We start from the raw sequence: 56,066 nt of genomic DNA, 5'->3' as shown, positions 1-56,066 counted from the left end.
GAATCTCTACATTTTTCTCTACACTTTTTAGATAATAAAATTTAAGTAGAACATGCAGATAATGAAAGGAACACTTCTTATGAGGTGTTCCTTTTATATAACAAAAACTCTACAATTTGGAATAGTTCATTTATTATAATTATGTCAAACCTTATGTTTTTTATTTTTGTATAGATAAAATCTTTGGGATTATCAGGTGTCCTCAATATCTAATGATTCTAATTTTTCAATTGATATTGAATCTAGTCAGAATCTTTCCAAATTATAGCTTGACAAATATTTCAACTGTCATGAGTAATTCTCTTAGACCAATAACTCTAATTCTTCTATATCTTCTTCTCTATCATTTTTGATTGCAGAAAATGCAGATAAAGTAGCTTCAAATGCATCAGCTCTAAACGTTCTATTCCCTTCTCGAATACCATTTTCAAAAAGAGTTTTTAAATTTTTTTCTTTTTCCAAAAACACATTCTCCATTCAACGCAGAAGAAAATTGTTCTTTGAGGAAACGTTCTTCCTCTTCATGTGTCATGTAGGCATGACGACGTCCACCGCGATTCTCATTGAGAAGGGCCTGTAGGCCTCCGTCTAAATAACGATTCAATACATTTCGTACAGTTTGATGAACAAAGCCTACTGATTTAGCTGCAGACTGTTAAATTATAACATTCAGCAAAGAATAAGAGTCTGAATTTTTCTATGATACTGGCATTGTGGTTACCTCTGAGTGCCTGCTTTTATTCATTGACTTGGAACGGAGAAAGTGCGGTTGTCATAAGATTATTATACAGCTATAGCTGATTTTGTTAAGTATAAACTAGCGTTACACGATGGAGTGGCACAACGACGTTACAGCAATAGAATCAACAATGACCGAGTCTCACTCCAGCCCAATTGACATCTTATATATGACAAAAGAAAATCTATGAACATCATTGATTTCATAGGAATTTATTGACTAACAAAAAAAGAGCACACACCCGACATCGCTTAGGGCTGCTGGATTCCTCCCCTGACCCGCTTCACGCACAGATGTTGCTCCATCTAGTATTCTATCATAAATCAAAACTCGGTGCAAGTATTCTCAGTCCCTCATGTGGGCTGCGCCTGCTGACCCTGCTTGAGTGCCTTCTTTTTCTCACGTCCCTGACGGAAAAAGGTCTGCATGATACAGGCGCATTCCTCTTCTAAAATCCCTGTCTCAACCGCAACACGATGGTTGAGACGCTCGTCCTGTAAGATATTATAGAGACTACCTGCGGCTCCAAATTTCTGATTGGGCGCGCCGTAGATGACCTGCGGAATCCGCGCGAGACCGATTGCGCCACTACACATGACACAAGGCTCGATGGTCACAAACAGGGTCGTATCTAGCAACCGCCAGTTTTCTTCCTGCTGATTGGCTTCTTGAATGGCCATAATTTCTGCATGTAGAATCGCCTGATTACACTCCTCACGCGCGTTGTGCCCCCGTCCGATAATGACGCCGTCTTTGACAATGACACATCCGATGGGAATCTCATCTTTTGCTAAGGAACGCTCTGCTTCTTTTAAGGCCTCCCGCATGAACTGCTCTTTTTCTTCCTGACTGTAACTACATTTTGTTTCCATGTCAGTATTATAGCAAAAAAAGACTCAAGCTCCAACTAGGGATAGGCTAGTGGTGAATCCGAGATAAAAATTGCCTGGTTCGCTCTTCTCTGGGAGAATCAAATATTTCTTCAGGACTTCCTTTCTCAATAATCTGACCGTTTTCCATAAAGACCACTCTATCTGCGACTTCACGGGCAAAACTCATCTCATGGGTCACCACAACCATGGTCATCCCTTCCTTAGCTAACTCGACCATGACCTGCAAGACTCCACCGATAAGTTCTGGATCAAGGGCCGAGGTCGGCTCATCAAAGTAGATAACCGCTGGGTTGCTGGCAACCGCCCGCGCAATTCCCACCCGTTGCTGTTGACCGCCTGACAGTTCACTCGGGTAGGCACAATACTTGTCAGCAAGCCCTACCTTATCAAGAGCTTTTCTACCGATTTGCTCTGCTTCCTCCTTGCTATATCCATGAGCCACGATGAGGCCCTCGGTCACATTTTCCAAGGCTGTTTTATTGGCAAAGAGGTTATAATTTTGAAAGACAAAGCCCGTATGCTTGCGAATCTCGGCAATCTCTTTCTGGCGAATATGAGCTAGGTCATAGGTCTCTTCGCCAAAGACCAACCGACCACTATCTACCCGCTCTAAAAAATTCATACAGCGGAGCAAGGTCGTCTTTCCTGACCCTGACGGACCTAGAAGAACCGTCACCGTTCCTTGTTCCACCTGTAAATCCACCTCCTGCAAGACCTTGGTCGTACCAAAGGACTTGCTTATCTTCTGTACTTCGATCATCTTGCCCCCTTAATAAACTTTCAATTTCTTTTCACCATAGGTTTGCAACTTGGTTAATACTGTTGAAAACAGTAAATAGATCAGCCCTACCTCGCAATACAAGGCAAAGGGCTCGTAGGTTCTGGCCGCAATTTGCTGGGTCGCCATAAACATCTCTAAAACTGTGATGTTCGCAGCTAAGGATGTATCTTTGACCAAGCTGATTAAAGAATTGGACAAGGGAGGAAAGGCCACTCGAAAGGCTTGAGGCAAGACAATGCGCCGCATGGTTTGGGAGAAAGTCATCCCCACACAGTATCCCGCTTCCAGCTGCCCTTTCGGAACCGACTCAATCGATGCCCGAATCGTTTCTGCCGCATAGGCTCCTGTATTAACTGAAAAGACGAAAACAGCTGATGGAAAGGCATCTAATACCAGCCCCAAATTTGGCAAACCGTAGAAAATGACATAGAGCTGCACTAAAAGAGGTGTGCCTCGGATCAACCAAATATAAAACCGAGCGAGCTGTTTCAGCACCGGAATCTGGGCAATTTGCACCAAGGCTGTCAACACTGCAATCAGTAGGCCAAACACGAAAGAGAGGATTGTTAGTGGAATCGTCACCAACAACCCTGGTATCAGTATCTGGCTAAAAGAATCAAGAATAATTTGCCATAATCTATCTGTCATAATGACCTCTATTTTTTCACTTGTGATACATCGTCGCCGAAATATTTCTTGGATAATTCTGTCAATACACCTTCGTCTGCCAATTCTTTCAAGGCCTGATTGATTGCCACAACCAAATCATCATTACCTTTAACAACTGGTAGAGCTGTCTCCTGCGCATCTTCTGATAGAGCCGCAACTTTGACAGGAGCATCTGGATGTTGCTTGATATAGTCCAGATAGGCGACATTATCATTGATGGTCACATCCACGCGTTTTGAAGCCAGCAATTCAATCGCTTGTTGGAAACCATCGACACCGACAATTTCTGCACCGTTACTTTTGGCAATTTCCGCCCAATTACTGGTCAAGCTATTGGCTGATTTTTTCCCCTTGATATCACTAAAGGCTTTCGTTGTCGTATCGTCCTTAGAGGTAATCAAGGCTCCGTAGATGTAGGTATATGGCGTTGAAAAATCGTATTTTTCCTTGCGCTCATCGGTCACCCCAACCTGATTGGCAATGATATCAAAACGTCCCGCATCAAGACCCGCAATAATGGAATCCCACTCTGTTTCGACAAATTCTGCCTTGACACCGAGCTTTTCAGCCACTTTTTCAGCGACTTCAACATCGTAGCCAACCAACTTTCCGCTCTCATCATGGTAAGTATAAGGGGCATAGGTTCCTTCAGTCCCCACTTTCAACACCCCTTTTTCCTTGATTTGTTCAAGCAATGAGCCTGCTGGAGCAGACTGTTTTTGGGAAGTTGAGCCACACGCGACAAGTGAGACCGTTGCTAGAATCCCTGCGATCCATACTACTAGTTTTTTCATACCTTTTTCTCCTTTATTGTCTAGCCTTGTCAAAGGCGTGTGCTAAATCCTCAATCAAATCTTGACCTGCTTCAATTCCGACTGCCAAGCGTAGCAAATTTTTGCGAATACCGATGCGCTCTTGCAAGTCTGTACTGTAAGATTCATGCGTCATGGTTGCGGGGCGACAGATGAGAGATTCGACACCACCCAAACTAACCGCAAACCCAAAAAGTGTCAAGGATTGAACAAATACTTCCAAATCATACGTTTCCTCATCCAATACAAACGACACAACCCCACCATGTCCACTTGCTTGTTGCTCTTGAATGGCATGTCCGGGATGGTGTGACAGGCCTGTGTAAAAGACTTCTACCCCCTCTTGTTGATCCAGGTATTCTGCTACCAACTGGGCATTTTCTTGGTGCTTTTCTAACCGCAAAGGCAAAGTCTTAATCCCTCTTGATAAGAGAAAGGCATCAAAGGGACTGAGAATAGCTCCTAATAATTTATGCGCTAGCTTGAGCTGGGGATAGAGATCCTCTCGATTGGTGACGACTAGTCCTGCTAGAATATCCGAGTGACCTGCATAATACTTGGTCGCTGAGTAGACGACAATATCTGCCCCAAAATCCAGCGGGCGTTGTAAATAAGAGGTCATAAAGGTATTGTCTACAATCACCAGCAAACCTTGTGCTTTGGCACGACCGATCACCTTTTCTAAGTCTGTCACCTGCAGAAGTGGATTGGTCGGTGTTTCCAGAAAGACCGCTTTTATATGGCTTGCCACCTGTGAAAAGTCATACTGGTTGAAATCCGCGACCAGTTCATAGGATAGATTGCGGCTTTCAAATAATTCATTGACAAACTGCCATGTCCCTCCATAGACCGTGTCTGAAATGAGAATGCCATCTCCACTCTGTAACAGCTCAAAGGCAATGGCTGTTGCTGCCATTCCTGTCGCGGTTGCTAGGGCATAACGAGTACCTTCCAAATCAGCCACTTGTTGTTCCAAGGCAGATCGTGTGGGATTGGCGCTCCTGCTGTAGACAAACTCTCCAAATTGCTGGACGCCTTCCTGTAAAAAGGTGGATGAAAGATAGACTGGATAGGTGACAGCACCTTTTCCTGTATCATCAACTTGACCGTGAATCGCCTTTGTACTGTATTCCATAACACCCTCCCTGTTGTTGATGGATTTTATGATACCATGCACCCTGCTTCTTGACCAATACATTTTTTCTATCACTGTGATTAGGGAATTTTATGATCGCGCCTAAAAATGCCGTCCTCACTTCCTTTTTCTCAAGACAGAAAAAAACTAGCCTCGCCATCAGACGAAAAACTAGTTTGATGCTTATTTTAGGGTTGAGAAAGGAATAGGCCAAGGCAAGGAGCTGCATTCATCAAAACGACTGAACGATGTCCTAACCCTTATTCCATTCACTTTATTTCACAACGATATTGACCAGTTTGTTTGGTACAGCAATGACTTTGACGATGTCTTTTCCAGCGATTTCTGCTTGAACTTTTTCATCGGCAAGCGCTACTCTTTCCAAGTCCTCACGAGAAAGGTCTTTGGCAACGACCAGCTTAGCACGAACCTTGCCCTTGATTTGGACAACGATTTCAATCTCGTCTTCAACTAAGAAGGACTCATCATAGCTTGGCCATGGAACATAGGAAATGCCGTCTGTTGAGCCTGTCACGTTTTGCCAAAGTTCTTCTGCCAAGTGTGGTGCAAATGGAGCCATTAGCTGAATAAAGCCTTTGGCATACTCGACATAGAGCACCTCTTCTTTATTGGCACTATTGACAAAAATCATGAGTTGGGCAATAGCCGTGTTGAACTTGAGCGTTTCAATCTGCTCTGTTACAGCTTTGACCGTTTCATGATACACCTTGTCCAAATTGCCATTGTTTTCTGCAACGATTTCTTTTGAGCTGATCAAGCGGTAGACGCGGTCAAGGAACTTACGGCTACCTTCCAACCCTTCCTCGCTCCAAGCGATAGAGGCATCAAGTGGCCCCATAAACATTTCATAGACCCGAAGGGTATCGGCACCGTATTGGGCTACCACATCATCTGGATTGACCACATTTTTCAGAGATTTAGACATCTTGGCAGGCGCTTGCTCTAGCTCTTCTCCTGTTTCAATATTGAAAAATGAACCGTCACGCTTTTCAACCTTGTCCGTCGCAACAAGAGCACCACGGCTATCACGGTAGCTTGTTCCCAAAATCATACCTTGATTAAAGAGCTTTTGGAACGGCTCCTTGCTCGGCACTACACCAATATCGTAGAGGAATTTATGCCAGAAACGCGCATAGAGCAGGTGGAGCACTGCATGTTCTGCCCCACCGATATAGATATCGACTGGCAACCATGCCTTTAGTAGGTCTTGGTCTGCTAATTTTTCTGTATTGTGCGGATCAATATAGCGGAGGTAGTACCAGCTTGAACCTGCCCATTGTGGCATGGTATTGGTCTCGCGACGCCCCTTGACACCATCTTCACGGGTCACTTCCAACCAGTCCGTCACATTAGCAAGCGGGCTTTCTCCGGTACCGGACGGCTTAATATCAGTTGTCTTTGGCAAGACAAGTGGCAATTCTTCTTCTGGAACAGCCGTTGACGTCCCGTCTTCCCAATGAATGATCGGGATTGGCTCTCCCCAATACCGCTGACGGCTAAAGAGCCAGTCACGTAAGCGATAGGTTACTTTTTCTTCACCGACACCATTTGCTGCCAGCCAGGCAATCATCTTCTCGATTGCCTCTGCCTTGTAAAAACCGTTGAGGAAATCAGAATGAATGTGCAGACCGTCCTCTGTGTAGACCTCCTGCTCAACATCGCCTCCTTCAATAACTGCGACAATCGGTAGGTCAAAGGCTTTGGCAAATTCCCAGTCGCGACTATCGTGCGCAGGTACTGCCATAACAGCACCCGTACCATAGCTTGCAAGCACGTAGTCAGCAATCCAAATCGGAATTTCTTGACCATTTGCAGGATTTATGGCATAGGCACCTGTCCAGACACCTGTTTTTTCCTTAGCAAGGTCGGTTCGAGCAAGGTCGGATTTGAGACTAGCTTGATGTTTGTAGTCTGCCACCACTTCAGCTTGTTCAGCTGTCGTGATTTGGTCTACCAACTCATGCTCAGGTGCTAGCACGGCAAAGCTTGCTCCAAAAAGGGTATCTGGACGCGTTGTAAAGACGGTGAACGTTTTATCGCTTCCCTTGATGGCAAAGGTGACATTAGCGCCGCGTGATTTGCCAATCCAGTTCCGTTGCATATCCTTGATCGACTCTGGCCAGTCCAAGTCCTCCAAGTCATTGAGTAGGCGCTCTGCATAGGCTGTGATTTTCAGCATCCACTGACGCATTGGCTTTCTCACAACTGGATATCCTCCACGCTCAGAAGTGCCGTCAGGCAGGACTTCCTCATTGGCAATAGCTGTCCCAAGCTCTTCCACCCAGTTGACTGGTACTTCCGCTTCATAGGCCAGACCTTTTTCATATAATTTCGTGAAAATCCACTGGGTCCACTTGTAATAGTTGGGATCTGTCGTATTCACCTCGCGGTCCCAATCGTAGGAAAATCCAAGCGCATTGATTTGGCGTTTGAAGTTGGCAATGTTTTGCGCTGTAAATTCTGCTGGATCATTTCCCGTATCCATTGCATACTGCTCCGCAGGCAGACCAAAGGCATCCCAGCCCATTGGGTGAAGAACATTGTAGCCTTGGGCGCGCTTGTAACGGCTCAAGATATCTGTCGCTGTATAGCCTTCAGGGTGGCCAACGTGAAGTCCTGCACCACTTGGATAAGGGAACATATCAAGAGCATAGAAGTTTGGTTTTTCTTTATCCGTACCTGTTTGAAAGGTGTGATGTTCTGCCCAGTATCGTTGCCACTTAGGCTCAATCACCCCATGGTTATAAAAGGTCATAGCTATTACTCTCCAATTTTGTATGATAGTCCCATTATACCATGTTTAAGCCCATTTGTAGCAGGAGATGGGAGAGAAAATACAGGAATTTCTTGATTTCTCTTTTTGAAAACGCTATACTAAAATAAAAAAGAGACAGCAAATGAAAAAAGAACTTTTTTACTATTGGGAACAGTTTTGCTTGCTAAATGCCCTCCTCTGCACACTAACCGCTCTCACCACGCTCTTGTTTCCACAACTAGATCCAACCCTGCGCTTGTCCACTTTTGTCAAACTCTTTTCTTTTCCGCTCATCACAAGTCAAAAAATGAAAACCAAACTCCGCTATCGCTTGTTGATGGCTATCGGTCTAAGTCTCGTTCTTGGTTTCGTTCTTAAACCGATTTGGAACAGCATGTCAATCAAACCCATTCAGCTAACGCCACTCCCCCTCTTCCTAGCCAGTCTAGGATTAGGCTCCTTGGCTCTATGGAATGTTTATCAAGCAAACAAAAAGGGCAGTAGCCCTTTTTTTGCACCTATCATACTCAAAGCACAGGAATTGAGTTCAACCTAAAACCTCGGAAAAAAGATAGACAGCTGTTTCAGCTTTAGCTGATTACAGCTGCGAATACCTTTAGGGATTAAGCTGAAAACCTCCACTGGAGCTTTTCACTCGTCAGATTTCCTAGATTGCCGTGCTGTTGCGAGCTTTGCTCGTTTTACAGATACGGATACTCTTGAGTGCGCTTTGAGTTTTTTTACGGGCTTTGTAGCTTCGGTAACTGAACTCGGGCTAAAAGCTCGGAAAAAAGATAAATACTCCTAGAAGCCTGAGCTTCTAGGAGTATTTCCTATTTTTGCCACAGCCGTTGCGAACTCTGGTCGCTTTACGGATGTGGATACCCTCGTGGTACATTCGCTTTTTTCACGCCCTTGTATCTTGTGCAACTGAGTTCGAGCTAAGCACTGTGCGGAAAAGATAGGCAGATGTTTCGGCTTTAGCCGATTACAGATGAGAATCCCTTTAGTGGATAGGTAGCTGTTCTAGCTTTAGCTAGTTACAGCTACGAATACCTTTAGGTACAAATCTTCCTAGCTCTAAAGGTATGGTATACCTTTAAAGGCGAGAGGTAGGAGTTTGCAGAGCAAACTCTCCTCTCACACTTCGTCAGATTTCCTAGATTGCCGTGCTGTTGCAGGCTATGTCTGCTTCATAGATACGGATACTCTTGGAGTGCACTTTGTGCTTTTAACGCTCTCACATCTTCTACCAAATCACCACGCGGTCTTCTGGTTTGCGCCACATGCCGTCTTTTTCTGTCACATCAAAGGCCTCAAAAAATTCAGCAAAGTTTGGCACTTGTAGGTTCACACGAAGTTTTGCTGGTCCATGGACATCTACGCTCGCTAGTAACTGCATGTATTCCGTCCGACCTTTCATGCGCCAAATGCGCCCCCAGTTGGTGAAGAATTCTTCTGCTGAGTAATCTTCCTCCCGTTTGGCAGCCTCAAGTGCTGCTGCAAGTCCACCTAAGTCAGCCACATTTTCAGAAACAGTCAGCTTTCCATTCACCCTCGCACCATGAGATTCTTGTCCTTCAAAGAGGTCCACCACTTTTTGTGTTTTTTCTTTAAAGGCTGCGTAATCTTCATCTGTCCACCAGTTTTTCAAACTACCATTTTCATCAAAGGAAGCACCATTGGTATCAAAGGCGTGAGAAATTTCATGGGCGATAACGGCACCAATTCCACCATAGTTTTCAGAAGATGTCTGCTCAAGAGCATAAAACGGTGCCTGCAAAATAGCTGCAGGAAAAACAATTTGGTTTTGTTGCGGATTGTAGTAGGCATTGACCATGTGCGCAGGCATGCCCCACTCACTATCGTCTACGGGCTGATTCCACTTACTCCATGAATACTTAATCGAAAGTTCTTTCAAGAATTGGGCGTTCTCAAGCAGAGATTTAGTCTCATCAATCACCTTGTCATAGTAGCGTTCTGGCAATTTCTCAGGATAGCCGATATAGGGCTTGATGACCCCTAATTTCACAATAGCCTGTTTCTTGGTTTCTTCTGTCAGCCATTCATTGGCTGCTAGGCGCTCCTGATACACCTCAATCATGGTTGCAATTTTTTGTTCGACATCTGCCTTTGCTTCTGGCGAGAATTTCTCCCCTGCATACCATAAGCCCAAGGCCTGATTAAACGGCCCTTCAGCCAGATAAAAGGCAGCCTTTTCCTTGCTTTGTGCCTCTGGAGTGCCTGACAAGGCCCGCCCATAAGCACCTGCTAACACACGAATTTCATCGGTCAGGTAAGAGGTGACAGACCCAATCGCACTCACAAGCAAACTAGCTTTCAAATATTCCCAGTTCTCTTCGCAATAAAATTCTTTCGCAGCTTCCCAGAAACGAGGGTTTTCAACGATAATCTTATCTGGAACCTGCCCGATAACCTGTGTGAAGAAGGTTTCCAAGGGAAGAGTTGGAACGAGCGCTGCAAACTCCTTGAATTCATAGGGGTGATAAAGCTTAAAGTATTCTGACTTGTCTTCATTAGAAAGCACGATTTGCGCGACACGCGCATCCAAGTCTTCTACCTTATCTAACAAATCGGTGATTTCTTCATCTGAAAAATCAAATTTCCGGAGCAAATCAGTTTCAGACTGACGCCAAAGCGCCATTAACTCCCCTTTTTGTGGATGATCTTCAGCATAGTAGGTCGTATCTGGCAAAATAGTGCTCGGCTCTCCTGCCCAGAGAACATTGGTTTTGGCATCCATGAAGTCTGGAGCCACTCCAAATGGCATGGCATTGGGTTTTCCTGCCAATTCAAACGCTCCAATTTTTTCAGTAAAATCTGCAAAAGACCGAAGATTTTTGTACTCCTCAATCAAGGAAAGCGCTGGAGCAATGCCTGCAGACTCTCTTTTTTCATCATCTGCTGCTAGGCGGTGGTATTTGACAAAGTTTTGTAATACACTATCCTCTGGGACACCTTTCCCTTTCAACCACTCATCTGTCGTTGCTAGCATCAGGTCTTCAATCTCATCACGCAAGTTGGTAAAGCCACCTGTCACCGGCTTGTCACTCGGGATAACAGCTGTTTCTGCCCATTTCCCGTTGATTGCCTCATAAAAATCATCTTGTAAACGTACCATAAGAACCTCTTTTCTACATTTCTATCTACATGATAGCAAAAAGAAGCAAAATTTGCAGGGATTTTACTACCTATACTCTGTGAAAATGAAAAATGGGCGTTTCTGATACTCTTTGAAAATGACTGTCTACCTCACTCCTATTCCAGAAGGTCACCTACAAATCCTCCATACGAATCACCACATCTGCCTTTTCCCATTTTAAAAAAAGATGAGAAAATGCTGAATTTTTTCAAAAATTAACTTGACTTAATTTTTAAATTAAGTTATATTAAGAAACAAGGAGTGTACAGATGATTGAACTAAAAGATGTAAGTGTCAGCTATCACACTGTCTTAGCCTTAGACACTGTTAACCTAACGATTCAAGGTCCTACAATCACAGGTATTCTAGGACCAAACGGAGCAGGGAAGTCTACCCTGCTAAAGGCCATGCTTCATATTATCGACCACCAAGGTCAAACCAACCTTGACGGTAACGATATTCGCAAACAGCGGAACAAGATTGCCTATGTAGAGCAAAAAGCTGCGATTGACTTTAACTTTCCGATTAAAGTCAAAGAATGTGTCTCCCTAGGACTGTATCCGAAAATTCAGCTTTTTCAGCGACTTAGGGAAGAAGACTGGATCAAGGTCGCACGGGCGCTTGAAATTGTCGGCATGGCAGAATATGCGGATAAGCAAATCAGTCAACTTTCTGGTGGGCAGTTCCAGCGTGTCCTCATCGCCCGCTGCCTCGTCCAAGAAGCAGACTATATCTTCTTAGACGAGCCGTTTGTTGGGATTGATTCGGTCAGTGAAAACATTATCATGACCACGCTTCGCAATCTCAAAAAATTGGGGAAAACCATTCTCATCGTCCACCACGATTTGAGCAAGGTCAAAAACTATTTCGACCAAGTTCTACTACTCAACCGTGAAGTCGTAGCCTTTGGAGAAACCGCCCAAACCTTTACAAAAGAGCACCTCCAAGCCACTTACGGCGAGAATTTGATACTCATGGAGGATAACAAGAAATGATTCAAGAATTTATTGACGGATTGCACAGCTTCCACTTTTTGCAAAATGCTGTCGTAACAGCGATTGTCATCGGGATTGTAGCTGGAGCCGTTGGTTGCTTTATTATCTTAAGAGGCTTGTCCCTCATGGGAGATGCGATTTCTCATGCGGTTTTACCGGGGGTTGCCCTCTCCTATATTTTAGGGATTAACTTTTTTATCGGTGCGATTGCCTTTGGTCTCCTCTCATCCGTGATGATTACCTACATTAAGGGAAATAGTATCATCAAGAGTGATACTGCAATCGGGATTACCTTCTCATCCTTTCTAGCTCTCGGAGTCATCCTCATCGGGGTGGCCAATAGCTCTACCGATTTATTTCACATTCTATTCGGGAATATCCTTGCGGTACAGGATATGGATAAGTGGATTACCATAGGCGTTGCTGCCCTTGTTCTCTTCCTCATTTTCCTCTTCTTCAAACCGCTCTTGATTACCTCTTTTGACCCACTCCTAGCAAAATCCATGGGCATGCCTGTTAATGCCTACCATTATCTGCTCATGATTTTGCTAACCTTGGTGTCTGTCACAGCCATGCAAAGTGTCGGAACCATTCTCATTGTTGCCATGCTGATTACACCAGCCGCTACTGCCTATCTCTATGCAAGCAGCCTTAAAAACATGATTTTCCTCTCTTCCGCCTTAGGAGCCCTTGCTTCTATCGTCGGTCTCTTTCTAGGATATAGTTTTAATATTGCTGCCGGATCCAGTATCGTCTTAACATCAGCCACCTTCTTTTTGATAAGCTTCCTCTTTGCCCCAAAACAGGGCATCCTCATACGCTATTCAAAAAGTTATCCCACTCATAAGGAGAAATGAATGAAAAAATTATCTACTCTAGCGCTTGCATTCCTTGCAATCCTAGCCCTTGTTGCCTGCTCGAGCCCCTCAAAGGACTCTAGTACCGAAACACCGAAATTAAAAGTTGTTACCACCAATTCTATTCTTGCGGATATAACCAAGAATATCGCAGGAGACAAGATTGAACTACACAGTATGGTCCCCGTTGGACAGGACCCACATGAATACGAACCCCTGCCTGAGGACGTAAAAAAGACATCGAAGGCCGACCTCATTTTCTACAATGGCATTAACCTTGAGACCGGCGGAAATGCCTGGTTTACTAAGTTGGTCAAAAATGCCAATAAGGTCGAAAACAAAGATTACTTTGCTGTCAGCGATGGGGTCGAAGTCATCTATCTGGAGGGAGAAGATGAAAAAGGAAAAGAAGATCCGCATGCTTGGCTCAACCTTGAAAACGGGATGATTTATGCCAAAAATATTGCCAAACAGTTGATTGCAAAGGACCCTAACAATAAAGCAAGTTATGAGAAAAATCTCGCCATCTATCTTGAAAAACTGGACACCTTAGATAAGGAAGCGAAACAAAAATTCAACAACATCCCTGATGAAAAGAAAATGATTGTCACCAGCGAAGGTTGTTTCAAATACTTTTCAAAAGCCTATCAGGTCCCGTCTGCCTACATTTGGGAAATCAATACCGAAGAAGAAGGAACACCAGACCAAATCAAACACTTGGTTGAAAAATTACGCCAAAGCAAGGTTCCCTCTCTCTTTGTCGAAAGTAGTGTCGATGATCGTCCAATGAAAACTGTATCAAAAGACACCAACATCCCAATTTACGCTAAAATCTTCACAGATTCTGTCGCTGAAGAGGGAGAAGACGGAGACAGCTACTATGCCATGATGAAATGGAATTTAGATAAAATTGCGGAAGGCTTGGCTAAATAGTGTGTGAAATGAATGTGACAGACTACCCTTGTCAAGAATCTTGTGATTCTACTTACTAAGACATCAACCAATACCCTTTATATCTTCTCTTCTTGACAATGTGTAGTTGTCCAACATTCATATCATATAGTGAACTCCCATATCCCTACTAAGTAGGTGTATAAGGGAGTTTCTTTTTCTATCTCTCACTGCGCATACCTCATGTTCAGAGGTCATACTTAAAAAAATCAAAAGGCAAACGAGTTGAACTCAGGCTAAAAGCTCGGAAAAAAGATAGGCAGATGTTCTCGTTACAGATGAGAATCCCTTTAGGGGATAGGCAGATGTTCTAACTTTAGTTAGTTACAGCTTAGCTCCCCTTGGGGAGAAACATTCCTAGCTTCAAAGGTATAGTATACATTTGAAGCTGAAAGATAGGAGTTTGCAAAGCAAGCTCTCATCTAGCTTCTTTGTCATGTTTCCTAATTTTGCTGTAGCTGTTGCAGGCTGTTCCTGCTTTACAGATCCCCTTGAGGTACGGTCGCTTTTTTCACGCCCTCGTATCTTGCGTAATTAAACACGAGCTAAACTCTTTACGAAAAAGAGCCATATTCGGCTTTAGCCGATGACAGCTGTGCTACCTTTAGGGGATACATGCGAGCTGATTGAATACAGGTAGATATAACATTCATGAATTTCCTTTAAATTTTTGTTATACTAGAGGAGAGAAAAAGAGAGGACACCCAGATGACCCCCAATAAAGAAGATTATCTAAAATGTATCTATGAAATCAGTACCCAAAAAGCGAAAATTACCAACAAGGAAATTGCAGAACGAATGCAGGTTTCTCCACCTGCCGTTACTGAAATGGCTAAACGGATGATTGAAGAGGGGCTGATTCAAAAAGATAAGTCTGCTGGCTACCTGTTGACCACTCTCGGTCAACAAACTGTGGCAAGACTTTATCGCAAACACCGCTTGATTGAAGTATTTCTCCTTGAACATCTCGGCTATACCAGCCACCAATTACACGAAGAAGCGGAAGTCCTTGAACATACTGTCTCAGACTACTTCATCGATCAGTTGGACAGCTTTTTAGGCTCGCCAAAAACGTGTCCGCATGGGGGCACCATTCCTCTCAAAGACCAGCTCTTGGAGGAACAATACCAAGATACCCTCGACCAAATTAAACAACCTGGAAGCTATCGATTAGTACGAATCAATGATTCCTTTCCACTACTCCAGTTTCTGGAGCACATCAACCTCACGCTAAATGACAGCTTTGCCGTAAAGCAAATCGATATCTTTACCCAGAGTATCCTCATTCAATGCAAAGAAAAAACGATTGCAATTCCCTTTGCTATTGCAAAGGAACTGTATGTTGTCGCAATAAAAGACCTGTAACCTCTGTTTGGAAAGAGGAGCCAGGTCTTTTTCTTATGTTTTATTTATCTTTGTGTCTAACACAATGGTCACTGGCCCGTTATTGGTAAGGGAAACCTGCATGTCTGCGCCAAAGATGCCTGTCTCAACAGGAACAAAGGCACGCAAGGCTTGGTTCAGCTCCTCATAGAGGGTCTTAGCAAGGTATGGCGCAGCGGCTCCTGTAAAGGCTGGACGGTTGCCCTTTTTCGTATCTGCAAACAAGGTAAACTGCGAAATCGAGAGAATCTGCCCTGAAATATCTTGAACAGAGCGATTCATTTTTCCCTCTTCATCTGAAAAAATCCGCATGTTGACAATCTTTCTGACTGCATAGTCTACATCTTCTTTACAATCATCCGGACCAACACCGACCAAAAGCAGCAGTCCCTGCCCAATCTGCCCATGAATACACTGTTCAATACTGACAGCCGCTTTTGTTACCCGTTGAATAACAATTTTCATCCCTTCACCTACCCATTTGTTCGCTTAACCGAGTACACTTCTGGCACCGATTTGATTTTATCAACTACACTCGTCAGCGTTGAAAGATTTGGAATTCCAAAGGACACATGAATAGTCGCAAATTTCATATCCTTGGTCGGCTGAGCATTGACAGAAGAAATGTTCTTGCTCGAATTGGTCAAAACTTTCAACACATCGTTGAGGAGACCCGAGCGATTGAGACCATAAATGTCGATATTTGCCATGTATTCTTTACTGGAGGGCTCATCCTCCCAAGATACATCAATCAGACGAACTTCATAGTTCTCCTGACTTTTCAGATTCATACAGTCGGTCCGGTGAACCGCCACACCACGTCCTTTGGTAATGTAGCCTGTAATCGCATCTCCTGGAACTGGATTACAGCATTTAGCCAGGCGAATCAAAAGACCTGAAGCCCCTTCGATGACAACACCGCCCTCGTGGCGAATTTTCAAGCTGTCTTTATTGTCCTGTTTGACCTCGCCACCGTTGACCAATTCGTCCGCAACAGCTTTTGCCTTGGCACGTTCTGCCTCCCGCCGCTCTTTTTCCGTCAGGCGATTGAAGATAGACATGGCTGAAATCTCTCCAAAACCAACAGCCGCAAAAAGCGCCTCATCGGTCTTGTAGCTCGTTTTTTGTAATACATCGTCTAAGTGCTTGCGGTCCAGATATTGGTTGGCCACATAGCCATTTTCCTGTAGGAGGTTCTGAACCAGCTCCCGCCCCTTGGTAATGGATAATTCCTTGTCTTGATTTTTGAAAAACTGACGAATCTTATTTCTAGCCTTGTGCGTTTTGACCAGATTGACCCAATCACGACTTGGACCAAAGGAATTGGCACTTGTGATAATTTCAACTTGGTCACCTGTTTTTAACTTGGTCGTCAAGGGAACCATACGCCCGTTAACCTTTGCTCCTGTCGCCTTTTCTCCGACCTTAGTGTGGATTTCATAGGCAAAGTCAATCGGCACCGAATCCTTGGGCAATTCTCTGACCGACCCGTCGGGTGTGAACACGTAAATTCGCTCGGTGAAAATATCATCCTTGACAGAGTCCACAAAGGTCTGCGCATCTCCAGCATCTGCCTGCAACTCAATCAAATTGTTGATCCACTTGAGCTCCTGCTGACTAGCTGTCGCCTTGCCACCACGCTTGTAAGCCCAGTGCGCTGCCACCCCGTATTCCGCCACTTGGTGCATTTCTGCCGTTCGAATTTGAAATTCAATCGGTCCCTTTGGTCCATAAACTGTCGTATGAATCGACTGATAACCATTAGCCTTGGGGTTAGCAATATAATCCTTAAATCGACCAGGCATGGGACGCCACAGCTCATGGATATAGCCCAACATAGCATAGACATCGCTCGGAGTTTCCATGATGCAGCGAATGGCAATCAAGTCATAGAGCTGGTCAAAACGCTTTTTCTTGTCGTGCATTTTCCGGTAAATCGAATAAATATGCTTAGGACGACCATAGATATGTCCGTGGAGATGATGTTCGCTCGCAAATTCACGAATCTTATCAACAACCTCATTGACTAGGGCTTCCCGTTCCCGCCGCTTTTCAGTCATGAGGTGCGTAATCTTATAAAATTCCGTCTCGTTCAAATAGCGAAAGGCCATATCTTCCAATTCCCACTTGATAGAAGAAATCCCCAAACGGTGGGCTAGTGGAGCATAGATTTCCATTGTTTCACGTGAAATCCGCTCCTGCTTGTCCTTACGCAAATGCTTCAAGGTCCGCATATTGTGCAGGCGGTCCGCCAATTTGACCAAGATCACCCGCATGTCCTTGGACATGGCAATCAACATCTTACGATGATTTTCTGCCAACTGCTCTTCATGGGATTTGTATTCGACCTTCCCCAGTTTGGTCACTCCATCCACAATCATCCGCACATCAGAGCCAAACTCTGCTTCCATCTCATCGAGCGTCACATCGGTATCTTCTACCACATCGTGAAGAAAACCACAGGCAACTGTCACCGCATCCAGCTGTAACTCCGCTAAAATCCCAGCCACCTGAATGGGGTGGATAATGTAAGGCTCACCTGATTTGCGGAACTGCTGACTATGCGCTTCTACAGCATACTCCAGCGCCTTGCGCACAAAGGAAACATCTTCTTCTGGCATATACTGGGCCGTCAGAGCAATGACATCTTCTCCGGTTAGATTGATTTCTTTCATCTTCTCTTCCTTTTCCTGCCGTTTATTGTTCCTATTTTACCATTTTAGCTAAAAAAGAAAAAGGCTCAAACGCTATCTTTATGCTATAATAAATAAAAATACTTTAAAGGAGAAAATCATGAACCAACCAATCATTGTAACAAGTAAGAAAAGTCGCTATGGCGTAGTGAGTATCCTTTCCTTATTTATGACCTTGATATCAGGCCTCTGCATCTTTGCCTATTCTAGTGAGCTACACAGTCCCATTCTGTCCTTGTTGTTCATTTTGGCCGGTGTGGTGGGAGTTGCTTTTTTCGGCTGGTCCTTTGTATTTTATACAAAACGTATCTTTGCTAAAGAGCTCCCTCCCATTCTCATCGTTGATGATATGGGCATAACAGACAAGTCTTCTGCCATTTCGATTGGCTTTATTCCGTGGGAGGATATCTCCTATATCCACCTCCAACCCCACCTCAATCAGACCTACATCTCTGTTACCCTAACGGACAACGATAAGTATTTGGCTAAGATGAATGCTTTTCAAAAATATAGTTCTAAGGCAAACCTCAAAATGGGCTTTCCCTTGGTCAACATCGTTTTGACAACTAGCAACCAAACTCCTCAACAGGTTTACTATGCGATTCTTCATCAATATGGGGATAAATTTATATAATAAAAAACTTGCGTTCGCAAGTTTTTTATTATTGCATTTCTAAAGCAAAGCTCGTCGCTGATAGAGCATAGAGAGGAGCGGTCTCTGCCCGCATAATCCGTGGACCAAGTCCGACCTTGCAGGCTCCTTTTGCTTCAAATTGTGCGACTTCATTAGGCGACAATCCACCTTCAGGACCAAAGATAAAAAGAATCTTTTCACCACTTGTCAAACGTGACAGAACTTCTACCAAAGCCGTTCGCTCACCTGTCTTAGCCGACTCTTCATAGGCAATCAGAATCGTATCAAACTGATCAAGCATCGCTAGAAATTCCGCCTTACTTGCAAACAAGTTCACCTCAGGTACTTGATTACGCTTGCTTTGCTCTGCTGCTCCCAAGGCAATTTTCTGCAATTTTTCAACTTTCTTTGTAATCTTCTTGCCGTCCCATTTTACCACCGACCAGTCTGCTGGAAAGCCCCAGAGTTGACTAGCCCCTAGCTCTGTTGTCTTTTGAGCAAGAAATTCTAATTTATCTCCCTTGGGAAATCCGCAAGCAATGGCCACATTTACTGGCAATTCAACCTGATCTGGTAATGCCTTGATTAGTTCAAAGCGATGGTCATTTTCATCAGCCACACGCGCCAAGCGCTTGATGCCATCATCAAAGACAAGTATTACTTGGTCATCTTTTGCCAGCCGCATGACCTGAAACATGTGTTTGACGGTATCCTTATCCTCAATGATGACACTTGATTTGGCTTCACCTTTTACAAAATACTGTTGCATCTAGCCTCCTATAACCCCTGACATATCCTGTGTTTTTTTCAAAACAAGGACGTTCCATTCCCCTTGAATCATCTGAGTTTCAAGGAAGAACCCTACACTATAGGCTGCCTCCAAGACCATATCCAACTTATCTGCAATAATTCCACTCATGATGAGATACCCTTCATCTCTGAGTAAACGATACGCGTCACCTGTCAAATGCACTAAAATATCCGCCAAGATATTGGCCACAATGACATCTGCTTCAAGGTCAACACCACGAAGCAAATCACCTGTTTGTACTGTGATATTGTCCGTATGCACATTGAGATCAATATTTTCCTGCGCCACCCGCACCGCAACTTCATCAAGGTCATAAGCATAAATCTCACCCGCCCCTAGAAGAGAACTCGCAATCGACAGCACACCACTTCCGGTCCCCACATCAAGAACCCGCTCACCGCCCCGCAACACTTGCTCAAGGGCAAACAAGCTCATCTTGGTGGTCGGATGCGTTCCAGTCCCAAAGGCCATACCAGGGTCTAGGCGAATGACCTTTTCACCCGCTGTTGCCTTATAATCGGTCCAAGACGGCACAATGGTCACATCGTGGGTAATCCGTTCCGGTTCGTAATATTTCTTCCAATTGTCCGCCCAATCTTCTTCGGCCAATTCTTTTGAATCAAGAACATAATCGCCCAGTGTCACCCCAGATTTAGCCAGTCTTCCAAGACCAGCTTGAAGGTTCTCCGTAACTTCAGATAAGTCCATAGTATCAGGGTAATAGGCCGTGATTGCAATCATATCGGACTGCTCCACTTCAGGATAAAGTTCACCAAAGCGATTCTCCTGACCAATATAATCAGCAGAGTCCGCAATCGCAACCCCTTGACTGCCCGTTTCAATAAGGAGGTTAGAAACCGCCTCCTCAGCCTCACGCAAAATGTGAATGGTAAGTTCGTTCCACATATAAGATACAAAGGGACGCTTCGCTTGCGAAAATTTTTGTAGAAAAATAGGAAAACTAACGACGACGCTCGCGTCTAGGCAGTTTTATCTTTTTTCCTAGAAAATTAGTCCCGTATTCAGTTTAACCCTTTATATTAAACTGAACCCTCCTTCCTATTTAATTTTTGCTCTATAAAAATCTTGTCCTTAGACCTCGTCTATCATTTTGTCTCGCTTAGATTCTTGACTCATCCAATCCCTCAATCGTCCTTTCAAACTCTCGTAGACTTGATCATCTGACAGGAAATTTTCGATCGGCATCATCTTCCATCCCTGTCCTTCATCCCCAAAAACAATCTTATCGATTTGTGCTTGAGAAATCTCTCCCACCATAAAGACGGAGTCTTTGGTCAAATCAATCAGACCTGAATATGCCTTTATCCAGCCGATACTTTCTTTGGAAATCGCGATCCCCAATTCTTCAAAAACTTCACGTTGAATACATTCAAAAGGAGTTTCATCGCCTTCTCGCCCACCACCAGGTAAATCCCATGTATTTGGATAAGGAATCGTAGGAGTATCATCACGTAAGATAGTCAAAATCTGGTCATCTTTCAGTAAAGCAATCTTTGCACCCGAAAAATTAAAACGCTTATCAAGTAAATTCATCCATAACCTTCAATTCTATGCTAATAGTACCGTATTTTGCTCAGGAGAGTAATCACTGTTGAAACATACCCTTTTCTTTGTTCTTTAGAGTAAATAGCTACACTTGCTAACCAGCCTTCTTTTGTTCAGAATTAGTCTGCAATCGCAACGCCCTGCGCGCCCAGCTCAATCAAGAGATTAGACACCATCTCCTCTCCTTCTCGCTCAAGCTCTACCCGTAATTCCCGCCACATAGTTTCTCCTCTACTTGTACCCGTTGATTTCTTTTTAATACCGCGGATAGGGGTGAAAATCGCTTTCTTCGAGAGCAGCTCTGCCATTTTCAAAGGCTTCCTGATTCCAAGAAATCGCAAATTCTTCTACTTCATTATCTGCCAAAAAGTCTATAAGGTCATCCAGTCCTTTTTCGGCTGTTTCTGCTAAAAACTGGACAAAATAGGCGATAAACTCGCTGGACAAGCCTTTTTTCTGCTCATAGGGGATACTCACCAAATAGTCCTCTTCCTTGACCCTTGATTTCAAGGGATTGTAAAACAAGACCGCTTCTTCAAAGAAAATGTCATCGGTCGTCGCATTTCCCTCATCATCGACCGTTTCAATGCCAGCACTGTTTTCCACTTCCAGCAAAAAAGCGACCTCAACCGCATGGTTTTTCTTGTCCCAGTTGATTTCAAAATCATAGGGAAACTGTTGCTCCATAGTCTTATCCAACACATCTAAAAATCCGTACTTACTCATCTTGCCTCACTTTACGCTATTTATGATAGAATATATAGATAAGTGTACCATAAAACCAGCCAAAAAGATAGAAAGGATGAAGCCACATGATCGACAACCTCGCTCTTAGTATGCGCCCCAAAACGATTGATCAAATCATCGGACAGCGCCACTTGGTCGGAGAAGGGAAGATTATCCGTCGCATGGTGGAAGCCAAGCGCCTGTCCTCCATGATTTTGTACGGTCCACCGGGGATTGGAAAGACCAGTATTGCCAACGCCATTGCAGGAACCTCCAAGTATGCCTTTCGCACCTTTAATGCTACTGTTGACACCAAAAAACGCCTCCAAGAAATCGCTGAAGAAGCCAAATTTTCAGGAGGATTGATTCTACTTCTGGACGAGATTCATCGCCTAGACAAGACCAAACAAGATTTTTTACTGCCTTTATTGGAAAATGGCAACCTCATCATGATTGGAGCCACCACAGAAAATCCTTTCTTTTCCGTAACACCCGCTATCCGTAGCCGCGTTCAGATTTTTGAACTGGAGCCCCTCTCCAACGAAGACATCAAAACAGCCGTTCAAACTGCCCTATCAGATCCCGAGCGTGGATTTGACTTTCCGGTTAGCCTAGATGATGATGCGCTGGATTTCATCGCAACCAGCACCAACGGTGACCTACGTTCAGCCTTTAATTCCCTCGAATTAGCCGTTCTTTCAACACCCGAAAACGAGGAGGGCATCCGCCATATCACGCTTGACACGATGGAAAATAGCCTGCAAAAAAGCTATATCACCATGGACCGAAACGGAGACGGCCATTACGATGTCCTCTCTGCCCTACAAAAATCCATTCGCGGAAGTGATGTCAATGCTAGTCTCCACTATGCCGCGCGTTTGATTGAAGCTGGAGATTTACCAAGCCTTGCCAGACGACTCATGGTCATTGCTTACGAGGATATTGGACTTGCCAATCCTGATGCCCAGATTCACACAGTGACTGCCCTTGAAGCAGCTCAAAAAATCGGCTTTCCCGAAGCCCGTATTCCCATTGCCAATATCGTGATTGACCTCGCCCTATCGCCCAAGTCCAATTCTGCCTATCTTGCCATGGATCTGGCTCTTGCAGATCTCAGGAAAAACGGCCACCTCCCCATTCCGCGCCACCTCCGCGACGGGCATTACAAAGGCAGTCAAGAATTGGGCAACACCCAAGAATATCTCTATCCCCACAATTTCCCAGAAAAATGGGTAAACCAACAATATTTGCCAGATAAACTCGTCCAGCAGCACTATTTTGAGCCAAACGAGACTGGAAAATACGAGCGGGCCCTCAAATTGACTCAGGAAAAAATCACCGAACTAAAAAATCGAAAAGCCCGAAACCTTTGATAGAGTGGGCAAAAGCCCCTGTCTGTCATGATAACGTTTTCTTTTTTGCAAATTTTCTCTTGATTTTTTTCCAAAATATGATAAGATAGATACATAGATAAGAACTGCTGTGGTATACGAATTCATACCTATGTGTTGACCGACTATTTTTGTATTACTAGGGAAACAAGTGTTTTCTAACAGTATGCAGGCCGTCTCACACGGAAGCGACTGGAGTTAGAAATGAGTTACCCACCTGCTACTTACTGTGCGGGATCAATACAATTCATGAATCACCGGTACCAATACAGCGTTTTTCTTTTCCTTCCTTAGCTCAGCTGGCAGAGCAGCGGACTCTTAATCCGTGGGTCGTAGGTTCGATCCCTACAGGGAGGATGTTCGCATATCTCCAAAAGCCTTGTACTGCAAGGCTTTTTTGCTTACCTTTCAACATTTCGGTCAAAATTTGGTCAAAAAACTCTTTTCTTAAACCTTTCTATTTACAACCAGTAATTCTCTTATTTCTTGAAATCCTTCTTTTTCTATCTCTTGCAATAAATGTCCGTAGGTCTCTATCAACTGCTGAATATCTTTATGCCCTAGTATTTTTGCAACTACCCAAATATCAACTTTCTTTGCTAACAAATAACTACCGTAACTATGCCGACCACTATAAGCAGACAACTTATAGTCATAGCCCATTTCCTTCAGCACCTTATTAAGATATTTACTAATCGCTGTACTTGACGGCACTCCATAGCGCCAATCATAAAATACTAGACCTTCTAGATTTTCAATCCCTTTCTCAGATAAGATTTTTTCTTGTCTATGTTGTAAAATTTTTAATACATAGGCTAGCTCTGTACTCATTGGAATCACTCTCTCAGACCATTTATTTTTAGAAGGATAAAACTGATTCGTATCACCAGAAAATCGCCGATTGGTTTGTATCAGCATTTTTTCAAAATCAATATCAGACCAACAAACAGCTGCACCTTCCCCGGGTCTGAAACCAGTTGTAAAATACAAATATATCAGAAAAGGTATCACAGAGTCCGTTTCTTCAATACGCAGTTTTAATTCAACCAATAAAGATTCATAATGCTCTATGCTCTTCAGGTGCTTATCCGTAGGCAATTTCCTACTCGTGTCTCCTTCAAATATAATTGCTTCCGTAAAATCTGAAATTAACGCACCGTCCCTTTGCGCCATTAGCAGAACAGCTTTTACAACCTTATTAAATCGTCGAACTTGATCTACTAATACCCTACTACAATAACTATTTATAAATTCTTGATACTGGCTATGCGTTATTTTTGTTACAGGCACATTACCAAAATATTCTTTAATGACTTTTCCACGCTGTAAGTGTTTATCCTTAGATGATTTGGATAATTTGCTCGGTACTATTATCAACTCATGCCACCTAGCCCACAATTCATACAATGTAGCTTTAGGTGTAAAAACATTTGTCAAAAACAACTTTCTCTCAATTTCAACAGCTTCATAAATAGCTTCTTTTTTAGTTTTAAAGCCTGAACCACTCGCAATGACTAGCCCGTTTTTATCAAAAACCCTATAGTCCCATAATTGTTTTTTCCCTCTTTTTCTATAAGATACCGACATTTATTTCCCCTTTCTACAATCAAGGAGTTTATCTCCGATAGTATACCATATTTACCTAAATAATAATATTGACGCAAAATTTTCCTCAAAATATTTCCGAGTTCGGCTAGCTAGAAAGCGATAAGGACTTCCTTTACCACGCGGATATAACACGAATCCTGCATTATTTTGCTCAACATCTATTTCACTTTTAAATCTTGGATTCAGCAGTATATCATTTATCAATGTACTTCTACTAATTGATAACAGCTCTACTACATCATCTATAAGCCACCATTGCCCCTCATCTGTTTTTCGTAGCAAATCTAAATACTCGTCTTTGTCCACTACTACTAAATTTTCAGGTACAGGTATTGATACATTAAATACTTGATTCTGTTTCAATTCCTGCTTCTCTAATAATGCCCCCATATTTTTTCCTTTCTACTTATTCTTGCTAAAAATCAAAAAGCAAGCTATCTCTAACTTGCTTCAACCACAATTAACTCACTCTGTTTTCCGAACAAAATTCAACCAGGAACTCCCGACGTCGACATGTTTTTCCGAACATTGTTTCGACATCGATTCCAGGTAATTCCATTATTTTCCGAACTTTTTTGCACGTGCAACCAAATAAACAAGCAAACCACATAATGACCCGCTCACAATATTTCTTCAAATTGAAAAATCTTGCTATCATGAACCTTAAATTTATACTGCATTCGACGCTCAATCTCTCCAGAATAAGCAGGACTGGTTTCTTTAAATTTTACACTTACGAAATATTTCTCGCCATTCTTATATACCTCAAGCGCAACTAGTTCACGCTCAACTAAAATAAAACTCGCACTCGTCCGAATCGTTTTCGTCTTTCGATACTCTGCTAGTTCAGACTTTAATGCACTCAAATCTGACAAAGCTGTATCAAGTGATGAATCTCCTGCAAGCCTTCGTAAATCACTTTCTTTTTGATCCAAATTCTCTTTCTCAAAAGACTGTTCGATATACGTTTTTATAAACGTTTCAGCAACTAAATCGCTACTTGACTGATTTTCAGATAAACTAGATTGTTCTTTCTCAACAACAATCTTTTTTTCATCTGGCTTGATTTCAACTTCTTTATGCGAACATGCCACCAACAAAAAAGATAAACACAGCAACAATACATATCTTGTTTTCATTTTAAACCTCACTTAGGATAGATATATCCAGTAACACCTGTAGGGACAAACCAACCACGATAATTCCCAATTCCTCTAGGGTCTGCATTATAGCCATCTCCAGCATAGTTTGCTTCCATGACTTGAATTTGATTTCCATTAATAGCCGTAACTACTGCTACATGACCCCAATAAGTATTGTTCCAAACTGCAACCGCTCCTACTCTAGGAGTTGAACCTGTACTGAAACCAGCTGATTGGGCACTATATAACCATTGTCCGGCATTTCCCCAATAGTTACCTACCCAAGGCGCAAGTGTCTTAACACCCCACGTACATTGACCCCATGGATAAGTATTATTAGGGTCATACGTAATAGGTAGATGCGATATATTCGATAGATCAGGTGTTGGCGCTTCTGGTGTCCCCCCATGCTCGTCAATATACTTATCAAATGCTTCCATGACAGAAGCCCTTGCCTTTCCTGTTCCACTAGTGTCCGTATAATAGACACCTTTTCCAGCAGGCAATACACCTAAGGCATATTGATTTGCCCGTTCGTCCATAATTTCCAAATTATAATTTCCTAGCTTCTCAATTTGATATTCTCTGAAATTCTTAAAGGCTCTTTCTGGACCCCAGTCTCTTCCTTGGTTAGGGTCACTATCAAAACAACCATAGCCCCAGATGTTTGCTTCAGGGAATTGTTTTGCGACGCCTGCCGTACCATAGGCAGATTCCATTTGAGCAAAAGCAACCAGAACACGAACATCAATTCCACTCTTCTCCTGCGCTTCCAGAAAAGCTTGTCCGCTTGCTCGACCTACTGGATCATAGCCTTGTGAACGGATAAAACCTTCCACTTGCTCAATCGTAATACCGTAACGCTGATGTAAAAAGTGATGCGTATATGCACTATCATTTGTCCAATGAGCAACATAAGTTACACCATCTACTTTTTTCAAAGCGCTTTCTGAACTAGAATTAGTTGTTATTGATGTTCCCAAAATCATAAATACGAGAAAAATAATGAAGATAAAAGGAAAAAGCGACGTCAAACAGCCTATCGCTCTGACTTTTCTCATGATAGTTCTCTCCTTAATTCATTTTTCTTTTTCTGATTCGTGACAATGTTTGATTTTCTTTAATCCGATAATTTTTAAAACCTTGTCTTTGCAATGGTTTACTCTGTCGTAAGCGACGATTTTTTTGTAGTCGGGATTTAGTTAACTGGTTATGCAATATCTGCGATTGTATTTTTTCTTTTTGAGCATTCGCATAATCAGACTGATACGCACGTTCTTTCTTCACATATTCTCTAAAACTACCGACTGGCTTAGGCAGTGCATTTTCCCTCTGTTTACGTTGTGCCTGTAAGCGTTCTTTAGTAGCTTGATTATGCTTTCTGACTTTATAACCCAGGGCTTGATTTTTCTTATCTATAGCCATTTGAATATTCGTATCGCTGGTTTCACGTAACTTCGCATAGTTAGGATTCTTACTACCACCTTTCAAGCCTTCAGCTTGCAAACGTTGAGTACCACCCTTAAATCCATGCTTCATACTAGAAAACCTCCGCCCAACATCTCTTAAAGAATTGAGATACAAACCAGACCTATCTCCCCTTGGATTATTAAGGATATGCGAATTACGTGCTAGTCTTCTAGCACCTAACTTCAGCGCTCCTGCCCCCATCGCAAGACCCAATCCTGCTCTAGCATATCCTGCTCGACCAGCCACTTGTAAACGTTTCAGCGCATTCCTTGACGTTCTCCTTCTCCAATAAGTTGCTCGGTGAGATAGTCTACGAGTAAAATTATTACTCAAATTGCTTACACGATTAGCAGTCAATATTGAAACGATAAAATCACGTTTTTTCCATAAATACCACATCACTAATATTTTAGACAATGCAATAAGCAACGGATTACCAATAAATAACCCTGTTAGTAACAGCGACAGAATATCATAAATCCAAAGTAAAACAAGAGAACAAAGAGAAAGCAGACCCGAGACAGCAACTGTACCGCCCAAACGTTTTAAAAAGTTAAAAAGGACATTATCAAAGGTTGGAATCATAGAGATTAGAGCAACGAATCCAGAAAGCAACATCAGCAAAACAAGGATAATCTTCATAGCAAATGACATGACCGCAAAGACATCTAAAATAACACCTAAAACTAGCGAATCAACTAGTGAAGCAAGTACATGCGTAAATTTTTCACCCCATGCAGCCGATAACATCGTATGATGAACCTCTTCACCTTTTCCTACAAATTTATCCATCGTTTCATCACCTACTTTAAATCCATCATTTCCCGAATCATAATCAAGTAAGGTTAAGAATTGCTCTTCCGTTAAATCAAATTCAACTGTATTCCCTTTAATTTCCGTCACTTTGCCATTCATGTATTGATAGGGTTGCCAAACAGCTATATCAAAATATTTATCTAAGACCGCATTTGTTTCTTTAGTAGCTGAAAATCCTTGCGTAGTTTTTTTCTCATCTGAATCAGTAAATGTCAAGCCTGTAATTGACTTTTCTGCGACATCACTAGTAACCGTATTCATTGCATTATAAACACGCTGTAAGACATATTTTCCATCATGTTGATAGAACAACATACTCGAACAAGCATAAATAAGAACAACCTTTAGTAAGGTACGCACAAAACTTCCATTTTGCACAAAGTACACATATGCCACATAAAAGAACATCAACGAGCCAATAAAATAAAGTAATCCATTATCCGCAGAGGTCAAGCCTTTGAAAACGGAAGCGCCCGAATCAAGGGCTAAAGTGATATACTCATCAAACTGACTTGTATCTGTCAATTTTTCATAGATTTTGGCACAAACGAAAAAAATCGTTTTAGAAAGCCAGAAAAGCCCCTGCACAAAAGAATTGATTAAATAAGCTGTTTTATCACCGAAGCCCCAGAAGCCTTTATCAAACCAAACTTTACTAGTGAAACGGTCAAGATATTTTATCCCTTTTTCATAAGGAATCGGTGTCTCTGTAATCTCACTAGAAGCCTTGCTTTCCGCAAATGCAACCACAGGAGATAAACTAATCAGAAGCGAGGTAATAGCTAGTCTAAAACGTAATGAATTGTTCTTTTTACCGTCCATAATACCTCCTTACTATGCAACTGACTGCAATTTTGTTTCAACCGTATTAAATAGTTCCATAATTTCTGGGAACATACCATCGACTGTAATACGTTCCTTACGACCAAAGGTATCATAGTAGATACATTGACCCATCGTCATATTGTTAATCCATTCTCTCGTATGCTCTGTCTTAACAATTTTGAGATAATCAAGTACATCATCTACTTCTGTTTTTTCCAAGAAAGCAAAGACTGTACCAAACCCCGTAGAATCATCTGTAGTAGATAAATCATGAACCGATTGTGTAATATAGACCATGAAATTATTAAAGGAGCGACCAATACGCTTCAACTCCATCAAAATCGCCCGACCAACTGCCGTAGAATTAAAGAACCAGGCCTCATCAAAAAAGAGAATAGTCTCTTCTGTTTTATCCCGTTCTCCAAATCTTTTACAAAAATATCCCAAAGCATACATAACCGTTAAAGATTTCTGTTGCGTTTTTGTCATATCATGATTTGAATTAGCTTTAGGTAAGTCAAGACCAGTAATTTCCAAAATGGTGATTTTATTATCTAAACCAATCGCATCATTCGTACCGTCAGAAAAACATAAGGACAGTATCGAATTTTTGACGATTCGTTCTAGTAGATTACCTGCATTGACAACCTCCTCCTTGTTGTTTTCAGACTGCATATCTTCAAAGACATGTAACATTCCGACTTTCTCACCACTAGCTCGTCTTTTCAAAACCTTATCAATAGAATCTAAATAGCCTGCTTGCACAACGGGATTGTTGTCCTTGCCTAGCAAAGAATCAATCATACTATCAGCCAAATCAACAGCTTCTGCTCCAGTCAAAAATACAATTGGATCTAGCACACCATAGTTTACTGGATTTTTTGCATCTAATGTCACAAAATCAATCGATTCAATGTACTTTTGCAACGCTACATTCGTCCCTGCTTTTTTATGTTCTCCTAATACTTTATTATATTGCTTGCGCATTTCTGCTTTCGGGTCAATATACAAAATTTTAGATTTCAAGAAAGAATGATATGTAAACAAGAGCTTTGTTAAAAATGACTTACCCGATCCTGTTTCACCAATGATTCCCACATGAGGATTATTCGTAACCTTTCCTGAAACCTTTTGCTTATTAGCTTGCAACAAATTTGTATATACGGGATTGTTACTTGAATCAATAGCTAATTCAAAGTCACCTTGCCAAGATGAAACTTGATTATCTACTCTTCCGATATAAAAACCGACATCAGTACCGACTTTTCTAGTAATAAAAAAGAGATTCTCACAAAATCCTTCTAAAGTAGTCGGTTGAATAAAGTTCTTATCGTTAATATCCAAAACCTCACCAATCATATTCTTATAGTACAAATATAGCTGGTCTGCATTGGCTCTTACAAGACCCACACCCAATTGGTTAAGATGGCTGAACAAAATCTCATAGCGTGATTTCAACTCCTCAATACTATCCGCTGTCACAATCAGCGTATTCAGATAGGAGACCATAGGCTCTTTTTCATCAAATCGTTCTTGCAAATCTTCCAACAAGAAACGACTGCGAATAACAGTCGTCTTTTGTAATGATTCAGATTCATCTGCTTCCTCCATTGTATTTTTGAGACGCTGACGAGAACGATTCGCTTTAGCAAGTAATGAAAAAGCACCTTTAGATAAAGAAAACTGAACTAGAAAATTTGACTCAACAGGAAAGCGTAGTGTCTGAATTTCCTCTTGCAAATGCAAATAAGAGATATTCTCAGGTAAGTTATTAACTGGCAACAAACCTACATAACTTTGAGAACCCAAATTTGAAACTTTAAGAATATTGATATTCTCAAATTCTATATTGACCTCATCAAGATTCTCAATCGAACCTTGAACAAACTCAATCTCCATGTCCTTATCGTAGGACAGTCCACGTAGATACTGTAAACGATTTAAAAACACATTTTCAGTTGTTGTCAAAGCTCGAACACTTAAAAGTGATAAGGCGTTATCAACTAATTCCTTCTGAACATCATAACGCTTATACCAATCTACAGGAACATCTTCACTAAAACCAAGATAGGACATCGTTTTGTTTCTCACTGCTCGATACGATTGTCTCATAACCGATTTCAAATCAACAGAAACATGAATTGACTTTAGAGGTACAACAATGCAGTATTTATACTCAAAAACATCGCCTAAAGAATCTTCTAAGTTATACATCATTCCATGCAAGACCTCATCTGCCAACTCTGAAACGCCACTATCCCAATCAATATCAAGAGACAATTTATTGAACTTATCCAATAACTCCTGCGGAACTGGTATCATGCGGATATTAAAATCCTTATAATCCTGCAAACCTGACAATGAAGAAAAAACCACTTCTTTAAAACTCTCTTTTGCCTCATCGTCTACAGAATTGACTACACGAGACGGTACATGATAAATGGCAGACACACTCCCATCTTTTTTAAGAATCAAATTATCATGTATATCCCAAATACTCGATTGTCGCAACTGATCATCAAAACCTAAAAATGACAATATGCTCATGAATCCTCCCTCTTTACTCTTATTTTCATATCTACTTCAGGTCGCTTATAGACTTGACCTTTATTGATATACATTTTTTCGGATTGTGAACCATGATTAAAATAAAACAATAAATAGTCTTTTAAATAAACTAAAAAAGACTTTCCATCAAGCTCCATTTCCGATAAGAAAGCTGACAATTGTAAGCTCACCCAAACAATAAGCATTCCTCTTAAACCAAATGATAGAAAAGGAACAAGCATCTCTAAAATAAACCAAAGAATCCCAAACAAAAAAACGAAATAGACAATTCTCGAAAATTTGACAGGATTTTTCAGCGAAAATTCATCATTGAACTTTTGAATCCAATATGGCTGACTCAATGCTTTCTTGTACGAGTATAACTTCTTATCTTTTCGTTTTTCTGCTTCACTCAAAATCTTAACCTCCCCCAAAAACTTTAGAAAAGATGTTCCCAAGCCAACCAAGCACAGTTACTGGATTCTTAACAAAATAATAGGCTGATCCTCCAATGACAAGCGCCCAAACAGATTGACCAATTTTTGACTCACGAATACCATCGACAAACTTCCAACCAGCAAAGCCTGCAATCAACCAGATTAAAACATCATTTACAAACCACTCAAATAATACTTTCATATATTCATTTTCCTCATTTCATTATTTAGCATAACCAGATGGAATCACATATTCCAATTTTTCAACATAGAAACTACCATCATCTTTCTTCACAATAGAAAATGTATAGTTTTCCGCATGCACCGTACCAGCAATTTCCAGCGTTGCTTGAACGTAAGCTGTCACTTTATTTCCTTCTTCAATCTTAAAAAAGGTATAATCTATTGATTTAAACTGCGCACCATTCAAAGATTTCACGTCTTTAGCAATCACATTTAAGTTATCTTGACTAGTTGTATAGTTCTTAAAGAACAGCAATAAAAATGTCCGCAAGGCATCTCTATCAGATTGAGACACATCATCAATAGCGTTCAGTTGTAACTGTTGCTTTTTGTCAACCTCTTGAGCCTTTAAATTCTCAACGGCTCTAAAAAATGGCAATCCAGCTACATAATACTGACCATCTGACCCTCCGTAAGGGATTCCAAAAAGAACGGTAATTTTTTGCGTATCCTTTTCAGTTAAACCTACTTCATAATAGACACGATAGACCGCTATATTATCTTTAATTTGCACCAGCTTAGAAGATAACAACGTTGTCGGTATCTTATTAGTAGCTTGTAGCTTCGTTTCAGGAGCAAAGTTATAATACGAGTTTAACGTTTCCGTTTCTTCTGCTGTACGCTCTCCAGAAAAGTTAAAATAAGATGAAATGTAGCTTTCTAAAAATAAGCGTAAACGATTGTCTACATCGTCTGTTTTTAAGGCTACCTGTTCAGTTTTAGGAGCAGGATCACTTAAACGAGCCACTTTTGAAAAAGCTACAAAAACTGTCAAAACGCATAGCAAAACTATACCAAAAAAACCTCCAACAAAGTAAAGGTTCATTTTCTTTTGACTAATCAATTTCATCTCATTTTTTTGTTTTTTCTTTTTGAGTTTTGGCAAAAATCCCATTTTTGCTTTCAAAGGCTATACCTCCTTTTCTTACAAAATATTTTTCATTTTGAAAAATATTGTACCAAACAAAGCAATAACGCCTGAAATAGCCATCGCAAAACTCCCAATCGCATCGTCCCCTGTCTTCGGCAAACGTTTCATCTCACCCGTAGAATCCTTTAAAGCAACTGTACCATCAGAAAGAACTGTGCCTCCTAAATCAGTCGCACTCTTAGTTTGGAGTGTTCCGTCTGATTTTTGAATCAGTAGTTGACTGTTTTGAGTGCCTACAATTTTATCGCCTTTCTGACTAAAAATTGGTTCTGTTAAGGTCGGTTCTTTAATCGGTTTTAGAATTAAACCAGGGTTACCTTGAGGCTCTTTGGTTTTATCCTTAACAGGCTTTTCAGGTTCCTGTTTTGGAGCTTCCTTTGGAACTTCTTTAGATGGTTCCACAGTTGGTGGTGTTGGTGTTTTTGGCTCATCTGCAGGTTCTTCAGATGGCTTCGTAGAAGTATCAGGAAGATTAGGAGCAGGCACGTCATCTTTTGGTTCAACCGTAGAATCATCACCTTTAGGCTCTTCTAATGGATTCTCCCCTCCAATAATTGAATCGTCTGTTGATGGCGGTGTAATCGTTGCATCATCAGAGCCAATAACAGTACCTGCATCTGGATTTTCTACACTATCATCATCTGTAGGCAAATCAGTTTTATTTTCAACTGGCTGATTTTCAATAGTTGTAGCTGTTTCCTCTTCCATTGTCGATACTTCTGTAGATTTTTCCGTAGATGTTACGATCTCCTCTAAAACACTTGAACTGGTAATCTCATCTGCAAACACTCCTGCACTTCCTGAAAGCAACATCGCTCCAACTGTAACCAACGAAATAACTTGTTTTTTTGACATCATTTTTTCTCCTTATTTTTAACTTATTTTTTTAAAAAAACCTCTGGAGGTATTTAATATCTCTCCAGCATCAACAAATGCAACAATCAAACTAACCCAATTATTAGCTCGATAAAACATCTTCATCAAAATTTCAGAATCATATTCTCTTGACAACGCAATCATCGCTTCTTCTTCATCTCGTGATAAAAAAGAATACCTACGATTGATGACATCTGAGACAGATAAATGACAGTTCTTTAAAAGATGGACTACGACAAACTCATCACCAGCATATTCTTGCTGGATAAGAGTTTTTAGTGCGTAGGCTTCCGATAAGGACATATTTTTTTCTAGCTCCCAATCATCAATACCTACAACTAACAGCTCCTCATCATAGGATAGCCCAACATCTACCAATCGCTGTCTAATATCTTCTTCACTGAATCGGAATAGTTCAACTACTTTAGGCAACCAATGCCCTATACCTGATTTGTGTAAACGAATCCTTGCAAGCAATATAGACCTCACTTTCTTCTAAAAATAAAAAGCTAACAATAATCTCTACTGTTAGCTTCTTTACTATAACTATTTCTTTGGTAAGCGTTGCTCATAGTGAGACCAAGCAGACCAAATTTTTACCATTTTACGTGACTTATCAACCGTATAGACAACCCTATGCTGGATATTGATTCTCATTGAATAAATCTCTTTGTTCTTTGGAATTAACTTCTCCATTCTACGAACACGGCTATAAGGATTTTCTTTCAAAATGGAAACAATCTCATTAAAATCACTCATCAAGCCAGCTTTTTCTAACTTCGGAATATCTTCCTTTTTAACTAACTTGTGAGGTATCACTAACCATTCACTCATAGAGCGTCCTCAAGTAAGAAATCTTCAGTTGTTTCTTCCTCCATTCTGTCAAGAACGGTGGATAAGACTCCTGTATTCTCTAAGTAATGTAACTCCTTCATAGCCCGATAGTCGGCTCTTGATAAGACTACAATACCTGCCCCTTCATCTCCTACTGAGATGTCAAGCTCCTCATGATTTTCTATGACTGCTTTTGACAAGTTGTAAATATCTTTCCTAAATGCTGTTAGATTCATGATCAATACCTCCTACTTGTCTCTATTATAACGTATCTTAATACGTACGTCAACGGCTGACATTTTAAAAGATTATTCTTTACTCACTGAAATACATAGTAATTGTCTGTCGCAAAGAAATTATTACTATTCAGACAACAATCACGACCATAGGCCTCAAAATCAAAATAATTTTCTAGCTCAGTCGGAATTTTGATGGCTTGAAAATCATAAAACATTATAGAGCCGAAATCTTCATCACTAGAGGTTTCAACAATCGTCCAGTCATCAAGCTCAAACTCACGACTGAACCCTTGAATACCTCCATAGAATGATACCCACTGTTCCAAACACTCCAGATATTGTCTAGGAAATTCTTCCATTTTTTCTGCGAACTGCTGAATCTCTCGCAGACTGGTATATTCTGGTATTCCAATTAGTTCTGAATCAACTACTATCAGCTCATCACCAGAACGAGCATTTAATTTCTGCTTCACCATTTCTAGGTTAGTAGGAAATTCAAACCACGACCAATCACCAGTCCGTAAATTTTGTAAGGCGACTTTTACTTTCATAATGTTCTAATTACCTTTCATAAAATGATAAAATTCCTCCGCATATTCATTGTAAGCAACAATGTCGCCTTCTAACTCAAAAGCTATAGATTGTTCAATAAATTCATTTTCTACCATTTCCTCTAAATCTTTATGCATCTCCAAACGCATCTCTGAATAAGTTAGTTCTTCTAACTTCTCAAAAGACTCATTCATTGAAAAAAATCTTCTCTCATCTAAACGTGAATAATCTTTTTCATACATTCTAACTGACATAATTCAAATACCCCTACATTCTTTCTAAAACAATGTTATTACTAGCAAGATGCACACGATTATCATACGCAATAAAGCACATGCCAATCCCCGAACTCATAACCCAACAAATAAACACTATCCAAGTGCTCCTTAATTTCATACATATGTTCTCCAATGAAATCAGACAAACGTCCTTCCTCCACCAGATCTGTGAACTCTTGTCTAGTTAATAATCCTGTCAAATCTATAAGCACTTCTCTGTCACTTAGTGAACTATAGCTATTGACCCAAACATTATCTGGATGGGCATAACCATTCCAATCAAAAGCATTCCCGTCAAAATAATCATCTAGCGCATCAATAATTCTATCTGGTAAATCCAATAAGTTCCTACCAAGATTAGTATACCTACATAATTCTGAATAATAATCAAACGTTACTGTTACTGACATATTTTAAGTACTCCTCTATTCTTTCTAAAACAGAAAAAGAGGGAGTTGAACCCTCTTTCCCTACAGCCATAACTACTTAAACTCTTCTAACTTATGACCAATAGCTGTCATTGTTTTATGAGCCTTTTTAATCACATTATTTTGATAATAATATGATTTTACGTGTTGAGCCAACATATCAATCATATAAGGTGGCAATGTCATTTCTTCACGCTGTTTCAATAAGCTATTCAACTCTCCAGCTTTTTCCCACGCCTCCTCATACTTGTATGCTGTTAGAAGCCCTGAAAGCTCTTGAGAAACTGCTAATACTTTTTTATCTTTTTCACTACGTGTTTGAGCCATTTTTATTTACCTTTTCTTTCTTTATTTTGTATTCTCTAATTTTGTGGTAATACTTTAAATCAGTAGGACTACGTATACGTATTTTCATCACTCACCTCATCTAAATTCTCTTAAATGTTTCAACAACTCATACTCTTGAATCAACGACAACATGCAGGCACACTTTATTTCAAGTGTTTCAGCCAGTAACTCCTCCTGTAATTGACTGCGCTTATTGATACTCAATTCCAACAATGCTTTTTCATATTCTACTAGTAGGCGTTTATAACGACCATGGAGACTTTTATCATTCCTGTAGGCTGAAAACTGCAACTTCTTACGACAATCTGCTAGTTCCTGCCTTTTGGCAAGAAATTCTGACTGATTGATTTCAGGGGTGTAAAAATACGATTTTGGCAATAAAAAAACGACTTGCTCAATAATCAAGTCAATGTGTTCAATATTCTTAGCTAGATACGCTTCAACATCAATCACCGTAAATCGCTTCATAATCTTTTGCCCCCGTTTTCAAAGATTCTAATACCTGCCTATTCTTATCTGTCAGCTCTCCTGCCTCCAAAATCATATTGATATACTGCGTATTCAATAGCTTATCTGCCTCATGTACTAGCAACAAACTATTAGACACCTGATAAATCAACCACTTCACCGTATCTTCAATATCGTATGCTTCTGGTCTTGTTGTCAGTTGTAACGGCTCAACTCCTCCAAAAAGTTTCTGCCAGCGTTCATCAGGCACATAACCTCCATAAATATTTGTACCATCAAACACTTCAAGCCTGCTATTGATAAGTCCACGAGCAATTTCAGCCAAATCAACTCCACCAGTAAATTCTTCTACAACGCTTTGAGCCTTTTCTCTCGCTAATCGAATTTCATATCGATTCCAGACCCCAAATACACCCAAGGATTCTTCCACCGTCATATTTTCACGACGTGCCAGCTCATAACGCTTTTCATAAAAGTTAAAATACATGTTTGATTGACGACTGCCAAAATAGATAGACAAACCTTGATTTGCACTCCCATCTAGCTTCCCTCCATCAATTGAGTTCCACGACTTCATTTTCTCATAGGTCAATTCTCCAGAATACAATTTGACAATTAAGTCCGACAGCTTAATATGTTCCTGCTCGTTTTCATAACCACGATACATTTCGTCCATGGCTATATCCAACCGCCGAACTTGCATATCTTTACGTTCAAAAATCATAGTTTGTAATACCTCAATCCAGCTAGTATTATCTCGTTGCATTATCAATTCAAATTGACGACAACCACGTCCAGATAGTTGTATGGTGATTTGATAATTGTCTGTTTGACTTTTGTCTGCGTAATCAAATATCCAAATATCCCCACGTTTCCAAAGATGAGTATACATCATCAATTTTGTTTCTTCGGATTCAAATTCATTCAAAGGACAATGTAGGTATCGTGTTGTAAAAAAATCTAAATCTCGTACATCTTTGAAAGTGATGCGCATATAGTCTATCAAAACTTCTAGTCGGTTAACATCATGGTTCATATATCCAAGCGATTGCTTCATCTCGACAAACTTACTCACTGTAAGTAAACGCCTATCCGATTCATACGACTTAATCGTATCTACAGACAGCCCCACAGATAAAGCAAAGTCTTTTTGATTCAGTCTAATTTTATCTTTCCTAAATTTTTTTAAATATTTACCACCTACAACCCTATCCTTTGCCATTTCACCAACATCTTTCCGAAAAACTACTTAGGTGTACAGTTTTTTAGCAAAAAGTGTACAAAATTAAAATCCCGCAATCCCGCTACCTGCCAAGGTTTTAGGGCGGTTTTCTGCCATGTTATGGCTAATTTTACCCCCCTATTAGAATTAGGGGGTCGGGAGAAAAAAATCAGTAGCCTCTTCTGTCTGCAAGCTTCAGGCTTCGGGCTTCGGGCTTCGCTACGATCGCCCTTGCCCTTGCCCTCGCTCTTGACAAGAAACTACTGATTTTCTCCTTCAAAATACACCTCTACTGCCTTGGCATAGCTAGGTTGCCCCTCCCCATACACAGACAGTACCCCTGCCAAAATAATCGTTTGTTCAACAGTCAAATACAGCCCCTCGTCTTTCTTTTCAAATTCATGACCAAGACCACGCAACACATCTATTATTTTACGCAAAGCTTTTATATCAAATCCCTTTTCAACTGAAAAATCCTTTAACAAAATCCGAGAATCATCACTTGAAAAATCTTCTTCATCAACCTGGTCCAGCTCATAAGAAACCGTTCTAACACTTTCTAAATGAGTGTCAAAAACCTCAAATTCTTTGCCCTCAAACGGAATAATTGGTAACTTATTGAATTCATCGATGAATGAAAAGCCCTCATCAAACGGTATAAATGGACTGAAAAACTCACGGGCAATTTCTCCGCCGTTAGCAATATAACCACGACCATAGACTTTTTTCCCGTTGATTTTATCAATCTTCTTAAATTCCTTATTTCTGTTCGCATCGCCATACATCATCGTATAGCCTGTATCTTCCAAATGCCCAACAGAAACACGCTTCATGAAATTATCACGTAATGCCGTTTTGATAAACTCACCATCAGGACGTTGTAAGCCCAGAACAATAAATACACCAGCCTGACGACCTTTCAAAACAATTTGAGTAAGATATTCATTTACTTGACCAGAAGCCTTATAATCATTGTCTAAACTAGCCATAAAGGCTGCCCATTCATCAAAAATGATAAATTTTGGCTTAAAGCCATAATGGGAATATCGCTTCCCTGGAGTAAAATCTGGATGATTTGTCATTGCTTCATAGCGCTTATCCATAAACTTCACATTATCTTCTAAGCACTTAATCATATCTTCTTTTTCAAAAAAGACACGATTTTGGAAGACTAGAATATCCTTTAGACCTACAAAATCTGATTTCTTTGGATCGCAAATATCGACATAACCATAGCGTACCAAGGCAGAAATTAAACACATCAGAAAGACTGTTTTACCGCCGCCTGTTCCTCCAGATAACAACAGATGAGGTTGCTCATCAAAGTTCCAATAAATATTCTGCATTAAACGAACGCCCTTATCCGTAACTAGTACATCTTTTACATTGATACGACCTTCGATACGACCAAAAGCAATCGTGTAACTCACAAAACCTTTACTGAAAACCTTATCAATAAAGTCTCCATCAAACATAACTTCTAAATCATTTGACACTCTCAAAAATCGATCTTGAAATTTGTTGCCTTGCAAAATAAACGTTGCATCTAAACCATACTTATCCCTTTTCACGTAAACTTTAGGCAACTTTATTTGTTGTTTATCTCCAGTCTTTTTTGAAATATAAAAATTGTTTTCAATCAAGAACGTAGATAGGATTCTCAAATTATCCAACCTTCCGAAAAAGGTTGATTTTAAATATAAATAGCGATTGAGTAATTCAACCATAATACTAATAATACATAAATAACCAACAATCATAACACCATATTTTATAGGTTCTTGCAAGATTATTTCATAATACAAATAGCCATAATAACCCATCAAAAGTAAAAAAGGTAGCAACATCATTAAAAACGTTACTACCTTAATGTTCCGATGAAAAGGTCTCACACGCCACCCACGATAAACAAATAATTGTTTCACCATAGACTAGCCCCCTTCATGTTATTTTTGTTCTTTAGGCTGTTGTTCCTGCTTCTGTTGAGATTGAGGCTGTCCAGCTACCTTCAAACCACTTGAAAAGAGCTTCAATTGTGAATTGTTACGAGCCATACGAGAAATCGTCAAAACTGGATCCAGCAATTCAATAAAGTCCGCAACTTTCAAACCAAGCGCTTCAATATCGCTACGAGACATATCTGTAATTGTAACAGAATCCGCTTCGCCTCCTTCATAGACAAAATTGAGAATATGCCCTAGAATTTCACCTGTAGGACGTTGGACAACACGACCGTTCTCTTCAACATCTTCTGTACCAATAACTGGATCACCGATGCTTACGAAACGAATTTTTCCAAGAGATTTTTGAACATCTACTACATCATTCAAAATCTCATACTTTCCACCTGCGATAACTAATCGCTCTCCAAGATTCACTCCAATTCCTTTAACTGACATATTTTTCACCTTTCTTATTATTTCACTACAACAATACTTTCTGCTTGAATATTCAATGCAGGTGTCATATTGTAACCATTTACCGCATCAATGACTGGCTTAGCACCAATCAGTTCCACTTTTGCAAATTGAGGAATTTTATCTACCATGCCTTTTGTAATAACATGAAAGATTGATTGACCTTCAGCAACCACTTCATGGCGAGTAAACACTCCCTTTTCACCATTAAATACATCTAACTGCTCTTTCGCAGAAATGTACTGAACATTTTTAAACGCTCCATCTTTTAATACTAATTGTTCAAATTTCATTTTGAAACTCCTTTTTCTTTTGTTTTTTTATATAAAGTTAAGCAGTTTATGGACATGCCCAGGTCACCGTTTTTTCTTTTTTGGTTACTTGTGATTAGTCTTCTTCTCTTACTTTCTTGAAAGAGAGAAAAGCAAGGAAACTAAGCATCACAATACCGAGAGAGCCTAGGATAGAGCTTGTTTCACCTGTACGTGGAAGAACTCCAGCCGATTGGACTGGTGCTTCTTTTGCAGGCTGTGGTGGTTCTGGTGTCGTTGTTACGACCTTGTTTGAGACGACCTCGTCGGCATTGACTGTCAAGGTATACTCATTTTCAACCGTACCAGCCTTGATGCGTTTGACCGTAATTGTGACATCTGCACCAAACTGACTATCACGAGAAATAGAGCGTAAGAATTCTTCTTCGAATATTAGCTCAAATTGGCCCGTTTCCTTATTGTAGGTGTAGGTAGTGTATTGAGCTAAGTCTTCACCAGCTTTGATGACTGTACCATCAGAAAGAACAACATCAACACTCAAAGTCACTTCATGATTTTGATATTCATCATGCGTGACTTGTAGCTTATCTTTAAACGTGTACTGATACAAGTCATAACCACGCCCTGCAGGAATAACCCAACCAGTCAATTTGTAGGCCGCATTGTCTCCTAGCTTGACTTCACCATTGTCAATCGAGCTGCCGTCTTTCGTGTCTAGGACATCTTTTGAGACTTCTGGCGGTGTAAGTTTGTTTACAACGATATTGCCATAATATCCGTTTCCAAAGTCAATTTGTGAGACTTGGTTGGTAACATCACCTTTCACAACCCCATCTTTAATCTTGAACGAAAGATTGTAGGTGATGTCTAGTCCTTGTTGCACGTACTTAGAGTAGAAATCTTCTGGATTATTTGCGACCCAGAGATAGAAAGCACCTACTGGGCTAATACCAGAATTAAGCACAAGGTTGCGTAGTTCTTCAGAGAGTGTATCAACGGATAACACATGGTACATGCTTAGGAGCTTGCTTACATCATCACCATTTGCGGCAGTGATAGAGTTTACCTTCATACTATTTCCGTCAAGGGCATCATCGAGATAATCGTCCACAAAGGCAAAACCTTTCAAAACAGACGCAAGACCTGCTTTCATGCCCTTATACTGATCCAAATTATGAGTACCTAGGTAATTCACGGTTTGACTTGGAAGGACACTCTTGTTATTGATGTCATTTCCTGCATCGTCCACTACTTTCTTACGAGGTTGAATCGTTGAGCCACCGTTTTCAGGTCCTTCACCGCCTGGAGTGTAGATGGTCACAGTGTTTGAGTAGACCTTGTAATCATTGATGGACAAGCTATAGTTATTGACATATTTCCCGTTATCATTTTGAGGAGAGCCAATCACGATGAAATCTGGTGTATCAAAGGAAGCTTTCACATCACTATTCATCGCATTGACAAGTGTTTCCGTTGCGACCGCAGTCAGAGTGTGAGTCACTTTGTCATAAGTGACCGTATAGTCCTTGTTTGCGTCCTGCGTTGCTTTCAAGTCTAGCATGTAGCCTGTTGGGAGATGGTCAACGAGGATATAAGAACCCTGCTCAACCACATCACGACCTGCCTTCAGTTCATCTGTCTTTAGAATGAATGGGTCAGTAGAGCCTTTAGCGACCATTTTGCCATTAACATCCTCACCAGAATCATTCTGCACGGCTTTTGAAATACCTGGTGTTTGAGTGACCTGATACTTGTTTACAACTACCTTTGGAGTTGGAACGGTGTATTTAATGAGAGTTAGTTTAAGCGGGTCAAGAAATGGATTTTTCGGATTTGGCTCAGTTGGCTTAGTAGGCGGTGTTGGTTTGGTTGGCACAACTGGGACATGGCCTACGACATTTGTATTAAAGGCAAACCAGATATTGGTTGGCTCGGTATGACCACCGTTCTCGGTAGACGTAATGTCTCGGTTATTTGCACCAAATTGAAACGTAATCGGGCTAGTGTAAACACCTACCGCCGCACCGTAATAACGAGTTTCTTCGCTTTTATCTCCAGCAGAGAAGTATTTAGCAGAAGTCGCTGTGCCATCTGTGTAGGAGTTGTTTTGAGAGGCATAGATGATACCTCCATGGTCTGTGACAGAAGAGCCATTGATGGGTACAAAGCGACCATTTCCGTAAGCAACGTATTCTACGTTTGAATAGTCGACCGTCGGAGAAGTTTTGTTATTGAGCGATCCGAAATTGACCGCAATTGGTTTATCTTTGGAAGGCACGATCTCTTGCTTATTTTTGTCATAAAGATGGACACGCATAGAGACATTTAGGTCATCTGCTGTATCATTTCCTTTATTTTGAGGATGAGAATAGATATGGACAGTGCGAGTTGGATCGTTGTAGATTTCGAAAATCGCATTATCTCCACCTGAAGCAGAATTTAGTGTGTAGCGATATTTCACCTCTCCTAGTGCAGAATCACCATAGCGAGAGTTTGAGAGGTTATCGTAAGTGACATAGAAAGTATCGCCCTTATCAACCCACAAGAAATTTGAGGCATCTTCTTGGCCAAAATCTGTCACACTCGTTGCATAGTTGGCAGCGATGTAGGATAAGAAAGCGCCACTATTTGTAAAGGCTTTACCTGTTGCGACATAGGCATTTAGGGCACTTGTCTTAATTACCTTGACTGGTCCTTCAATGTTTTTAACACGGGCATGAGGTTCTGAGTTGAAATCAAGATGCTGGGCGATAACTTCTGTTGGATAACCTGTGACAGTGGTTTTGGCTTTGAGATCAGCCATTTTCTGGTCATAGGCTGCCTTTTTCGCATCGTAGTCCGCTTTCTTTGTGTTGTAGTCAGCTAGATCCTTGTTGTATTGTGCGAGGTCAGTGTCATACTGCTTAGCGAGAGCTGCTTTTTGGTCTTCAAATTGTTTCAAGTCTTTTTCATAGACTTGAAGCTGAGCTTTTGCAGTATCTACTTGCGTTCTATCAAGTGGTGTTTGAGTAGAGTCTGTGACTTCTTTTATCTCAGTTGTCACTTCTACATTCAAGTCCTGTGCTTGTTTGACAACTGCGTCAACTGCTTGATTGCTTGCCTCAACTTCTTTTTTCGTAGAGGTGTAGGTAGCTGTTGTTTGTTTGACTTCTTCCGCTTGTTTCTCATAAGAGGTTTCTGCTTCTGACAAGTCTGTGACGGTTTTTGTTTCGCCTGTTGTGACTGCTACACCAGCATCTTGAGCTTGTCTAACTTCTGTATCAAGCTGTGGACTTTCAATGACCGTTGTAACTTCTCCAGTATAGGTATCAGCTTGTTTTTGACTAGCTACTGCATCTTTCGTTGGAGCTTCTTGAGGTGCTTCTAGGTTCGTCGCTGGATTTGGGTTTTCTACGACAATTGCATTTTGTGAGCTTGTCGTTACTTCATCAGCGAGTACTGCATGTGATGAGAATACTGCCACTCCTGCAATCGCAATACCTGACACAAGGCCTTTTGCCCATTTCTTTTTACGGAAAAATCCATGACCGTTTACAGTTTGTTTTGTTTGATTAAACATTTTTTTAATTTTGCTTCCTTTCTTTTGACAATAAAAAAATAGCTGTTAAAAACAGCTACATGACAACGTTAAATTTATACGATGGGGAGCGAGCCCTATTTTTCATTATCTATTCCTCCTGCTTATGATATAATAACATTGGCACAAACAAAACACCGCCTGTCGAAAGGAGGTGAGTTGCCTATGTGGTATGAAATCCTTATAAATATCGTCGCACCAATCTTGGTTGGGATAGTGCTTGCACTATTTTCTAAATGGCTAGATAGGAAAGACGACGATTAAGTGCCACTAGCTCGGACGTAGTTAGTCGCAAACTACGTAAAAAAAGCCCTCTACAATGTGGATAGTGTAGAGGGCTTTTCCGTTACCTATGTTTAGGTACGAAATCCTTATTCGCAAGATTATAGTATCATACTAGATCACCTTTGTCAAATTTATCGATGTATTCTCTTGATTATTTACTATACCAAGCAACGCCTTCTTGTCTCCAGCCACGTTTTGCAAGGACTTTGTATTCGTTAGCGTCTTTGGTATAGAGGTGTTTTTTGATGCCTGGGTGATACATCCGATAGATTTTTACAGTTCCTGATGAGCGATACGCTACACCTTCTTGTCGCCAACCACGGGTTGAAAGGACTTTGTATTCATTCGCGTCCTTGGTATAGAGGTGGACTTTGAGACCTGGGTTGTACATACGGTATACTGATTGACCCTTGCTTGTTTCCGTCTTCCAAGCTGTTCCCTCTTGTCTCCAGCCACGGGTTGATAGAACCTTGTATTCGTTGGTATCTGTTGTATAAAGGTGAACTTTGAGACCTGGGTTATACATACGGAAAACGGATTGTAGGCTGGTTGTTTGTTGGGTGTTCTTCTTAGAAGATGATGGAGGTGTACTTGGTTTAGGATCTGGTTTGGGCTTTGGTTGAGCTGCTGCAAGCACTGCTTGAGCTTGGTTTAAAGCGGCTTGTGCTGCTTGTTGTTTTGCGACTGTCTCGTTGTATACACGTTCTGAAATGGTGTATTGCGTTTTCGCATCACGGAGTTGTTGTTGTAAGATAGATCGTTCTGGTAGGGTAGTTTGTAAGAGGGTACTATTAAATTTTGAAGCGTCGATAATTTGCTTGTTTTGGATAGCTAGTACATGTACGTTTAATGAGCCATTTGTTCGAGAAAGAGTTACACCTAGATAAACTTCTCCTTCTCTCGTCAAGCCTGCCATACTAGCTGCATGCGCCCATTCATATCCATTAAGCATAAGATTAACAAAACCATCGTATATTTCTTGTTTAGCTTCTGCCATTGACATCGACTGTGTAGAACGCAATGTAACACTCAAATTTTCATAATAATTATTCTGCCCCATCTCTAATCCAGAAATGCGAGCAGCTTCGTTGATCGCTCGTACATCGTGTCCGTTGTTCCAACTGTCCCAGCCATCACTGATATACCCTAGAGCTACAAAAGAGGCAAAGCGAGTAGCGCCATCGCTCACGTTGGCTTTTGGTGTACCCATCTGGCTTCTGATTTGATTCATGAGGGCTTGCGCAAAGAAGGTTAACTCTCGAATTTCATCGACTGTTAAACGGTTGATGTCTGAAATTATGCGGGTCTTGTCCTCGTTGTTTTGAGTGTAGACATTGAGGGCTTTGACGCTATCGTTGATCGCTTTGAGCTTTGCACTAGCTGTGGCATGTCCTCCAGGAGTGCGTTGTTCTTTCAGATATGCGACATATTCAGGTGTCAAGGTGAACGTTGGAAGAGAATCAACCTTGTTTTGGGCATCATCTACTCTTGCTTTAGATACGTTTAAATCGTTTTTAGCTACAGTGACCGCTTGATTGGCTTGATCTAGCGCTCTTTGAGCCTGACTGACTGCTTGTTGTGCTTGTGTCAGTTTGCTTGATTCTGTCTCTGCGTAAGCAACCGTTGTCTGTGTAACTGTAGAGACTGTGACAGTTGCTAGAGAAGCAAGCGCTCCTAACAATAACATCTTCTTTTTCATTGATTTCTCCTTGTTTTTCAAGTGTTTTCTTACCTACTATTATACCATATTTTAAGGGTTGTTTATAGCTGATTCAGTAAGGATTATCTATATTTTTGAATAAATAGTCTAGTTGATGATGACACCCTTTTTATGCCATTCTTTCTTAAGTTTTTCTTTGGCTTCTGTTTCAAACTTACATTTCTGGAATAAGAAACTCGCATAAACATTCTGCTTATAACAGGCTTCTAGTTCATCATAATATGTTGCGACGAACTCTTTTAAATGCTTCTTATCCAATCGACTTGGTGCAAATGGATAAACAGGATAATACTCCTGATCTGTTTCTTCATCATAGTAGACAACGCCATAGAACGTCGATAATTCAAGCATTTCTGCACTATATTGTGTTTTTGGAATTACTTTAATACAAATTATACTCACCCCTTTCAATGGCTTTAAAATAAAAACAATGTGGTTAGTTACTATTATTGGTTAGATAATCTATTTCTAAAAGAAGCTCTAATGCATCTTCAGAAGTCCAGCCGAATAAGTAACTACCGTATCTCAATTCATCTAATAGATAGATTTTGAAATCATAAGCTGTCATTTCTTTTGTCATTCTTTGAGCTATGAGTTCTTCTCTCCAACGATCAATCATATCCGATAGCTCACTGGCTAATTCAAATGAACTATTATAAGCCTTATCTGATAGAACTTTTAATGTTAGTTGAGATGAGATTGCCTCGTGAGTGTTTGTTGGTCTGATATGCGTTACATACATGTTTTTGATTTCTCCTTTAACATAAATAAAAAGAGCAACAAATGTTCTTGTTACCCTTTGATTTTCTTATAGCAAGTCATCTCCCAAGCTTTCCAATAAAGCCTTGACATCTTTCTTCAAAACATACTTTGTCTTATCTCCTGGATAACGACAAATACGTTCTTCAAAAGATTGTTTTGAGTATATTTCTGCAATCAAACCATGTGCTAACTTGGGATTCAAACCCTTATCCACTAAATCCTTATAGGAAACAACTTGGCTTCTATCAAATACTGGCATTTCTATATCATCACGACCTAGTAAATAATCTAGCGTGACATCATAGAAAATAGCTATTTTTATCAATGTATCATAATCAGGATTGCGACTACCTGCCTCATAACGATTGTAGGAGGACTGGGAAATACTTAGGTAAGCAGACAGCTCCTCCTTGCTTTTCCCATTATCAATCCGTAACTCTTTCAGACGATTGGCTAATTTATTCATGGTACTACCTACCCTACTTTCTTTAACAATTTACCTAATTTGCTTATAAGTTTCTTTAGCAATTTATAAATAGCAATAAATTCCCAATAAAACATCGAGACATTATCTACAAAAAAACTCTTTATCTTCCTCATATACAACAAAATATAGATAAAAAGTCAATAACATAAGCACTTTACTCCCAAATAAAATAATAATACTACTATCATTTCCATAATTCTACCTCTTCCAACCTTTTATATTTTTATATTTTTTTAAACATTTTTTACAAAAATCACTGTCTTTCCCAGAGTATTGAACCTCTAAAGCATAATAAGGCTCTTACCAATACCTTTTACAATAAGAAAACCCTGTCTCAGTGTTGAAAAGGTGATATTTAGCATTTCCGTGTATGTATCCTGTACTATTTCTTTCTTCAGATGTTAAAGGAGGCTCCCACCTATATGAAAGTGGTTGCTTGTTTGCTGAAATACGTACAATATACCTCTTCTCATTCACTTTATAACTCCATTCTTTTTCTATTTAAAAAGAGCAACAAGTTCTCTTGTTGTCCCCTTATCTCGCCTAATGTTATACTAAGTATAAAAAACATTGAGGCGATTATGGATTTTTATACGTTAATACAAGACTTTCTGCTCCATCCCAAAAACAATTACTTAAAATACTATCGCGAGAAATTTACCAGCTTTGCAACCAATGGAAACCTGGTAGGCTTTGAGTCTGAATTTCAAAACCTGTTTTCGAAAACGGATGGAATAGCTACTAAAATCAGCAGAATAACATACGACAATAAATCAATCTTCCATTTCCCTGATATTATCAATAGACGAATACAAGAACTTGAAAAAAAGTATTATAATAAGTTTCGCTACCACATCAAATTGCATAATATCCGTGGTATTGAGCAGAAATTTATTGAACTTTCCAACGATATACTAGATATCACAAGAAAAACTGTTTTGACTTATCGTCGCCCTTCATTGGAAAGTATGCTTAAAGCTAAATTAAATAAAGCTGATTGATAGCCTTTGCTAATTTCTTCAATTTCTTCTAAATAGCTAATCATTTCTTTATCCTCGCTAAAATTCTGCCTACAATAGTAATCGTAAATTTCATCTGGAAGTTCGAAAAAAGTATCGAATACCGCTGTGGGATCATATGACTTCATCTGATGTGAAATCATCAATACAGCTATCAGTTTCTTTAATGTTACTTCATACCTTGGATCATCTTCAGATAAGACAGGTAATTTCCTTACATTTTCAACCATTTTATTACTCTTCTATATTTTTATAACCAATTAAGAAATTCCTTCAATAATTCCAAAATAGCCCTAGCTTCTGAGTTTCCGTCCGCAGCTGCTAAAGCTAAATCCAATATTTTGTTTTCAAGCTCCTCACGTTTTTGTTTTTTATCTTTTTCCATATTCTTTCACCTCGCAAAATATATTTTTCTACTTAAAAAGAGCAACAAGTATTCTTGTTACCCTTTTTAAATATCCTACCTACTTCTCATAACAATAGGTAGGATTATTTTTCGCTAACATGCTTTTCTTGAATGAAGGCATACTGAAAAACCTTTATCCAAGATGCGGGCTCGTATCTTCGCACGCTACTTGTGTCTCACTAGGTGACAGTCTTTACGTGTACACTCACTGTTACTGTGTACTACTCTCACTAGACTATCTTCTAGCTATCGCCTAGGCTTACTACGGCAGACCTCTTTGGATAGAACGTATCATGTCCAAGTGTATCAAACCTTCCAGCTGTTTATCACCCCTCCAGGGTCGGCAACTCCCATTTTACTAGACTTCCTCTCAACAGACGAAAATGGACTAAAAAGCCTGTACGTGGATGATACATTTCATGGAATCTAGCATTAAAATTCCGATTCTTCTCTAAGATTAAAAAGAAAGAAAAAAGAGGTATTTAATTATGGCACAGCCAACATGGAATTAACAACTAACCTTTTTGCTAGACTCCATGAAATGTACAATCACTCCAATCTGAACTTGACTTTTTGAACATTTACACGTATAATGAAATTATCACATTTATTATGCGTGTGTTGGTTCAGCCAGTCTACAGGTTGTCTGACGCACTTTTTATTTATTGTTTTCAATGAACAAAATATTTTCGTCAATAAACGAACGATTTTTGTAAAGGAGACAATAAATGAATATTTTTCATATGTTCATTTCCGCAATCATTTCTAATATTGTTAAATATTGTTTTGATTGGTTATTGAACAAAATAAACAAGCATTGAATCCCGTCTAGCCTTAATAGCTAGAATCATATAACCAATACCTAAGATTGATTGTATGATTGTAACTATTAAAAGAAAGTATTTCCTATGAATCAAGAACAACTACTAACACACTTTCAAGATATGATACTACCTTATGAAAAACGAATTGTCGGTCAACATTTTCTGAGGCAAGAATCTCTAATTGAAGAACTCATCAAACTTACCAAAAATGAATTTTTCTCCTTTGTCTCAGACTATCCAGAAGCTGGTCAAGAATGGCATCTACTGGAGCGGATTTTCTTTTCTCAGCTTCTTGGAATAGTCGAAGATAGAACCTATAGCAGTCTCAAACCTAAACTACTACAGTTTAGCTACGCTACTATTGATTCCATTATTAAATTGCGAGGCTAAGATTAACTATCAATCGGCTCACAAGAGAAAAATTCATTCTCTATCATGTCATTTGATAGTTTTTCAAGATTTCTCTTAAATTCATCCACAATTTCATCATATCGTTCTTGATACACTGTAGGAATCGTTTCTAGTAGCTTCTCGGACTCCTTTGGTCCCATAGATAGCATTTCGCATTCCTCTTTAAAATTCATAAGAAGGCGCCGACGTCTGTAAATAATAGAAACAGCTTCTACAATTTGTGGTTTCGTTATCTTCGTTTCTTTCATTTTTACCACCTATTTTATGTTACACTTTTATAGTTAATGTTTTAATTTTTGAACAACCATTAGTTGTTAAGAATATTATACAACTGTCGGTTGTATTTGTCAATAGATTTTATCATGAATTTTAAAAAATTTTTCTCAACTATTTTTCAACAAACCAAGTCAGAGTCCCCTAAACTTAAACCCGACGATTTTACCAAAAAATATTTAATAGATTATCTACTAAGTTTAGATACTATTTATAAAAATAAAAGTAACCAAGGGCTGAAATTTGAATATTTTATCCAAATTTTATATGAATTAGCAGGGTATCAAGTAGAGATAACAGATAAATCAAAAGAAGTAGGCGTTGATATTATCGCTAAAGATAATGAAGGTCAAATAATCTTTATTCAATGCAAACATCATAGCCTTTCTGCAAATACCCCTAAAATCGTAGGCATTTCTGACATTCAAAAATTTAACGGGATTCCTGGTGCAAACAAAAAAGTTTTTATCACTACATCATTCTTTACTGGCAACGTAAATTCAACACAAAATGATTATCCAAACATTGAATTTATTGATAGAAAAGGTCTACTACAATTCATCAATCAAATTGTTCCTGATTTACTTGTAGAATATATATTTTTAAACAATTTGAAAGAAAATAATATCAAAGAATGTTATAAATGCCACAATGGCTATATTATAAAAAAGTACAGTGAGACCAGAAATTATTATTTCTACGCTTGTACAAATTACCCAAACTGCGACTACAAGAAGGAAGATTTATCAAATGGACATTGGAACAAGAATAAAAGAACTACGCAAAAATCTAACTTTAACTCAAAAAGAAGTTGCTGAAGCATTGCAAGTATCTCAACAAGCTTTAGGTGACTGGGAAAATCAAAAGAAGAAGCCAACGGCAGACAAAATTGAAAAAATCGCCAGTTTTTTCAGTGTCTCTGCCGACTACCTCCTCGGGAAAACCGATATAAAAAAATCAGATGAGATTAACTTATCCGATTTTGAACTACTCTATCGTAAGACCTCTAACAATCTATCTGATGAGGAAAAAGCACAACTCGAAATCGACTTAAAAGACTTTTTACTTGAGAGAGAAAGACTATTTAGAGAACGTGATGAAAAACGGAAAAACGGCAGTCTATAATAGAATCCGAGAAATTGCAAATAGTTGGATTTACAAAGACATGAAATTGAATGATAGTAAAGTGGATAGTTACAACTATCATTCTTTTTTTGAGCGTCAAACTACTAGACTCGATATTTTAGTCATGCCACATAGACTACATAACGATCTTTCTGGACTTGCGGTCAAAGATAAATTGAACCGTTCCTCTATCTCCTATCAAATCACCCACCACCGCAACCGTCAAAATTTCACAAAATGTCACGAACTAGCGCACTTTTTGCTAGAACATGACGGTTACATTTTTGCCAATCAAAATGAAGATACGATACAAGAAATAGAGGCAAATGTTTTTGCAGGGATTCTTCTTGCCCCTGACATTGTTTTATTAGGAAAGATTCTCTATCATCAGAAAACTTTTCAAGATATTCTAGTTGAGCTTGAAATCTCAAAAGAAGCACTCCAAATCCGATTAAAACAAGTCCTTGGCTATCACACAAAATTATATGATGATGAGATCGCAGTCATCATTCAGAACTATATTACCCGAAAAGCGCCTAATGATATTGTAGAAGCACTCAAACAAGCAGAAGAAACAATCATAAACGAGTATAAAGCTGTACCTATTCCACCTATCGAGCTTATCAATTACCTTTTTAAGCAACAGAACATCGTTACTAGCATAGAGGTAGAAGAACTGGCAGACAAAACTTTTATTGAAAATCTTAAAGAAACCTACCCAAACATTGAATATAACTTCTATTTTGACTATGGTAAAACACTCTACTATATTTATCAGTCAGATAAAATAACAACTGAACAAGCCTTTAAGAACGCAAAAAATGCACACTTTAATATGATTTTTCAAATCAAAAGTCCTTTATAACGGCAATTATCCAAAAAGTCCTTTATAACCACAACAATACTATAATATAAAAAGACTAGAAACCCAATTCTAGTCTTTCTTTTAATTTTCAATCTCTTTCATCTTCTCTTTATATTCTTTACTGCCAACTTTAATGTAAGTATCACCGTCATAAGTTAATGTATTATTCTCATAAGTATATGGATACTCTCCGTCCATGTTTTGAGAACTTGAACAAGCTACTAACAATAATACTGTTACAACTGAAACGAAAGCTAATACAACTTTTTTCATATAACTTACCCCTTCTATCTCCACACTACCTGAATAAATCAGAATGACTACCTACACGATCAAATACAACGTGAGTACCATTTTCTAAATAATAATAAATCATCAACAAATCAGACTTTCTACCACCTAAATGAATTTCCCACAACTTAGGGATTTGATTTTTAGGCTCTAAAACATGTTTTCTATACTCATACCCCAATTCTTCATCATTGATAATCTTTTTAACTGCTACATTGATCAGTGAAACATCAACCCCACGCTTAATCAACTTTGCTAAATCCTTTTTATAACGATTTGTAAACTCATGCGTCAGCATTTTCTCTTATCATCCTCTCAAAGAAATCATCTACACTTTCTGTAGATGGCTTAACACCCTCACGATTGATTCGCTCAATTGTATCATAATAAGACTTTTGAGTTTCTAAATTATATTCTGAAATATTCCGTGTACGAATAAGTGCAGAAGTCTCTCCAATTCTTGTCTCAAAGATTACATCATTATTTCCTTTAATCGTAAAGGGTATGGATTGAGTTAGAACAGATTGTGTGAGAAACAACTTAATAGCTGTTGTCATATCAAGTCCCATGCTTTTATACAATTTTGACGCTTCATCTTTTAGTTCTTCATCAACTCGGATAGCAATTGTAGACATATAAACACCTCCTTGTATCAACTTTGTAATATCATTGTATCACAAATAGCAACACAAAGCAAGTAGAAACAAAATCTTTAAACACAAAATAAAAGCCACTATTCCGTGATAATAACCTTTATTTTATATTCATTTGGTCAAAATTTGGTCAAAAAATAATCGTTTTCTTTATATTACTAATAAAAAACAAAATTGATAAACTCTTGATTTCATTCATTTTATTAACTGCGATACTTTTTTCCATTTACCCCTAAAAGACTACAGGGAGGATGTTCGCATATCTCCAAAAGCCTTGTACTGCAAGGCTTTTTTGGTTGTCATAAGTAAGTTTGTTCTACTTGCGATTTTCTTAACACCGCTAATTTATCAGAAAAATTGTCCTATCAACAAAAAAAAGACTAGCAACTTCGCTAATCCCTTTAATAAACATCTCTGCGATGACCAACTGTAAAGATTTCAATCACAATCTCACCATCACAGATATTGGCCAATATACGATAATCTCCAACACGATATCGCCATTCTCCAGAATGATTCGCTGTTAAGCTCTTGCCATGAAGTCTAGGATTATCCGTACCAACTAAATTCTTTTTAATCCATGAAAGAATAATTTTTCGAGTATAGGTATCTAACTTTCTAAGTTGCTTTTCAGCCCTAGAGGTCAATACTACTTTATACTTCATATCCCAAACTCCTCAAACAAGTCTTCAACCGGGATACGAACACCATCGTCTTCTTCTATAGCTTTACGCAAAACAGCCAAATCATATTCATCTTCTATGCGTTCCAGCATCGATTGACGCGCAAAATCAGAGATAGTCAAACCGTGCATTTGAATATAATTCTTAATCAATTTTGAATCTTCTTCGTTAATTCGTAAAGTCATTGTAGCCATAAAACTTTCGCCTCCTGAATACATTGTATTCTTTTTTAATGAATTTGTCAAAGACTATCTTCTTAGCGCTAGCCTCATTTGACCAACATCCCCACTTTCTACAACCTTTGTCATATCATTGTGCCAAAGATAGCAATACAACTAAAATTCTTTGAACACAAAAAATACCAGACCCCCTAACAGCCAATCTGGTATTTTATCTACTTATTCCCCAAACTCCGCTTCTACCACCTCAAGCGCGCGCTCGATGACTAGGTGCATATCGTAATATTTGTAGTCTGCCAAACGACCACAGAAGATGACCTTGTCCTTCAGGCTCTCTGCTTCTTTGGCATAGTTGGCAAAAATGGCATTGTTTGCCACATCGTTGATCGGATAGTAGGGCTCATCCCCTTTTTTCCAATCAGCTGGATATTCCTTAGTGACGACCGTCTTTTCTTGGTTTCCAAATTCAAAGTGCTTGTGCTCAATAATCCGAGTATAGGGTACTGATCTTTCTGTGTAGTTGACCACAGCATTTCCTTGAAAATTATCTGTGTCCAGCACCTCGTGTTCAAATCGAAGCCCGCGGTAATCCAGCTCCCCATGCTTGTAGTCAAAATACTGGTCAATCATGCCCGTAAAGACTACCTTGTTCGCCTGCGCCTCCCATGCTCCTCTTTCTTCAAAGAAATCCACCCCAAGCTCTAAATCAATTCCCTCTAGCATTTTTTTGATGATGACATTGTACCCACCCTCTGGAATTCCTTGGTAGCAATCATTGAAGTAGTTATTATCAAAGGTAAAGCGAACTGGTAGCCGTTTGATAATAAAGGGGGGTAACTCCGTGGCTGACCGTCCCCACTGCTTTTCTGTGTAGCCCTTAATCAAGATTTCATAGACGTCTTTTCCAATCAATTTCAGGGCCTGCTCCTCTAAGTTCCGAGGCTCCGTATCCTGTAAATGCTGAGTTTGCTCTGCAATTTTCTCCTTCACCTCTTGAGGTGTTGTCGTACCCCACATGGTATAAAAGGTATTCATATTGAAGGGCAGATTATACAACTTCCCTTGATAATTGGCAACAGGAGCATTGACATAGTGGTTAAAGGTCGCAAATTGATGGACATAGTCCCAGATTCGTTTATTGGAGGTATGGAAAATATGCGCCCCATATTTATGGACATTGATGCCCTCAATCGACTCACAATAGATATTGCCTCCGATATGGTCTCGCTTGTCAATCACTTTTACTTTTTTTCCACGCTTGGTCGCTTCATAGGCAAATACTGCTCCAGACAAACCCGCTCCAACAATCAGATAATCGTACATCTCTTCACTCTCTTCCCTAGTCAAGCATTCTACTCGTCAAAAAATCCTCTGCTATTTTCTTCAAGCATAATGGTACCATTATATCATAATTTGGAGGCTATGGTTCATCCCGTTTGATTTGTTCATACTCCCGAGTTTATCACTTAAAAACAAGCAAAGACCAGCTCCCTCCTTGTGTGCCAAGGGATTTGGCTGGTCTTTAAATTTATTTTAGTGTTGTATATGGATTTTTAGCGTAATGTTTGAGCTCTTCAA

62 protein-coding genes, 1 tRNA gene, 2 other RNA genes and 3 pseudogenes are annotated in these 56,066 nt (G+C 39.9%); 15 read left to right on the top strand and 53 right to left on the bottom strand.

The window, feature by feature from the left end; genetic code table 11:
• Positions 1-303 precede the first annotated feature (303 nt).
• From E4T82_RS12450 to leuS, 9 genes and pseudogenes are all read right to left on the bottom strand, one after another.
• Positions 304-462: a hypothetical protein gene (locus tag E4T82_RS12450; protein WP_167753559.1), complete on the bottom strand. Its 159-nt coding sequence runs from the start codon at positions 460-462 to the stop codon at positions 304-306.
• Positions 428-640, bottom strand: a pseudogene (locus E4T82_RS13155) (helix-turn-helix domain-containing protein); the annotation flags it as partial. The gene E4T82_RS12450 and the pseudogene E4T82_RS13155, both read right to left, overlap by 35 nt.
• 321 nt (positions 641-961) lie before the next feature.
• An RNA gene (gene ffs, locus E4T82_RS04125) (signal recognition particle sRNA small type) lies at positions 962-1,047 on the bottom strand.
• A gap of 45 nt (positions 1,048-1,092) precedes the next feature.
• Positions 1,093-1,611 (bottom strand): tRNA adenosine(34) deaminase TadA, encoded by a 519-nt coding sequence (gene tadA, locus E4T82_RS04120; protein WP_135181610.1) that lies wholly within the window; start codon positions 1,609-1,611, stop codon positions 1,093-1,095.
• 46 nt (positions 1,612-1,657) lie between these two features.
• Positions 1,658-2,392 carry an amino acid ABC transporter ATP-binding protein gene (locus tag E4T82_RS04115; protein WP_135181609.1) on the bottom strand — a complete coding sequence of 245 codons (735 nt, stop codon included), beginning with the start codon at positions 2,390-2,392 and terminating at the stop codon, positions 1,658-1,660.
• 9 nt (positions 2,393-2,401) lie between these two features.
• Positions 2,402-3,061 (bottom strand): amino acid ABC transporter permease, encoded by a 660-nt coding sequence (locus E4T82_RS04110; protein ID WP_075105199.1) that lies wholly within the window; start codon positions 3,059-3,061, stop codon positions 2,402-2,404.
• 8 nt (positions 3,062-3,069) lie between these two features.
• Positions 3,070-3,876, bottom strand: coding sequence for an amino acid ABC transporter substrate-binding protein (locus E4T82_RS04105; protein ID WP_135181608.1), 807 nt, complete (start codon positions 3,874-3,876; stop codon positions 3,070-3,072).
• Between the two features lie 13 nt (positions 3,877-3,889).
• The gene (locus tag E4T82_RS04100; RefSeq protein ID WP_135181607.1) at positions 3,890-5,029 is read right to left on the bottom strand and encodes a trans-sulfuration enzyme family protein; all 1,140 of its coding nucleotides are present in this window, start codon (positions 5,027-5,029) and stop codon (positions 3,890-3,892) included.
• 274 nt (positions 5,030-5,303) lie between these two features.
• Positions 5,304-7,805, bottom strand: coding sequence for a leucine--tRNA ligase (leuS, locus tag E4T82_RS04095; protein ID WP_135181606.1), 2,502 nt, complete (start codon positions 7,803-7,805; stop codon positions 5,304-5,306).
• Positions 7,806-7,947: 142 nt separating this feature from the next.
• On the opposite strand from leuS, the gene E4T82_RS04090 reads away from it, so the two are divergent.
• Complete coding sequence (locus E4T82_RS04090) at positions 7,948-8,361, top strand: hypothetical protein (protein WP_135181605.1); 414 nt, start codon at positions 7,948-7,950, stop codon at positions 8,359-8,361.
• Positions 8,362-9,054: 693 nt separating this feature from the next.
• Here the strand turns inward: E4T82_RS04090 and E4T82_RS04085 are convergent.
• Positions 9,055-10,947 carry a M13-type metalloendopeptidase gene (locus E4T82_RS04085; RefSeq protein WP_135181604.1) on the bottom strand — a complete coding sequence of 631 codons (1,893 nt, stop codon included), beginning with the start codon at positions 10,945-10,947 and terminating at the stop codon, positions 9,055-9,057.
• 290 nt (positions 10,948-11,237) lie between these two features.
• Between E4T82_RS04085 and E4T82_RS04080 the strand changes: the two genes are divergently transcribed.
• The 4 genes from E4T82_RS04080 to E4T82_RS04065 all read left to right on the top strand — a co-directional run bounded on the left by E4T82_RS04080 (position 11,238) and on the right by E4T82_RS04065 (position 15,136).
• Positions 11,238-11,963, top strand: a complete 726-nt coding sequence (locus tag E4T82_RS04080) for a metal ABC transporter ATP-binding protein (RefSeq protein WP_135181603.1) — start codon at positions 11,238-11,240, stop codon at positions 11,961-11,963.
• Positions 11,960-12,820 carry a metal ABC transporter permease gene (locus E4T82_RS04075; RefSeq protein WP_135181602.1) on the top strand — a complete coding sequence of 287 codons (861 nt, stop codon included), beginning with the start codon at positions 11,960-11,962 and terminating at the stop codon, positions 12,818-12,820. Before E4T82_RS04080 ends, E4T82_RS04075 begins: the two co-directional genes overlap by 4 nt.
• On the top strand, positions 12,821-13,753 hold the full coding sequence (locus E4T82_RS04070) for a metal ABC transporter substrate-binding protein (RefSeq protein WP_135181601.1): 933 nt from the start codon (positions 12,821-12,823) through the stop codon (positions 13,751-13,753).
• Positions 13,754-14,479: 726 nt separating this feature from the next.
• A complete protein-coding gene (locus tag E4T82_RS04065; RefSeq protein WP_135181600.1) occupies positions 14,480-15,136 on the top strand; it encodes a metal-dependent transcriptional regulator in 657 nt (218 codons plus the stop codon).
• 33 nt (positions 15,137-15,169) lie between these two features.
• Here E4T82_RS04065 and dtd read toward each other — a convergent pair whose 3' ends face one another.
• Both dtd and E4T82_RS04055 read right to left on the bottom strand, forming a co-directional pair.
• Positions 15,170-15,619 carry a D-aminoacyl-tRNA deacylase gene (gene dtd / locus E4T82_RS04060; RefSeq protein ID WP_135181599.1) on the bottom strand — a complete coding sequence of 150 codons (450 nt, stop codon included), beginning with the start codon at positions 15,617-15,619 and terminating at the stop codon, positions 15,170-15,172.
• Positions 15,620-15,627: 8 nt separating this feature from the next.
• Positions 15,628-17,829, bottom strand: a complete 2,202-nt coding sequence (locus E4T82_RS04055) for a RelA/SpoT family protein (RefSeq protein WP_135181598.1) — start codon at positions 17,827-17,829, stop codon at positions 15,628-15,630.
• 118 nt (positions 17,830-17,947) lie between these two features.
• Here E4T82_RS04055 and E4T82_RS04050 point away from each other — a divergent pair, with 118 nt between their 5' ends.
• Positions 17,948-18,481 (top strand): STM3941 family protein, encoded by a 534-nt coding sequence (locus E4T82_RS04050; protein WP_135181597.1) that lies wholly within the window; start codon positions 17,948-17,950, stop codon positions 18,479-18,481.
• Between the two features lie 28 nt (positions 18,482-18,509).
• Here the strand turns inward: E4T82_RS04050 and E4T82_RS04045 are convergent, their stop codons facing one another.
• The 5 genes and pseudogenes from E4T82_RS04045 to E4T82_RS04020 form a co-directional block, all read right to left on the bottom strand.
• Entirely contained in the window at positions 18,510-19,250 is a 741-nt protein-coding gene (locus tag E4T82_RS04045) for a 16S rRNA (uracil(1498)-N(3))-methyltransferase (protein WP_135181596.1), read from the bottom strand.
• Positions 19,251-20,198 carry a 50S ribosomal protein L11 methyltransferase gene (gene prmA, locus E4T82_RS04040; RefSeq protein WP_135181595.1) on the bottom strand — a complete coding sequence of 316 codons (948 nt, stop codon included), beginning with the start codon at positions 20,196-20,198 and terminating at the stop codon, positions 19,251-19,253.
• Positions 20,199-20,384: 186 nt separating this feature from the next.
• On the bottom strand, positions 20,385-20,846 hold the full coding sequence (locus E4T82_RS04035; RefSeq protein ID WP_135181594.1) for an NUDIX hydrolase: 462 nt from the start codon (positions 20,844-20,846) through the stop codon (positions 20,385-20,387).
• 134 nt (positions 20,847-20,980) lie between these two features.
• Positions 20,981-21,079 (bottom strand): annotated as a pseudogene (locus tag E4T82_RS04025) (50S ribosomal protein L11 methyltransferase); the annotation flags it as partial.
• 34 nt (positions 21,080-21,113) lie between these two features.
• Entirely contained in the window at positions 21,114-21,584 is a 471-nt protein-coding gene (locus tag E4T82_RS04020; RefSeq protein WP_135181593.1) for a DUF3013 family protein, read from the bottom strand.
• An 86-nt stretch (positions 21,585-21,670) separates the two neighbouring features.
• Here E4T82_RS04020 and E4T82_RS04015 point away from each other — a divergent pair, with 86 nt between their 5' ends.
• The 3 genes from E4T82_RS04015 to E4T82_RS04005 all read left to right on the top strand — a co-directional run bounded on the left by E4T82_RS04015 (position 21,671) and on the right by E4T82_RS04005 (position 23,332).
• A complete protein-coding gene (locus tag E4T82_RS04015; RefSeq protein WP_135181592.1) occupies positions 21,671-22,957 on the top strand; it encodes a replication-associated recombination protein A in 1,287 nt (428 codons plus the stop codon).
• Between the two features lie 101 nt (positions 22,958-23,058).
• A non-coding RNA gene (gene ssrS / locus E4T82_RS04010) (6S RNA) lies at positions 23,059-23,254 on the top strand.
• A gap of 5 nt (positions 23,255-23,259) precedes the next feature.
• A tRNA-Lys gene (locus E4T82_RS04005) sits at positions 23,260-23,332 on the top strand.
• Positions 23,333-23,422: 90 nt separating this feature from the next.
• Here E4T82_RS04005 and E4T82_RS04000 read toward each other — a convergent pair.
• From E4T82_RS04000 to E4T82_RS03890, 23 genes are all read right to left on the bottom strand, one after another.
• The gene (locus tag E4T82_RS04000) at positions 23,423-24,562 is read right to left on the bottom strand and encodes a tyrosine-type recombinase/integrase (RefSeq protein WP_135181591.1); all 1,140 of its coding nucleotides are present in this window, start codon (positions 24,560-24,562) and stop codon (positions 23,423-23,425) included.
• A gap of 51 nt (positions 24,563-24,613) precedes the next feature.
• Positions 24,614-24,973, bottom strand: coding sequence for a DUF771 domain-containing protein (locus E4T82_RS03995; RefSeq protein WP_135181590.1), 360 nt, complete (start codon positions 24,971-24,973; stop codon positions 24,614-24,616).
• 230 nt (positions 24,974-25,203) lie between these two features.
• Positions 25,204-25,722, bottom strand: coding sequence for a hypothetical protein (locus E4T82_RS03990; RefSeq protein ID WP_135181589.1), 519 nt, complete (start codon positions 25,720-25,722; stop codon positions 25,204-25,206).
• An 8-nt stretch (positions 25,723-25,730) separates the two neighbouring features.
• The gene (locus E4T82_RS12950; RefSeq protein ID WP_280842405.1) at positions 25,731-26,666 is read right to left on the bottom strand and encodes a CHAP domain-containing protein; all 936 of its coding nucleotides are present in this window, start codon (positions 26,664-26,666) and stop codon (positions 25,731-25,733) included.
• A 133-nt stretch (positions 26,667-26,799) separates the two neighbouring features.
• The gene (locus tag E4T82_RS03980) at positions 26,800-28,833 is read right to left on the bottom strand and encodes a hypothetical protein (protein ID WP_135181588.1); all 2,034 of its coding nucleotides are present in this window, start codon (positions 28,831-28,833) and stop codon (positions 26,800-26,802) included.
• A gap of 12 nt (positions 28,834-28,845) precedes the next feature.
• On the bottom strand, positions 28,846-31,383 hold the full coding sequence (locus E4T82_RS03975) for an ATP-binding protein (protein WP_135181587.1): 2,538 nt from the start codon (positions 31,381-31,383) through the stop codon (positions 28,846-28,848).
• On the bottom strand, positions 31,380-31,799 hold the full coding sequence (locus E4T82_RS03970) for a conjugal transfer protein (protein ID WP_135181586.1): 420 nt from the start codon (positions 31,797-31,799) through the stop codon (positions 31,380-31,382). The genes E4T82_RS03975 and E4T82_RS03970 overlap by 4 nt, the downstream gene beginning before the upstream one ends.
• Positions 31,800-31,803: 4 nt before the next feature.
• Entirely contained in the window at positions 31,804-32,022 is a 219-nt protein-coding gene (locus tag E4T82_RS03965; RefSeq protein ID WP_135181585.1) for a TcpD family membrane protein, read from the bottom strand.
• A 21-nt stretch (positions 32,023-32,043) separates the two neighbouring features.
• On the bottom strand, positions 32,044-32,970 hold the full coding sequence (locus E4T82_RS03960) for a conjugal transfer protein (protein WP_135181584.1): 927 nt from the start codon (positions 32,968-32,970) through the stop codon (positions 32,044-32,046).
• An 18-nt stretch (positions 32,971-32,988) separates the two neighbouring features.
• Positions 32,989-33,849, bottom strand: coding sequence for a hypothetical protein (locus E4T82_RS03955; protein ID WP_135181583.1), 861 nt, complete (start codon positions 33,847-33,849; stop codon positions 32,989-32,991).
• A gap of 18 nt (positions 33,850-33,867) precedes the next feature.
• A complete protein-coding gene (locus tag E4T82_RS03950; protein WP_167753557.1) occupies positions 33,868-34,347 on the bottom strand; it encodes a hypothetical protein in 480 nt (159 codons plus the stop codon).
• Positions 34,348-34,416: 69 nt separating this feature from the next.
• Positions 34,417-34,704, bottom strand: a complete 288-nt coding sequence (locus E4T82_RS03945; RefSeq protein ID WP_135181581.1) for a Txe/YoeB family addiction module toxin — start codon at positions 34,702-34,704, stop codon at positions 34,417-34,419.
• On the bottom strand, positions 34,701-34,940 hold the full coding sequence (locus E4T82_RS03940; protein WP_135181580.1) for a type II toxin-antitoxin system Phd/YefM family antitoxin: 240 nt from the start codon (positions 34,938-34,940) through the stop codon (positions 34,701-34,703). Before E4T82_RS03940 ends, E4T82_RS03945 begins: the two co-directional genes overlap by 4 nt.
• 83 nt (positions 34,941-35,023) lie before the next feature.
• Positions 35,024-35,494, bottom strand: coding sequence for an antirestriction protein ArdA (locus E4T82_RS03935; RefSeq protein WP_135181579.1), 471 nt, complete (start codon positions 35,492-35,494; stop codon positions 35,024-35,026).
• A 6-nt stretch (positions 35,495-35,500) separates the two neighbouring features.
• Entirely contained in the window at positions 35,501-35,749 is a 249-nt protein-coding gene (locus E4T82_RS03930) for a hypothetical protein (protein WP_135181578.1), read from the bottom strand.
• A gap of 62 nt (positions 35,750-35,811) precedes the next feature.
• Positions 35,812-36,183, bottom strand: a complete 372-nt coding sequence (locus tag E4T82_RS03925) for a hypothetical protein (protein WP_135181577.1) — start codon at positions 36,181-36,183, stop codon at positions 35,812-35,814.
• A 72-nt stretch (positions 36,184-36,255) separates the two neighbouring features.
• Positions 36,256-36,528, bottom strand: a complete 273-nt coding sequence (locus E4T82_RS03920) for a hypothetical protein (RefSeq protein WP_135181576.1) — start codon at positions 36,526-36,528, stop codon at positions 36,256-36,258.
• A 96-nt stretch (positions 36,529-36,624) separates the two neighbouring features.
• Entirely contained in the window at positions 36,625-37,017 is a 393-nt protein-coding gene (locus E4T82_RS03915; RefSeq protein WP_135181575.1) for a hypothetical protein, read from the bottom strand.
• Positions 36,995-38,239, bottom strand: a complete 1,245-nt coding sequence (locus tag E4T82_RS03910) for a replication initiation factor domain-containing protein (RefSeq protein WP_135181574.1) — start codon at positions 38,237-38,239, stop codon at positions 36,995-36,997. The genes E4T82_RS03915 and E4T82_RS03910 overlap by 23 nt, the downstream gene beginning before the upstream one ends.
• A 260-nt stretch (positions 38,240-38,499) precedes the next feature.
• A complete protein-coding gene (locus tag E4T82_RS03905; protein ID WP_135181573.1) occupies positions 38,500-40,167 on the bottom strand; it encodes a cell division protein FtsK in 1,668 nt (555 codons plus the stop codon).
• A gap of 18 nt (positions 40,168-40,185) precedes the next feature.
• Positions 40,186-40,638: a hypothetical protein gene (locus tag E4T82_RS03900; RefSeq protein WP_135181572.1), complete on the bottom strand. Its 453-nt coding sequence runs from the start codon at positions 40,636-40,638 to the stop codon at positions 40,186-40,188.
• A 17-nt stretch (positions 40,639-40,655) separates the two neighbouring features.
• Positions 40,656-40,949 (bottom strand): cytoplasmic protein, encoded by a 294-nt coding sequence (locus E4T82_RS03895; RefSeq protein ID WP_135181571.1) that lies wholly within the window; start codon positions 40,947-40,949, stop codon positions 40,656-40,658.
• A 94-nt stretch (positions 40,950-41,043) separates the two neighbouring features.
• Complete coding sequence (locus tag E4T82_RS03890) at positions 41,044-44,487, bottom strand: SspB-related isopeptide-forming adhesin (RefSeq protein WP_135181570.1); 3,444 nt, start codon at positions 44,485-44,487, stop codon at positions 41,044-41,046.
• 183 nt (positions 44,488-44,670) lie between these two features.
• Here E4T82_RS03890 and E4T82_RS03885 point away from each other — a divergent pair, with 183 nt between their 5' ends.
• The gene (locus tag E4T82_RS03885) at positions 44,671-44,769 is read left to right on the top strand and encodes a type I toxin-antitoxin system Fst family toxin (RefSeq protein ID WP_135181569.1); all 99 of its coding nucleotides are present in this window, start codon (positions 44,671-44,673) and stop codon (positions 44,767-44,769) included.
• A 172-nt stretch (positions 44,770-44,941) separates the two neighbouring features.
• Here the strand turns inward: E4T82_RS03885 and E4T82_RS03880 are convergent, their stop codons facing one another.
• The 4 genes from E4T82_RS03880 to E4T82_RS03865 form a co-directional block, all read right to left on the bottom strand.
• Positions 44,942-46,489 carry an SEC10/PgrA surface exclusion domain-containing protein gene (locus tag E4T82_RS03880; RefSeq protein WP_135181568.1) on the bottom strand — a complete coding sequence of 516 codons (1,548 nt, stop codon included), beginning with the start codon at positions 46,487-46,489 and terminating at the stop codon, positions 44,942-44,944.
• A gap of 108 nt (positions 46,490-46,597) precedes the next feature.
• The gene (locus tag E4T82_RS03875) at positions 46,598-46,861 is read right to left on the bottom strand and encodes a hypothetical protein (RefSeq protein WP_135181567.1); all 264 of its coding nucleotides are present in this window, start codon (positions 46,859-46,861) and stop codon (positions 46,598-46,600) included.
• An 85-nt stretch (positions 46,862-46,946) separates the two neighbouring features.
• Complete coding sequence (locus E4T82_RS03870) at positions 46,947-47,252, bottom strand: hypothetical protein (protein ID WP_135181566.1); 306 nt, start codon at positions 47,250-47,252, stop codon at positions 46,947-46,949.
• A 66-nt stretch (positions 47,253-47,318) separates the two neighbouring features.
• Positions 47,319-47,738: a helix-turn-helix domain-containing protein gene (locus tag E4T82_RS03865; RefSeq protein WP_135181565.1), complete on the bottom strand. Its 420-nt coding sequence runs from the start codon at positions 47,736-47,738 to the stop codon at positions 47,319-47,321.
• A gap of 443 nt (positions 47,739-48,181) precedes the next feature.
• On the opposite strand from E4T82_RS03865, the gene E4T82_RS03860 reads away from it, so the two are divergent.
• Positions 48,182-48,760, top strand: coding sequence for a hypothetical protein (locus tag E4T82_RS03860; RefSeq protein WP_135181564.1), 579 nt, complete (start codon positions 48,182-48,184; stop codon positions 48,758-48,760).
• On the opposite strand, the gene E4T82_RS03855 is transcribed toward E4T82_RS03860, so the two are convergent.
• Both E4T82_RS03855 and E4T82_RS12945 read right to left on the bottom strand, forming a co-directional pair.
• Positions 48,703-49,008 carry a hypothetical protein gene (locus tag E4T82_RS03855; RefSeq protein ID WP_135181563.1) on the bottom strand — a complete coding sequence of 102 codons (306 nt, stop codon included), beginning with the start codon at positions 49,006-49,008 and terminating at the stop codon, positions 48,703-48,705. The genes E4T82_RS03860 and E4T82_RS03855 overlap by 58 nt on opposite strands.
• A gap of 20 nt (positions 49,009-49,028) precedes the next feature.
• Entirely contained in the window at positions 49,029-49,163 is a 135-nt protein-coding gene (locus E4T82_RS12945) for a hypothetical protein (protein WP_265588298.1), read from the bottom strand.
• Positions 49,164-50,092: 929 nt separating this feature from the next.
• Here E4T82_RS12945 and E4T82_RS03850 point away from each other — a divergent pair.
• Positions 50,093-50,398, top strand: a complete 306-nt coding sequence (locus E4T82_RS03850) for a hypothetical protein (protein WP_135181562.1) — start codon at positions 50,093-50,095, stop codon at positions 50,396-50,398.
• A 2-nt stretch (positions 50,399-50,400) separates the two neighbouring features.
• Here the strand turns inward: E4T82_RS03850 and E4T82_RS03845 are convergent, their stop codons facing one another.
• Positions 50,401-50,667, bottom strand: coding sequence for a hypothetical protein (locus E4T82_RS03845; protein ID WP_135181561.1), 267 nt, complete (start codon positions 50,665-50,667; stop codon positions 50,401-50,403).
• Between the two features lie 114 nt (positions 50,668-50,781).
• Here E4T82_RS03845 and E4T82_RS03840 point away from each other — a divergent pair, with 114 nt between their 5' ends.
• From E4T82_RS03840 to E4T82_RS03830, 3 genes are read left to right on the top strand one after another with little or no spacing between them, the layout of a single operon-like run.
• Positions 50,782-51,510: a restriction endonuclease gene (locus E4T82_RS03840; protein WP_135181560.1), complete on the top strand. Its 729-nt coding sequence runs from the start codon at positions 50,782-50,784 to the stop codon at positions 51,508-51,510.
• Positions 51,443-51,817 carry a helix-turn-helix domain-containing protein gene (locus tag E4T82_RS03835; protein ID WP_135181559.1) on the top strand — a complete coding sequence of 125 codons (375 nt, stop codon included), beginning with the start codon at positions 51,443-51,445 and terminating at the stop codon, positions 51,815-51,817. Before E4T82_RS03840 ends, E4T82_RS03835 begins: the two co-directional genes overlap by 68 nt.
• Complete coding sequence (locus tag E4T82_RS03830) at positions 51,789-52,682, top strand: ImmA/IrrE family metallo-endopeptidase (RefSeq protein ID WP_135181558.1); 894 nt, start codon at positions 51,789-51,791, stop codon at positions 52,680-52,682. The genes E4T82_RS03835 and E4T82_RS03830 overlap by 29 nt, the downstream gene beginning before the upstream one ends.
• Before the next feature lie 81 nt (positions 52,683-52,763).
• Here the strand turns inward: E4T82_RS03830 and E4T82_RS03825 are convergent, their stop codons facing one another.
• The 6 genes and pseudogenes from E4T82_RS03825 to glf all read right to left on the bottom strand — a co-directional run bounded on the left by E4T82_RS03825 (position 52,764) and on the right by glf (position 55,811).
• Positions 52,764-52,955, bottom strand: coding sequence for a hypothetical protein (locus E4T82_RS03825; protein WP_135181557.1), 192 nt, complete (start codon positions 52,953-52,955; stop codon positions 52,764-52,766).
• A gap of 25 nt (positions 52,956-52,980) precedes the next feature.
• A complete protein-coding gene (locus tag E4T82_RS03820; protein ID WP_135181556.1) occupies positions 52,981-53,271 on the bottom strand; it encodes a type II toxin-antitoxin system RelE/ParE family toxin in 291 nt (96 codons plus the stop codon).
• 181 nt (positions 53,272-53,452) lie between these two features.
• Positions 53,453-53,608 (bottom strand): annotated as a pseudogene (locus E4T82_RS13150) (type II toxin-antitoxin system RelB/DinJ family antitoxin); the annotation flags it as partial.
• Between the two features lie 419 nt (positions 53,609-54,027).
• The gene (locus E4T82_RS03810) at positions 54,028-54,291 is read right to left on the bottom strand and encodes a type II toxin-antitoxin system RelE family toxin (protein ID WP_135181554.1); all 264 of its coding nucleotides are present in this window, start codon (positions 54,289-54,291) and stop codon (positions 54,028-54,030) included.
• Positions 54,288-54,503 (bottom strand): type II toxin-antitoxin system RelB family antitoxin, encoded by a 216-nt coding sequence (gene relB, locus E4T82_RS03805; protein ID WP_135181553.1) that lies wholly within the window; start codon positions 54,501-54,503, stop codon positions 54,288-54,290. Before relB ends, E4T82_RS03810 begins: the two co-directional genes overlap by 4 nt.
• Positions 54,504-54,707: 204 nt before the next feature.
• Positions 54,708-55,811 (bottom strand): UDP-galactopyranose mutase, encoded by a 1,104-nt coding sequence (glf, locus tag E4T82_RS03800; RefSeq protein ID WP_135181552.1) that lies wholly within the window; start codon positions 55,809-55,811, stop codon positions 54,708-54,710.
• Positions 55,812-56,066: the final 255 nt, after the last annotated feature.

This window comes from Streptococcus cuniculi, from assembly GCF_004570575.1.
Classification (GTDB): domain Bacteria; phylum Bacillota; class Bacilli; order Lactobacillales; family Streptococcaceae; genus Streptococcus; species Streptococcus cuniculi_A.
This window is presented reverse-complemented; position numbering and strand designations above follow the sequence as displayed.

Excerpts from the sequence above, each read along its gene's own strand:
- E4T82_RS03885 (WP_135181569.1), top strand. The coding sequence starts at position 44,671 with ATGTGGTATGAAATCCTTATAAATATCGTCGCACCAATCTTGGTTGGG.
- E4T82_RS03930 (WP_135181578.1), bottom strand. The coding sequence starts at position 35,749 with ATGTCAGTTAGAATGTATGAAAAAGATTATTCACGTTTAGATGAGAGA.
- E4T82_RS03825 (WP_135181557.1), bottom strand. The coding sequence starts at position 52,955 with ATGAAAAAAGTTGTATTAGCTTTCGTTTCAGTTGTAACAGTATTATTG.
- dtd (WP_135181599.1), bottom strand. The coding sequence starts at position 15,619 with ATGAAAATTGTTATTCAACGGGTAACAAAAGCGGCTGTCAGTATTGAA.
- E4T82_RS04085 (WP_135181604.1), bottom strand. The coding sequence starts at position 10,947 with ATGGTACGTTTACAAGATGATTTTTATGAGGCAATCAACGGGAAATGG.
- E4T82_RS03945 (WP_135181581.1), bottom strand. The coding sequence starts at position 34,704 with ATGAGTGAATGGTTAGTGATACCTCACAAGTTAGTTAAAAAGGAAGAT.
- E4T82_RS03955 (WP_135181583.1), bottom strand. The coding sequence starts at position 33,849 with ATGTCAAAAAAACAAGTTATTTCGTTGGTTACAGTTGGAGCGATGTTG.
- E4T82_RS04080 (WP_135181603.1), top strand. The coding sequence starts at position 11,238 with ATGATTGAACTAAAAGATGTAAGTGTCAGCTATCACACTGTCTTAGCC.
- E4T82_RS03920 (WP_135181576.1), bottom strand. The coding sequence starts at position 36,528 with ATGGCTCAAACACGTAGTGAAAAAGATAAAAAAGTATTAGCAGTTTCT.
- E4T82_RS03890 (WP_135181570.1), bottom strand. The coding sequence starts at position 44,487 with ATGTTTAATCAAACAAAACAAACTGTAAACGGTCATGGATTTTTCCGT.
- E4T82_RS04075 (WP_135181602.1), top strand. The coding sequence starts at position 11,960 with ATGATTCAAGAATTTATTGACGGATTGCACAGCTTCCACTTTTTGCAA.
- E4T82_RS03905 (WP_135181573.1), bottom strand. The coding sequence starts at position 40,167 with ATGGTGAAACAATTATTTGTTTATCGTGGGTGGCGTGTGAGACCTTTT.
- E4T82_RS04020 (WP_135181593.1), bottom strand. The coding sequence starts at position 21,584 with ATGAGTAAGTACGGATTTTTAGATGTGTTGGATAAGACTATGGAGCAA.
- glf (WP_135181552.1), bottom strand. The coding sequence starts at position 55,811 with ATGTACGATTATCTGATTGTTGGAGCGGGTTTGTCTGGAGCAGTATTT.
- E4T82_RS03860 (WP_135181564.1), top strand. The coding sequence starts at position 48,182 with ATGAAAGTGGTTGCTTGTTTGCTGAAATACGTACAATATACCTCTTCT.
- E4T82_RS03880 (WP_135181568.1), bottom strand. The coding sequence starts at position 46,489 with ATGAAAAAGAAGATGTTATTGTTAGGAGCGCTTGCTTCTCTAGCAACT.
- E4T82_RS03975 (WP_135181587.1), bottom strand. The coding sequence starts at position 31,383 with ATGAGCATATTGTCATTTTTAGGTTTTGATGATCAGTTGCGACAATCG.
- E4T82_RS03980 (WP_135181588.1), bottom strand. The coding sequence starts at position 28,833 with ATGGACGGTAAAAAGAACAATTCATTACGTTTTAGACTAGCTATTACC.
- E4T82_RS03990 (WP_135181589.1), bottom strand. The coding sequence starts at position 25,722 with ATGAAAACAAGATATGTATTGTTGCTGTGTTTATCTTTTTTGTTGGTG.
- tadA (WP_135181610.1), bottom strand. The coding sequence starts at position 1,611 with ATGGAAACAAAATGTAGTTACAGTCAGGAAGAAAAAGAGCAGTTCATG.
- E4T82_RS03935 (WP_135181579.1), bottom strand. The coding sequence starts at position 35,494 with ATGAAAGTAAAAGTCGCCTTACAAAATTTACGGACTGGTGATTGGTCG.
- E4T82_RS03870 (WP_135181566.1), bottom strand. The coding sequence starts at position 47,252 with ATGTATGTAACGCATATCAGACCAACAAACACTCACGAGGCAATCTCA.
- E4T82_RS03850 (WP_135181562.1), top strand. The coding sequence starts at position 50,093 with ATGAATCAAGAACAACTACTAACACACTTTCAAGATATGATACTACCT.
- E4T82_RS03875 (WP_135181567.1), bottom strand. The coding sequence starts at position 46,861 with ATGCTTGAATTATCGACGTTCTATGGCGTTGTCTACTATGATGAAGAA.
- E4T82_RS04035 (WP_135181594.1), bottom strand. The coding sequence starts at position 20,846 with ATGAATTTACTTGATAAGCGTTTTAATTTTTCGGGTGCAAAGATTGCT.
- E4T82_RS04070 (WP_135181601.1), top strand. The coding sequence starts at position 12,821 with ATGAAAAAATTATCTACTCTAGCGCTTGCATTCCTTGCAATCCTAGCC.
- E4T82_RS03835 (WP_135181559.1), top strand. The coding sequence starts at position 51,443 with ATGGACATTGGAACAAGAATAAAAGAACTACGCAAAAATCTAACTTTA.
- E4T82_RS04105 (WP_135181608.1), bottom strand. The coding sequence starts at position 3,876 with ATGAAAAAACTAGTAGTATGGATCGCAGGGATTCTAGCAACGGTCTCA.
- E4T82_RS04110 (WP_075105199.1), bottom strand. The coding sequence starts at position 3,061 with ATGACAGATAGATTATGGCAAATTATTCTTGATTCTTTTAGCCAGATA.
- E4T82_RS03820 (WP_135181556.1), bottom strand. The coding sequence starts at position 53,271 with ATGCTGACGCATGAGTTTACAAATCGTTATAAAAAGGATTTAGCAAAG.
- E4T82_RS04045 (WP_135181596.1), bottom strand. The coding sequence starts at position 19,250 with ATGCAACAGTATTTTGTAAAAGGTGAAGCCAAATCAAGTGTCATCATT.
- E4T82_RS03830 (WP_135181558.1), top strand. The coding sequence starts at position 51,789 with ATGAAAAACGGAAAAACGGCAGTCTATAATAGAATCCGAGAAATTGCA.
- E4T82_RS04000 (WP_135181591.1), bottom strand. The coding sequence starts at position 24,562 with ATGTCGGTATCTTATAGAAAAAGAGGGAAAAAACAATTATGGGACTAT.
- E4T82_RS03915 (WP_135181575.1), bottom strand. The coding sequence starts at position 37,017 with ATGAAGCGATTTACGGTGATTGATGTTGAAGCGTATCTAGCTAAGAAT.
- prmA (WP_135181595.1), bottom strand. The coding sequence starts at position 20,198 with ATGTGGAACGAACTTACCATTCACATTTTGCGTGAGGCTGAGGAGGCG.
- E4T82_RS03910 (WP_135181574.1), bottom strand. The coding sequence starts at position 38,239 with ATGGCAAAGGATAGGGTTGTAGGTGGTAAATATTTAAAAAAATTTAGG.
- E4T82_RS03900 (WP_135181572.1), bottom strand. The coding sequence starts at position 40,638 with ATGTCAGTTAAAGGAATTGGAGTGAATCTTGGAGAGCGATTAGTTATC.
- E4T82_RS03845 (WP_135181561.1), bottom strand. The coding sequence starts at position 50,667 with ATGAAAGAAACGAAGATAACGAAACCACAAATTGTAGAAGCTGTTTCT.
- E4T82_RS03995 (WP_135181590.1), bottom strand. The coding sequence starts at position 24,973 with ATGGGGGCATTATTAGAGAAGCAGGAATTGAAACAGAATCAAGTATTT.
- E4T82_RS03810 (WP_135181554.1), bottom strand. The coding sequence starts at position 54,291 with ATGAAGTATAAAGTAGTATTGACCTCTAGGGCTGAAAAGCAACTTAGA.
- E4T82_RS03895 (WP_135181571.1), bottom strand. The coding sequence starts at position 40,949 with ATGAAATTTGAACAATTAGTATTAAAAGATGGAGCGTTTAAAAATGTT.
- E4T82_RS04055 (WP_135181598.1), bottom strand. The coding sequence starts at position 17,829 with ATGAAAGAAATCAATCTAACCGGAGAAGATGTCATTGCTCTGACGGCC.
- leuS (WP_135181606.1), bottom strand. The coding sequence starts at position 7,805 with ATGACCTTTTATAACCATGGGGTGATTGAGCCTAAGTGGCAACGATAC.
- E4T82_RS04050 (WP_135181597.1), top strand. The coding sequence starts at position 17,948 with ATGAACCAACCAATCATTGTAACAAGTAAGAAAAGTCGCTATGGCGTA.
- E4T82_RS03855 (WP_135181563.1), bottom strand. The coding sequence starts at position 49,008 with ATGGTTGAAAATGTAAGGAAATTACCTGTCTTATCTGAAGATGATCCA.
- E4T82_RS03965 (WP_135181585.1), bottom strand. The coding sequence starts at position 32,022 with ATGAAAGTATTATTTGAGTGGTTTGTAAATGATGTTTTAATCTGGTTG.
- E4T82_RS04115 (WP_135181609.1), bottom strand. The coding sequence starts at position 2,392 with ATGATCGAAGTACAGAAGATAAGCAAGTCCTTTGGTACGACCAAGGTC.
- E4T82_RS04065 (WP_135181600.1), top strand. The coding sequence starts at position 14,480 with ATGACCCCCAATAAAGAAGATTATCTAAAATGTATCTATGAAATCAGT.
- E4T82_RS04100 (WP_135181607.1), bottom strand. The coding sequence starts at position 5,029 with ATGGAATACAGTACAAAGGCGATTCACGGTCAAGTTGATGATACAGGA.
- E4T82_RS03940 (WP_135181580.1), bottom strand. The coding sequence starts at position 34,940 with ATGAATCTAACAGCATTTAGGAAAGATATTTACAACTTGTCAAAAGCA.
- relB (WP_135181553.1), bottom strand. The coding sequence starts at position 54,503 with ATGGCTACAATGACTTTACGAATTAACGAAGAAGATTCAAAATTGATT.
- E4T82_RS03865 (WP_135181565.1), bottom strand. The coding sequence starts at position 47,738 with ATGAATAAATTAGCCAATCGTCTGAAAGAGTTACGGATTGATAATGGG.
- E4T82_RS04015 (WP_135181592.1), top strand. The coding sequence starts at position 21,671 with ATGATCGACAACCTCGCTCTTAGTATGCGCCCCAAAACGATTGATCAA.
- E4T82_RS12945 (WP_265588298.1), bottom strand. The coding sequence starts at position 49,163 with ATGGAAAAAGATAAAAAACAAAAACGTGAGGAGCTTGAAAACAAAATA.
- E4T82_RS03840 (WP_135181560.1), top strand. The coding sequence starts at position 50,782 with ATGAATTTTAAAAAATTTTTCTCAACTATTTTTCAACAAACCAAGTCA.
- E4T82_RS04090 (WP_135181605.1), top strand. The coding sequence starts at position 7,948 with ATGAAAAAAGAACTTTTTTACTATTGGGAACAGTTTTGCTTGCTAAAT.
- E4T82_RS03925 (WP_135181577.1), bottom strand. The coding sequence starts at position 36,183 with ATGTCAGTAACAGTAACGTTTGATTATTATTCAGAATTATGTAGGTAT.